This window comes from Mesorhizobium sp. B2-4-12, from assembly GCF_006441575.1.
In the GTDB taxonomy this organism is placed as follows: Bacteria; Pseudomonadota; Alphaproteobacteria; order Rhizobiales; family Rhizobiaceae; genus Mesorhizobium.
The window spans coordinates 1-54,195 of the sequence record NZ_VFVC01000036.1; the positions used below are offsets into that span (position 1 = coordinate 1).

General features: G+C 62.8%; 58 protein-coding genes and 3 pseudogenes (1 of these 61 only partly in view). 33 read left to right on the forward strand and 28 right to left on the reverse strand.

What is annotated here, in order from left to right; all coding sequences use genetic code 11:
• A pseudogene (gene mntR, locus FJ934_RS20090) lies at positions 1-351 on the forward strand (manganese-binding transcriptional regulator MntR); the annotation flags it as partial.
• 123 nt (positions 352-474) lie between these two features.
• Here mntR (FJ934_RS20090) and FJ934_RS20095 read toward each other — a convergent pair.
• From FJ934_RS20095 to FJ934_RS20120, 6 genes are read right to left on the reverse strand one after another with little or no spacing between them, the layout of a single operon-like run.
• Positions 475-1,008 (reverse strand): sarcosine oxidase subunit gamma, encoded by a 534-nt coding sequence (locus FJ934_RS20095; protein WP_246671572.1) that lies wholly within the window; start codon positions 1,006-1,008, stop codon positions 475-477.
• Complete coding sequence (locus FJ934_RS20100) at positions 1,001-3,949, reverse strand: sarcosine oxidase subunit alpha family protein (RefSeq protein ID WP_140611629.1); 2,949 nt, start codon at positions 3,947-3,949, stop codon at positions 1,001-1,003. The genes FJ934_RS20095 and FJ934_RS20100 overlap by 8 nt, the downstream gene beginning before the upstream one ends.
• Before the next feature lie 4 nt (positions 3,950-3,953).
• Positions 3,954-4,211: a sarcosine oxidase subunit delta gene (locus tag FJ934_RS20105; RefSeq protein WP_140611631.1), complete on the reverse strand. Its 258-nt coding sequence runs from the start codon at positions 4,209-4,211 to the stop codon at positions 3,954-3,956.
• An 11-nt stretch (positions 4,212-4,222) separates the two neighbouring features.
• On the reverse strand, positions 4,223-5,479 hold the full coding sequence (locus FJ934_RS20110) for a sarcosine oxidase subunit beta family protein (RefSeq protein ID WP_140611633.1): 1,257 nt from the start codon (positions 5,477-5,479) through the stop codon (positions 4,223-4,225).
• 9 nt (positions 5,480-5,488) lie between these two features.
• Positions 5,489-6,637 carry a Xaa-Pro peptidase family protein gene (locus FJ934_RS20115; RefSeq protein WP_140611635.1) on the reverse strand — a complete coding sequence of 383 codons (1,149 nt, stop codon included), beginning with the start codon at positions 6,635-6,637 and terminating at the stop codon, positions 5,489-5,491.
• 37 nt (positions 6,638-6,674) lie between these two features.
• Positions 6,675-7,856 (reverse strand): M24 family metallopeptidase, encoded by a 1,182-nt coding sequence (locus tag FJ934_RS20120; protein ID WP_140611637.1) that lies wholly within the window; start codon positions 7,854-7,856, stop codon positions 6,675-6,677.
• Positions 7,857-8,111: 255 nt separating this feature from the next.
• Between FJ934_RS20120 and ehuB the strand changes: the two genes are divergently transcribed.
• From ehuB to FJ934_RS28705, 11 genes are all read left to right on the forward strand, one after another.
• Positions 8,112-8,975, forward strand: a complete 864-nt coding sequence (gene ehuB, locus FJ934_RS20125) for an ectoine/hydroxyectoine ABC transporter substrate-binding protein EhuB (protein ID WP_226890382.1) — start codon at positions 8,112-8,114, stop codon at positions 8,973-8,975.
• Between the two features lie 57 nt (positions 8,976-9,032).
• A complete protein-coding gene (gene ehuC, locus FJ934_RS20130; protein WP_140611641.1) occupies positions 9,033-9,761 on the forward strand; it encodes an ectoine/hydroxyectoine ABC transporter permease subunit EhuC in 729 nt (242 codons plus the stop codon).
• A complete protein-coding gene (gene ehuD, locus FJ934_RS20135) occupies positions 9,758-10,417 on the forward strand; it encodes an ectoine/hydroxyectoine ABC transporter permease subunit EhuD (RefSeq protein ID WP_140611643.1) in 660 nt (219 codons plus the stop codon). The genes ehuC and ehuD overlap by 4 nt, the downstream gene beginning before the upstream one ends.
• A complete protein-coding gene (gene ehuA, locus FJ934_RS20140; protein WP_140611645.1) occupies positions 10,414-11,193 on the forward strand; it encodes an ectoine/hydroxyectoine ABC transporter ATP-binding protein EhuA in 780 nt (259 codons plus the stop codon). Before ehuD ends, ehuA begins: the two co-directional genes overlap by 4 nt.
• The gene (locus FJ934_RS20145) at positions 11,190-11,939 is read left to right on the forward strand and encodes a GntR family transcriptional regulator (protein ID WP_140611647.1); all 750 of its coding nucleotides are present in this window, start codon (positions 11,190-11,192) and stop codon (positions 11,937-11,939) included. The genes ehuA and FJ934_RS20145 overlap by 4 nt, the downstream gene beginning before the upstream one ends.
• A 361-nt stretch (positions 11,940-12,300) precedes the next feature.
• Complete coding sequence (gene mntR, locus FJ934_RS20150; protein ID WP_140611649.1) at positions 12,301-12,750, forward strand: manganese-binding transcriptional regulator MntR; 450 nt, start codon at positions 12,301-12,303, stop codon at positions 12,748-12,750.
• 104 nt (positions 12,751-12,854) lie between these two features.
• Complete coding sequence (locus tag FJ934_RS20155) at positions 12,855-13,043, forward strand: hypothetical protein (protein WP_140611651.1); 189 nt, start codon at positions 12,855-12,857, stop codon at positions 13,041-13,043.
• 131 nt (positions 13,044-13,174) lie between these two features.
• Positions 13,175-13,642: a hypothetical protein gene (locus tag FJ934_RS20160; protein ID WP_140611653.1), complete on the forward strand. Its 468-nt coding sequence runs from the start codon at positions 13,175-13,177 to the stop codon at positions 13,640-13,642.
• A gap of 165 nt (positions 13,643-13,807) precedes the next feature.
• The gene (locus FJ934_RS20165) at positions 13,808-14,746 is read left to right on the forward strand and encodes a neutral zinc metallopeptidase (protein ID WP_140611655.1); all 939 of its coding nucleotides are present in this window, start codon (positions 13,808-13,810) and stop codon (positions 14,744-14,746) included.
• Positions 14,747-14,900: 154 nt separating this feature from the next.
• The gene (locus FJ934_RS20170) at positions 14,901-16,166 is read left to right on the forward strand and encodes a TCR/Tet family MFS transporter (RefSeq protein WP_140611657.1); all 1,266 of its coding nucleotides are present in this window, start codon (positions 14,901-14,903) and stop codon (positions 16,164-16,166) included.
• Complete coding sequence (locus FJ934_RS28705) at positions 16,163-16,285, forward strand: hypothetical protein (protein ID WP_281407618.1); 123 nt, start codon at positions 16,163-16,165, stop codon at positions 16,283-16,285. The genes FJ934_RS20170 and FJ934_RS28705 overlap by 4 nt, the downstream gene beginning before the upstream one ends.
• Positions 16,286-16,491: 206 nt before the next feature.
• Here the strand turns inward: FJ934_RS28705 and FJ934_RS20180 are convergent, their stop codons facing one another.
• The 3 genes from FJ934_RS20180 to carA form a co-directional block, all read right to left on the reverse strand.
• The gene (locus tag FJ934_RS20180) at positions 16,492-16,875 is read right to left on the reverse strand and encodes a helix-turn-helix transcriptional regulator (protein ID WP_140611659.1); all 384 of its coding nucleotides are present in this window, start codon (positions 16,873-16,875) and stop codon (positions 16,492-16,494) included.
• Positions 16,876-16,886: 11 nt separating this feature from the next.
• A complete protein-coding gene (locus FJ934_RS20185; protein WP_140611661.1) occupies positions 16,887-17,138 on the reverse strand; it encodes a plasmid stabilization protein in 252 nt (83 codons plus the stop codon).
• A 95-nt stretch (positions 17,139-17,233) separates the two neighbouring features.
• Positions 17,234-18,439, reverse strand: a complete 1,206-nt coding sequence (gene carA, locus FJ934_RS20190) for a glutamine-hydrolyzing carbamoyl-phosphate synthase small subunit (protein WP_140611663.1) — start codon at positions 18,437-18,439, stop codon at positions 17,234-17,236.
• 277 nt (positions 18,440-18,716) lie between these two features.
• Here carA and FJ934_RS20195 point away from each other — a divergent pair, with 277 nt between their 5' ends.
• Positions 18,717-19,166 (forward strand): GatB/YqeY domain-containing protein, encoded by a 450-nt coding sequence (locus FJ934_RS20195; protein ID WP_140611665.1) that lies wholly within the window; start codon positions 18,717-18,719, stop codon positions 19,164-19,166.
• 35 nt (positions 19,167-19,201) lie between these two features.
• Here the strand turns inward: FJ934_RS20195 and FJ934_RS20200 are convergent, their stop codons facing one another.
• Positions 19,202-20,206 (reverse strand): hypothetical protein, encoded by a 1,005-nt coding sequence (locus FJ934_RS20200; protein WP_181165696.1) that lies wholly within the window; start codon positions 20,204-20,206, stop codon positions 19,202-19,204.
• Positions 20,207-20,591: 385 nt separating this feature from the next.
• Here FJ934_RS20200 and FJ934_RS20205 point away from each other — a divergent pair, with 385 nt between their 5' ends.
• Both FJ934_RS20205 and FJ934_RS20210 read left to right on the forward strand, forming a co-directional pair.
• Complete coding sequence (locus tag FJ934_RS20205) at positions 20,592-21,302, forward strand: DNA helicase (protein ID WP_140611669.1); 711 nt, start codon at positions 20,592-20,594, stop codon at positions 21,300-21,302.
• 31 nt (positions 21,303-21,333) lie between these two features.
• A complete protein-coding gene (locus tag FJ934_RS20210; RefSeq protein ID WP_140611745.1) occupies positions 21,334-21,894 on the forward strand; it encodes a GNAT family N-acetyltransferase in 561 nt (186 codons plus the stop codon).
• Here FJ934_RS20210 and FJ934_RS20215 read toward each other — a convergent pair.
• The 4 genes from FJ934_RS20215 to FJ934_RS20230 form a co-directional block, all read right to left on the reverse strand.
• On the reverse strand, positions 21,852-22,934 hold the full coding sequence (locus FJ934_RS20215) for a P1 family peptidase (protein ID WP_140611670.1): 1,083 nt from the start codon (positions 22,932-22,934) through the stop codon (positions 21,852-21,854). The two genes, FJ934_RS20210 and FJ934_RS20215, sit on opposite strands and share 43 nt — an antisense overlap.
• 98 nt (positions 22,935-23,032) lie before the next feature.
• On the reverse strand, positions 23,033-24,217 hold the full coding sequence (locus tag FJ934_RS20220) for an MFS transporter (RefSeq protein ID WP_140611672.1): 1,185 nt from the start codon (positions 24,215-24,217) through the stop codon (positions 23,033-23,035).
• 164 nt (positions 24,218-24,381) lie between these two features.
• Positions 24,382-24,591: a DUF2061 domain-containing protein gene (locus tag FJ934_RS20225; RefSeq protein ID WP_140611674.1), complete on the reverse strand. Its 210-nt coding sequence runs from the start codon at positions 24,589-24,591 to the stop codon at positions 24,382-24,384.
• Between the two features lie 131 nt (positions 24,592-24,722).
• Entirely contained in the window at positions 24,723-26,387 is a 1,665-nt protein-coding gene (locus FJ934_RS20230) for a Na/Pi cotransporter family protein (RefSeq protein ID WP_140611676.1), read from the reverse strand.
• Between the two features lie 377 nt (positions 26,388-26,764).
• Between FJ934_RS20230 and FJ934_RS20235 the strand changes: the two genes are divergently transcribed.
• The 5 genes from FJ934_RS20235 (at position 26,765) to rpoD (ending at position 32,417) form a co-directional block, all read left to right on the forward strand.
• A complete protein-coding gene (locus FJ934_RS20235; RefSeq protein WP_140611678.1) occupies positions 26,765-27,127 on the forward strand; it encodes an RcnB family protein in 363 nt (120 codons plus the stop codon).
• Between the two features lie 144 nt (positions 27,128-27,271).
• On the forward strand, positions 27,272-27,520 hold the full coding sequence (locus tag FJ934_RS20240) for a type II toxin-antitoxin system RelE/ParE family toxin (protein WP_140611680.1): 249 nt from the start codon (positions 27,272-27,274) through the stop codon (positions 27,518-27,520).
• A 12-nt stretch (positions 27,521-27,532) separates the two neighbouring features.
• A complete protein-coding gene (locus tag FJ934_RS20245; RefSeq protein WP_140611682.1) occupies positions 27,533-27,898 on the forward strand; it encodes a helix-turn-helix transcriptional regulator in 366 nt (121 codons plus the stop codon).
• Between the two features lie 129 nt (positions 27,899-28,027).
• A complete protein-coding gene (gene dnaG, locus FJ934_RS20250) occupies positions 28,028-29,965 on the forward strand; it encodes a DNA primase (protein WP_140611684.1) in 1,938 nt (645 codons plus the stop codon).
• 427 nt (positions 29,966-30,392) lie between these two features.
• Positions 30,393-32,417, forward strand: coding sequence for an RNA polymerase sigma factor RpoD (gene rpoD, locus FJ934_RS20255; RefSeq protein WP_140611686.1), 2,025 nt, complete (start codon positions 30,393-30,395; stop codon positions 32,415-32,417).
• Positions 32,418-32,488: 71 nt separating this feature from the next.
• Here rpoD and FJ934_RS20260 read toward each other — a convergent pair whose 3' ends face one another.
• Positions 32,489-33,544 (reverse strand): TauD/TfdA family dioxygenase, encoded by a 1,056-nt coding sequence (locus FJ934_RS20260; protein ID WP_140611688.1) that lies wholly within the window; start codon positions 33,542-33,544, stop codon positions 32,489-32,491.
• 352 nt (positions 33,545-33,896) lie between these two features.
• Between FJ934_RS20260 and FJ934_RS20265 the strand changes: the two genes are divergently transcribed.
• The 3 genes from FJ934_RS20265 to FJ934_RS20275 all read left to right on the forward strand — a co-directional run bounded on the left by FJ934_RS20265 (position 33,897) and on the right by FJ934_RS20275 (position 34,936).
• Positions 33,897-34,190 (forward strand): GYD domain-containing protein, encoded by a 294-nt coding sequence (locus FJ934_RS20265; RefSeq protein WP_140611690.1) that lies wholly within the window; start codon positions 33,897-33,899, stop codon positions 34,188-34,190.
• Positions 34,191-34,286: 96 nt separating this feature from the next.
• Positions 34,287-34,547 (forward strand): DUF333 domain-containing protein, encoded by a 261-nt coding sequence (locus tag FJ934_RS20270; protein ID WP_140611692.1) that lies wholly within the window; start codon positions 34,287-34,289, stop codon positions 34,545-34,547.
• A gap of 20 nt (positions 34,548-34,567) precedes the next feature.
• Positions 34,568-34,936, forward strand: a complete 369-nt coding sequence (locus tag FJ934_RS20275) for a DCC1-like thiol-disulfide oxidoreductase family protein (RefSeq protein WP_140611747.1) — start codon at positions 34,568-34,570, stop codon at positions 34,934-34,936.
• A 25-nt stretch (positions 34,937-34,961) separates the two neighbouring features.
• Here FJ934_RS20275 and FJ934_RS20280 read toward each other — a convergent pair whose 3' ends face one another.
• Positions 34,962-35,825 carry a patatin-like phospholipase family protein gene (locus FJ934_RS20280; protein WP_140611694.1) on the reverse strand — a complete coding sequence of 288 codons (864 nt, stop codon included), beginning with the start codon at positions 35,823-35,825 and terminating at the stop codon, positions 34,962-34,964.
• A gap of 274 nt (positions 35,826-36,099) precedes the next feature.
• Between FJ934_RS20280 and FJ934_RS20285 the strand changes: the two genes are divergently transcribed.
• The gene (locus FJ934_RS20285) at positions 36,100-36,756 is read left to right on the forward strand and encodes a PadR family transcriptional regulator (protein ID WP_140611696.1); all 657 of its coding nucleotides are present in this window, start codon (positions 36,100-36,102) and stop codon (positions 36,754-36,756) included.
• A gap of 324 nt (positions 36,757-37,080) precedes the next feature.
• On the opposite strand, the gene FJ934_RS20290 is transcribed toward FJ934_RS20285, so the two are convergent.
• Together FJ934_RS20290 and FJ934_RS20295 are read right to left on the reverse strand one after the other, a co-directional pair.
• Complete coding sequence (locus tag FJ934_RS20290; protein WP_023770145.1) at positions 37,081-37,341, reverse strand: YiaA/YiaB family inner membrane protein; 261 nt, start codon at positions 37,339-37,341, stop codon at positions 37,081-37,083.
• A gap of 62 nt (positions 37,342-37,403) precedes the next feature.
• On the reverse strand, positions 37,404-38,081 hold the full coding sequence (locus tag FJ934_RS20295) for a PspA/IM30 family protein (protein ID WP_140611698.1): 678 nt from the start codon (positions 38,079-38,081) through the stop codon (positions 37,404-37,406).
• Between the two features lie 185 nt (positions 38,082-38,266).
• Here FJ934_RS20295 and FJ934_RS20300 point away from each other — a divergent pair, with 185 nt between their 5' ends.
• Positions 38,267-38,908: a TetR/AcrR family transcriptional regulator gene (locus FJ934_RS20300; RefSeq protein ID WP_140611700.1), complete on the forward strand. Its 642-nt coding sequence runs from the start codon at positions 38,267-38,269 to the stop codon at positions 38,906-38,908.
• Positions 38,909-38,956: 48 nt separating this feature from the next.
• Positions 38,957-39,247, forward strand: coding sequence for an HlyU family transcriptional regulator (locus FJ934_RS20305; protein WP_140611702.1), 291 nt, complete (start codon positions 38,957-38,959; stop codon positions 39,245-39,247).
• Positions 39,248-39,253: 6 nt separating this feature from the next.
• On the opposite strand, the gene FJ934_RS20310 is transcribed toward FJ934_RS20305, so the two are convergent.
• From FJ934_RS20310 to FJ934_RS20330, 4 genes are all read right to left on the reverse strand, one after another.
• Positions 39,254-41,830: a polynucleotide kinase-phosphatase gene (locus FJ934_RS20310; RefSeq protein WP_140611703.1), complete on the reverse strand. Its 2,577-nt coding sequence runs from the start codon at positions 41,828-41,830 to the stop codon at positions 39,254-39,256.
• Positions 41,827-42,915, reverse strand: coding sequence for a 3' terminal RNA ribose 2'-O-methyltransferase Hen1 (locus tag FJ934_RS20315; protein ID WP_246671574.1), 1,089 nt, complete (start codon positions 42,913-42,915; stop codon positions 41,827-41,829). Before FJ934_RS20315 ends, FJ934_RS20310 begins: the two co-directional genes overlap by 4 nt.
• Positions 42,916-43,296: 381 nt before the next feature.
• A complete protein-coding gene (locus FJ934_RS20320; protein ID WP_181165697.1) occupies positions 43,297-43,650 on the reverse strand; it encodes a GNAT family N-acetyltransferase in 354 nt (117 codons plus the stop codon).
• Between the two features lie 295 nt (positions 43,651-43,945).
• Positions 43,946-44,980, reverse strand: a complete 1,035-nt coding sequence (locus tag FJ934_RS20330) for a class I SAM-dependent methyltransferase (protein WP_140611707.1) — start codon at positions 44,978-44,980, stop codon at positions 43,946-43,948.
• A gap of 226 nt (positions 44,981-45,206) precedes the next feature.
• Between FJ934_RS20330 and FJ934_RS20335 the strand changes: the two genes are divergently transcribed.
• A complete protein-coding gene (locus tag FJ934_RS20335) occupies positions 45,207-47,270 on the forward strand; it encodes an EAL domain-containing protein (protein WP_246671575.1) in 2,064 nt (687 codons plus the stop codon).
• 100 nt (positions 47,271-47,370) lie between these two features.
• Here FJ934_RS20335 and FJ934_RS20340 read toward each other — a convergent pair whose 3' ends face one another.
• On the reverse strand, positions 47,371-47,829 hold the full coding sequence (locus tag FJ934_RS20340; protein WP_140611709.1) for an Lrp/AsnC family transcriptional regulator: 459 nt from the start codon (positions 47,827-47,829) through the stop codon (positions 47,371-47,373).
• A gap of 170 nt (positions 47,830-47,999) precedes the next feature.
• Between FJ934_RS20340 and FJ934_RS20345 the strand changes: the two genes are divergently transcribed.
• A complete protein-coding gene (locus FJ934_RS20345) occupies positions 48,000-48,734 on the forward strand; it encodes an AzlC family ABC transporter permease (protein ID WP_140611711.1) in 735 nt (244 codons plus the stop codon).
• Positions 48,731-49,030 (forward strand): AzlD family protein, encoded by a 300-nt coding sequence (locus FJ934_RS20350; RefSeq protein ID WP_140611713.1) that lies wholly within the window; start codon positions 48,731-48,733, stop codon positions 49,028-49,030. Before FJ934_RS20345 ends, FJ934_RS20350 begins: the two co-directional genes overlap by 4 nt.
• 30 nt (positions 49,031-49,060) lie before the next feature.
• Here the strand turns inward: FJ934_RS20350 and FJ934_RS20355 are convergent.
• Positions 49,061-49,489: pseudogene (locus FJ934_RS20355) on the reverse strand (IS630 family transposase); the annotation flags it as partial.
• 178 nt (positions 49,490-49,667) lie between these two features.
• On the opposite strand from FJ934_RS20355, the gene FJ934_RS20360 reads away from it, so the two are divergent.
• Together FJ934_RS20360 and FJ934_RS20365 are read left to right on the forward strand one after the other, a co-directional pair.
• Positions 49,668-50,339, forward strand: a complete 672-nt coding sequence (locus FJ934_RS20360) for a DUF1236 domain-containing protein (RefSeq protein ID WP_140611717.1) — start codon at positions 49,668-49,670, stop codon at positions 50,337-50,339.
• 141 nt (positions 50,340-50,480) lie between these two features.
• A pseudogene (locus FJ934_RS20365) lies at positions 50,481-50,604 on the forward strand (IS630 family transposase); the annotation flags it as partial.
• Between the two features lie 96 nt (positions 50,605-50,700).
• On the opposite strand, the gene FJ934_RS20370 reads toward FJ934_RS20365, so the two are convergent.
• The 3 genes from FJ934_RS20370 to FJ934_RS20380 form a co-directional block, all read right to left on the reverse strand.
• Entirely contained in the window at positions 50,701-50,994 is a 294-nt protein-coding gene (locus tag FJ934_RS20370; protein WP_140611719.1) for a type II toxin-antitoxin system RelE/ParE family toxin, read from the reverse strand.
• Positions 50,995-50,996: 2 nt separating this feature from the next.
• Positions 50,997-51,236, reverse strand: a complete 240-nt coding sequence (locus FJ934_RS20375; RefSeq protein WP_140611721.1) for a CopG family ribbon-helix-helix protein — start codon at positions 51,234-51,236, stop codon at positions 50,997-50,999.
• Between the two features lie 189 nt (positions 51,237-51,425).
• Positions 51,426-52,061, reverse strand: a complete 636-nt coding sequence (locus FJ934_RS20380) for an FMN-dependent NADH-azoreductase (RefSeq protein WP_140611723.1) — start codon at positions 52,059-52,061, stop codon at positions 51,426-51,428.
• 108 nt (positions 52,062-52,169) lie between these two features.
• Between FJ934_RS20380 and FJ934_RS20385 the strand changes: the two genes are divergently transcribed.
• Complete coding sequence (locus FJ934_RS20385) at positions 52,170-53,123, forward strand: LysR family transcriptional regulator (protein WP_140611751.1); 954 nt, start codon at positions 52,170-52,172, stop codon at positions 53,121-53,123.
• Between the two features lie 101 nt (positions 53,124-53,224).
• On the opposite strand, the gene FJ934_RS20390 is transcribed toward FJ934_RS20385, so the two are convergent.
• Positions 53,225-53,818, reverse strand: coding sequence for a TetR/AcrR family transcriptional regulator (locus FJ934_RS20390; RefSeq protein ID WP_140611725.1), 594 nt, complete (start codon positions 53,816-53,818; stop codon positions 53,225-53,227).
• 66 nt (positions 53,819-53,884) lie between these two features.
• On the opposite strand from FJ934_RS20390, the gene FJ934_RS20395 reads away from it, so the two are divergent.
• Positions 53,885-54,195: the 5' portion of a VOC family protein gene (locus tag FJ934_RS20395; RefSeq protein WP_140611727.1), read on the forward strand. It continues 115 nt past the right edge of the window; 311 of the gene's 426 nt are visible here — the first part of the coding sequence; the start codon lies at positions 53,885-53,887; its stop codon lies beyond the right edge, outside the window.

A 54,195-nucleotide genomic window follows, 5' to 3' on the forward strand; every position in this document is an offset into this window, starting at 1 on the left:
TCGGAAGGGTTCCGGCAGACGCGCGAAGCGCGCCGCAGCGCACTTGTCGAGGACTATGTCGAACTGATCTCCGACCTGATCGAGGACGGCAACGAGGCGCGCCAAGTCGATATTGCGGCTAGGCTCGGCGTCGCCCAGCCGACAGTGGCCAAGATGCTGACCAGGTTGTGCGCCGACGGGCTGGTGTCGAGAAAACCCTATCGCGGTGTGTTCCTGACCGAGGCCGGCCGCAAGGTTGCCGAGGAGAGCCGCATCCGCCACCACACGGTGGAAGCCTTCCTGCGCTCGCTCGGCGTCAGCGCCGAGACGGCGCGCATCGATGCCGAGGGCATCGAGCACCATGTCAGCGCCGGAGGCTCCGGATGGCTTTGTTGGTGGGTTTTGGCGGTCGACAGCCGCTGTCGAGCGATCCTCGACGTGATTACTTCCAAATCCCCGGTTGGAAAGGGTTCCATCTCGTCGGCCAGCGGTCAGTCAATTTCGCGCTTTAATTCCAGGCGAAGAACGGCTTTCGGCGATCCAGTCCGCAAGGCTGCGCGCAAAGCTTCGCGGCACGATCATGTCGCAGCCGGTCTCGCTCGTGCGCAGGACGAGCACCGGTACGTGATGGAGGGTCGTTTGCAATGCGCGGCCTGGCGCTGAGCCTGCCGAGCGCCAGTCGACTGCGATGCAGTTGGAGAGGATTTCCAGGACGCCCGCGCCGCTCAAGCTGAAGCGCACGCGTCCCTCGCCGAGGGAGAGCGAACAGCCCAGCTCGGGATCGATCGCGGGTTGCGGCGGTTTTGCATCCGCCTCCGTGATCAGCCACAGACGGCGGGGAGAGACCCGGACGATGAGCGTGTCGGCACAACGGGCAGTCTCGCCGACGGAGACGGGCAGGGCGGTGCCCAGCAATTGCGAAACACTCAACTCAAACCGGGCCAGCATCCCGTCCCAGCCCTCGATCTGAACGATCGGGCAATCTGACGTCGACAGATTGAAATCTTTCAATGCCAGAGCCTCAACCATGCAGCCGCTCTCCTTTCGGATCCAGAAAGACGGGCGAGACGATGCGGGCGCGAACGGTTTCAGCCTTCATCGGATAGGTGGCGAGGACTTCGCTTCCCTCGACCGCGACATCGCCTGCCAGCAGGGCAAGGCCGACATAACGGCCGTGCTCCGGGCTGAACGTGACCGAGGTTATCCGGCCGCGTCCATGCCCTGCAACGGTATCGTCGGGCATGAACAATATCGCGCCGCCACGCAGGCGCTTGCCTTCCTCAGTGCATTCCAGTCCGACAAGTCGCTGGCGGTTGGGCGCCTGAAAGGCCGGACGCCGCCGCAAGACATCACCAACGAATCCGGTGCGCTTTCCGATCATGCGGCCAAGGCCGAGATCGTCGAGCGCGGTACGGCCATCGATCTCGGGTCCGGCGACATGGCCCTTTTCGACCCGCAGCGCCCCGAGCGCTTCGACCCCGTAGGGTCTCAGGCCGAAGGGCGCGGCGGCCTCAAGCAAATGGTGCCAGACCTTCCCGCCGGCAGTTGCGCCGACATAGATCTCGTAGGCGCGCTCGCCGGAATAGCTGAGCCGCATGATGCGCAATGCCCGGCCGTCAAACTCCGCTTCGGCAAGGCCCATATGCGGCAGCGCATCGTTCGAGACGTCGATCTCCGGAAAGGCGGCGGCAAGGATATCGCGGCTCCTCGGTCCGGCGACCGACATCGCTGCCCATTCGTCGCTGACGGAGGTGACGGCGACGCGCAGGTCCGGCCACGCGGTGTCGAGCAGGAATTCCAGCCGCGACAGGACATCGGCCGCCTTGGCGGTCGAGGTGGTCATGAAGAAACGGTTTTCCGACAATCGCGTGGTGGTGCCGTCATCGAAGACGACGCCGTCATCGCGCAGCATGACGCCGTAGCGGGCGCGGCCTACCGGCAGCTTGGCGAAGCCGTTGACGTAGACGCGGTCGAGGAAAATGGCCGCGTCTGGCCCTTGCACGTCGATCTTGCCGAGAGTGGAAATGTCCATCAGGCCCGCGGCCCCGCGCACCATGCGCATCTCTGCGACATAGGCCTCGTTCACGTCGCGGCCGGCGGCGCGATAGAAGTAAGGACGCATCCACAGCCCGACCTCGAGCATCTCGGCGCCGTTCGCCACATGCCAATCATGCATCGGCGTGCGGCGAAACGGCTTGAAATGGTGGCCGACGGCGCGGCCGGCGAGCGCGCCGATAGCGATCGGCGCGTAGGGCGGACGAAAGGTCGTTGTTCCGGTTTGCGGGATCGTCGCCTGGCGCAACGCCGCCATGGCCGACAGCGCGGCGAAATTGCTGGTCTTGCCCTGGTCGGTCCCCATACCGAGCGTGGTGTAGCGCTTCAGGTGCTCGACCGATTCATAACCCTCGCGATACGCCAGTTCGATGTCCTTGCTGGTCACATCCATCTGGAAATCGACAAAGGCCTTTCCGCGGCCGACGAAGGGGATTGCACGGAACGCGTTGGCCGCGGCTTCGCCGAGATCGAGCTTCGCAGGGGCCGGTGCGGCTCGAGATTTTCCGCAGAAGGCCGCAGCTTCGATGCCGGCACGGTGGCCGCCGTCGGTGGCATCGGCGGTCGAGAAGCAGCCCATCATTGCACCGGCGCCAAAGTGGCCTGCCGGAAAGGCGCCGGGGATGAAGCCGTCCATGTCGTCGCGATAGATAGGCTTGACCCCGAGATGCGAGGTGAGATGCACGGTCGGTGACCAGCCGCCGGACACGCAGACGAGGTCGCACGCAATCTCCGAATTGCCGCGCGGCCCGGCAAGCTTCGCGGCCTTGACCTCATGGCCGCCACGCAGGTCGGCGATTTGGGTCCCGGCCCGGATCGCTACGTTCAGGCGCCTGGCTTCCTCCGCCAGATCGGCAGGTGAGGCGCTGCGCTGATCCGCGATGGTCACTTGCGCACCGGCGGCGGCGAGGTCGATGGCGGTGAGATAGGCGCCGTCATTCGCGGCAGCGACCAGGATATTCTTGCCCGGCAGGACGGCGAAGCGATTGAGGTAGATCCGGGCGGCCGATGCCAGCATGACACCCGGCCGGTCATTGTTGGAGAAGACCAGCGGCCGCTCGATGGCACCGGTGGCAAAGACGACTGCGCGGGCGCGAAGCATGGTGAAGACCTGCCGCGGAGCGCCTTGCGCGGTCGGATCATCGTTTCGTTCGATCAGCGCCAGGGTGTTGCCGTCATAGGCGCCGAATGCCATCGTCTTGCGCAGCACCGTGACGTTGGACAGGCCTGCCAGTTCGGTCTCGACCGCCTTCAGCCACGCTGCCGCCTCGCCATCGGAACGCTCCGAAAGAAGCTGGCCGCCGAGCAGGAAATCCTGCTCGATCAGCGCAACGCTTGCGCCTGCGTATGCCGCGGCGCGAGCCGCCGAGAGGCCGGCAGGGCCGCCGCCGACAATGGCAATATCGGCAAATGCGTGACGCACCTCGTAGCGATCGGGATCGGGCTCCGTGCCGGCCCGGCCCAGGCCTGCCGCCCGGCGGATAAAATGCTCATAGAACATCCAGGCGCGCCGCGTCGGTCCCATGAAGGTCTTGTAGTAGAAGCCGGCCGAAAGGAACGGCGCAAACAGCCCGTTGATGCTCTGCAGGTCGAACGCAAGTGACGGCCAGCGGTTCTGGCTTTCGGCAGACATGCCTTCCGCCAGTTCGAGCGTGGTGGCCGGCAGGTTCGGTTCGCGCCGTCCCCCACTCCCGAGGGTGACCAGAGCGTTCGGTTCTTCGGGGCCGGCCGAGAAGATGCCGCGCGGTCGGTGATATTTGAAGCTACGTCCGGTGAGTGTGATCCCGTTGGCCAGCAAAGCCGAAGCCAGCGTGTCGCCTTGGTAGCCGTTCAGCGTGCGGCCATCGAAGCTGAAGCCAATCGGTTGCGCACGATCGATACGGCCGCCTGCTGGCAAACGTCTGTCATTCGAGTTCATGCTTCTATGTCCTGGCGAAACCGACGGAGAGGATGGAATGGTCGCAGGTGTCGCGCTCGACGACCAGCCATTGCCGGCAGCCGGTCACGTGCTGCCAGAACTCGCTGTGCTGCCCGGGCGGGTTTTTGCGCACATAAACATAGTGGTACCAGGCCTCCGGGTCCGGATCGTCATGCCGCGGACGCGTGACCGAAGCGTCGCCGCCATAGCGGAACTCATCATGGTCGCGCGGGCCGCAGCACGGACATTCGATGCGAAGCATTTCGCTGCTCCCTATTGCAGCCAGGCCGAGGGACCGGCACCGGCCTCGTCGAGTGTGTGGCCGGTGCGGAAACGGTCGAGCCCGTAAGCGGCGATCAGCGGATGCGGTTTGCCGGTCGCCAGCGTGTGTGCAAAACACCAGCCCGAAGCTGGTGTCGCCTTGAAGCCGCCATAGCACCAGCCGCCGTTGAGATAGAGCCCGTCGATCGGCGTCGGGCAGATGATCGGGCTGGCGTCGGGCGTCATGTCCATGACGCCGCCCCAATGGCGCAGCAGCCTGACGCGCGAGATGCAGGGCATCAGCGCGATCGCGGCCTCCGCCACCTCGCGCACGACGCCGAGATTGCCGCGCTGGGCATAGGAGTTGTAACCGTCGAGATTGCCGCCGAAGACAAGCCCGCCCTTGTCGGATTGGCTGACATAGAAATGATCGGCGCCATAGGCGACGACATGGTCGACCAGCGGCTTCAGCGGCTCGGTGACGAAAGCCTGGAGCACATGGCTTTCGATCGGCAATTCCAGGCCTGCCTTCCGTCCGAGCACCGACGTATGACCGGCAACGGCGAGGCCGACCATGCCGGCGCCGATCCGGCCCTTGCTCGTCTCGACGCCGATGATCCTGTCGCCATCGCGGACAAAACCGGTTACTTCGCAGTTCTGGATGATGTCGACGCCATGACCATCGGCGGCGCGCGCATAACCCCAAGCGACGGCATCGTGGCGGGCGGTGCCGGCGCGACCCTGCAGGATGGCGCCATATATCGGAAATCGCGCCGTGTCGGAGAAATCGAGATAGGGCACCAGCCGCCGCACCGCATCGCGGTCGAGTATGTCGGCATCGATGCCGTTCAGCCGCATGATGTTGGCGCGATGACTGAAAGTGTCGAGCTGGTCCGCGGAATGGGCGGTGACGATCTGGCCGCGCTGCGAAAACATGACGTTGAAATTCAGCGCCTGCGACAGGCCTTCCCACAGCTTGACCGAGAATTCGTAGAATTGGGTGTTGCCGTCGAGCAGGTAGTTGGAGCGGATGACGGTGGTGTTGCGGCCGACATTGCCGCCGCCGACATAGCCCTTCTCCAGCACGGCGACATTGCGGATGGCGTGGTTCTCGGCGAGATAGAAGGCCGTGGCCAGCCCATGTCCGCCACCGCCGACGATGATCACGTCGTAAGCCGGCTTCGGCTCCGCCGCGCGCCAGGCGCGCTGCCAGTTCTTCTGGCCGGAGAGGCCATTGCGGAAAATCGAGAACGCAGAATAGCGCGACATGTTCATGGTCTAGCGAACGATCGAACCGGCCGGGGTGCGCGTCAGCACTTCAGCGCCTGCGTCGGTCAGCAGCACCGTGTTTGACATGAAATGCTCGCCGCGGCCGGTGCCCATCAGCCAGGACAGGATGTGAAAGCTCATGCCAGTCTCGATTTCGAGATCGGAATCGTGCCTGAGGCCGGTCACCGAATTGCCGCCGGTCCAGGATGGCGGCTGGCCAATGCCGACCAGATACCCGCAATGATGGCGACGATAGTGCGAGAGACCGGCTCCGTCGGCGACGTCTTGCCAGGCGGCATAGACGTCGCGCGCTCTGACGCCAGGTCTGAGCGCCTTGACGACGGCATCGAATGCCTTGGCCGTCACCTCGGCCATCGCCGCGTCTTGATCCTTGGTGCTGCCAATACGGATCAGCCGGCCAAGCGGCGCATGATAGCGCGAGACGCAGCCGGAGAGTTCGACGAAGACAGGCTCGCCGGTGCGGTAGATGCCGTCGCCCCAGGTCGTGTGTTCTTCCCCGAGCCTGGCGGCCGGACGAATGAACGGGCCGAAGCCCGGCGCGTGGCCCCCGGCGCGGATCATCGCCGCCACGCATTGGGCGGCGACCTCCTGCTCGGCGGCGCCGGCGGAGATTGCCGCGATGGCCGCACCTGCAGCAGCGTCCGTAACCTTGGCGGCGCGGCGCATCAGCACCTGTTCCTCGGCACTCTTCACCAGCCGCATCCTGTCGACGAGCCCGGAAACGTCGCTCCACCTGGCGACGGCCCGCGCCTCGAGCCTCAAGGCGAGGCCATGGCTCAGACCCGCCGTCCAGTTTTCGAGGCCGATCTGTTTGCCTGCCAGGCCAAGCTCAAAAATGAGGCGCGCGGCCAGATCGGCAGCGGTTTCGCTGTCGGAATGACCGCGGAAATCCGCCGCCTTCACCTGTTTCTCTATCGTCACCTTTTCCATTGACCGGGTGACCAGAACCGGTCGACCGTCGAGTGGGACAATCAAGAGGTGTGGCGCGAAATAGCCCCAATGGTCGAGGCCGGTGAGGTAGAAGATATTCTCAGGCGAAGCGAAGATAGCGGCATCAAGCCCGCGTTCTGCCAGCGCCGTGGACACCTTCGACAGGCGGCCGGCGATTTCGGCTTCGGAAAAGGGATTGCGGTCCATTGGGTATCCTTGAAGTTACCGGCTCTTGGGCTGGTGGTCAGTCAATGACGATGAGATCGCGGGTCACGTCGCACAGCCGTTCGCCGCCGCCTTCGGTAACGACGAAGGATTCGGAAATGGCGACGCCGAAATCGTCGAGCCATACGCCGGCCATGAAGTGGAAGCACATACCGGGCTGCAGTTCGGTCTTGTCGCCAGGCCTCAGGCTTGCGGTGCGTTCGCCCCAATCCGGCGGATAGGCGAGGCCGACAGGATAGCCGACGCGGCTTTCCTTCTTCAGCCCGTTTCTGCGCAGCACCGCCTGCCAGGCGGCCTCGACCTCTTCGGCAGTGTTGCCGGGCCGTGCCAGATCGAGGCCCGCATCGACCCCTTCGACGATCGCCTTTGCCATATCGGAGAGGGCGGTCGGCGGCTTGCCGAAATGCACCGTCCGGGTTAGCGCCGCGTGATAGCGCCGTCGCACACCGGCGATCTCGATGATGGCCAGCCCGCTGTCCGGAAGAGGCGCGTCCGACCAGGTCAGATGCGGTGTGCTCGTGCCTTCGCCTACCGGCATCAGCGGGCAGATTGCTGCGTAGTCGCCGCCGACGCCTGGCAGGCCCATGATCTGGGCATGATAGATTTCCGCGATCACTTGGTTCTGCGGCACGCCCGGTCGCATCTTTTCGACCGCGCGGTTCATGGCATTGTCGCAGATCGCGCCGGCTTCACGGATCAGCACCAGTTCGGCCTCCGATTTTACCAGCCGCGCCCAGTTGACGAGGTCGTGATTGTTGCCGAAACGCGCCGCGGGCAGGCCGCCGACAAGATGGGCATGACAGCGCGCCGTGTAGTAGTGCGCGTCCATCTCGACGCCGATGCGCGCCTGTTCCCATCCGCGTGCCCGGATCAGGCTGGCGAGTTCGTCATACGGATGCTCGATAGGCTGCTGTACCAGCCGCTCGGAGAACGCGACGATGTTTTCTTCGGGCAGGCCGGTGGTCAAGCGGGCGCTCCTGGCGTCCTGCGCCCTGCCGAACCAGATCGGCAGATTTTCCTCCAGATGGACGAGCACGCATTGCGGCACGTAGAAGGACCATCCGTCGTAGCCAGTAAGCCAGCACATGTTTGCGGGATCCTGGCAGACGATGAGATCGAAGCCGGCCTTCTCCATGCGCCGCTTCACGCCCGTCAGGCGCTGCGCGTATTCCGTCTTCGTGAAATTGGCTGACCTGCTCAAAACTTGTCCCCGTGACCATCGTGATCGATTGCAAGTCCGCCGCTACATTTCGAGGCAGATACCTCTAATTGTGCACAACTAGCAATCAATCCAGCCACACATTCGGGCTGACATCAGTGATTTTCCAGATTCGTACAGGGTGTCTTGCGATATGTCCAGATGAGTTGTATACGTCTTACATGTTCGATGTGACGATGGAGAAACGTCCTTCGAGCCAGTAAGCTCATCCAAAAAAGAAAAGGGGAATGCATGCTCATGTCACAGATATCTCGCCGCACGGCCATGAAGACGGCTGCCTGCCTTGCGCTCGTCGCGACTATGTTCACGGCGCTTCCGGCTCAGGCCGAAACGACCCTCGAACGCGCCAAGAAGGACGGCTACATCCGCGTCGGTTTCGCCAATGAGGCGCCGTTCGGGTTCGCAACGCCTGACGGCAAATTGACCGGCGAAGCGCCCGAGGTCGCCAAGGCTGTGCTCGCCAAGATGGGCATTTCGCAGGTGGACGGCGTGCTGACCGAATTCGGGTCGCTCATACCTGGCCTGAAGGCTGGGAGATTTGACATCATCGCTGCCGGCATGTTCATCAATCCAAAGCGTTGCGCGGAGATCAATTTCTCCGAACCGTCCTATGGTATCGGTCAGGCCATGCTGGTGGCGAAGGGCAACCCGAAGGGCATAAAGGATTATTCAAGCGTCAAGGACAATCCCGATCTCAAGCTTGCGGTGATGGCGGGCGCGGTCGAGGGTGGATACGCCAAGGATGCAGGTGTCGCGCCAGGGCAGATCGTCGCTTTGCCTGACCAGTCCAGTCTCGTTGCCGCCGTCCAGGCAGGGCGCGCCGACGCCGCCGCGCTTACCGCATTGTCGATCGCCGATATGGCCAAGAAGGCCGATGGCGTCGAATCGACCAAGCCCTTCGGCGAAGTTGCCGGCAAGTCGGTGAAGGGGCACGGCGGCTTCGGCTTCCGCAAGGAGGACACCGATCTCCAGGAAGCGTTCAATGCCGAACTGAAGAAATTCATCGGCTCACCGGAGCACATTGCGCTGGTCGAACCACTCGGCTTCGGTAAGGATTATCTGCCGAACAAGACCACCGCGCAGCTCTGCAAGGGCGAATAAGTTCCCAACTGCTGGGCGGCGTGAAAGCGCCGCCCCTTTTTTTGCTCGGAGAAGCAGATGGGAATCCGCACGCTCGTTGCCATGCTGGTTGTCTCGCTGGCCGTGATCGCCGTGCTTGCAACGCAGGCAACATACAGGCTGTTCCTGCCGGGGCTGCTGCAGGGCGCCGTCCTGACAATGGAGATCGCCATCCTGGGCAGCCTGCTGGCGGTCATCATGGGCGTGCTCGCCGCCTTGGCACGTATGTATGGCCCGGCGCCGCTTAGATGGCTGGCGACGGTCTATGTCGAGATCTTTCGCGGCACCTCGGCGCTGGTGCAATTGTTCTGGCTATTTTTTGTGCTGCCGCAATTCGGCGTCACGCTAGACGCATTTCTCGTTGCCGTGCTGGCGCTCGGCCTGAATGTCGGGGCTTACGGATCCGAATGCGTGCGGGGGGCCATCCAGTCAGTCGCGCGCGGCCAGTGGGAAGCGGGAACTGCGCTCAACATGAGCCGCGCGCAGATGCTGCGACGGATCATCCTGCCGCAGGCCTTCATCGCCATGATCCCGCCTTGGGGCAATCTGTTCATCGAGTTGCTGAAGTCGACCGCGCTGGTCTCGCTGATCACCCTGTCGGACCTTGCCTTTAAGGCGCAGCAGATGAACCAGAACACGTTCAAGACCATTCCAATCTTCACGCTGGTGCTGCTGATGTATCTCGCCATGTCGCTCACCGTTTCCATCGGCATGCGGCTGCTCGAAAAGCGGGCCTCGCTCGGCTTGGCGCGAGGGAAGGCAGCATGATCTGGGATTGGAGTTTTGCCCTAGAGATCCTGCCGGTGCTGGCGCGCGCCGCGGTCATCTCGATAGAGGCGACGCTGCTCGGTTTCGCCATCGCGGCCTCGCTCGGCCTGGTCCTGGCGGTGATCCGCATCGCCGTGCCGTGGACCGGTTGGACGATCTCGGTGCTGGTCGAGCTGATCCGCTCGACGCCATTGCTCATCCAGATATTCTTCCTCTATTTCGTCTTTCCGAAATTCGGCCTTGTGCTCGACGCGTTCACGGCTGGTGTCATGGCGATTGGCATTCACTATGCCGCCTACTGCTCGGAGGTCTATCGCGCCGGCTTCGACAACATCCATCGTGGTCAATGGGAAGCCTCGATCGCGCTGAATCTCTCGTCCTGGACGACCTTTCGCGACATCGTTATCCCGCAGGCCATTCCGCCGATCGTGCCGGCGCTCGGCAACTATCTCGTCGCGCTGTTCAAGGAAACGCCGCTGCTTTCGGCTATCGCCGTGCTGGAACTCATGCAGACAGCCAAGATCATCGGCTCCGAGACTTTCCGCTACACCGAGCCGATTACCCTGGTCGGCCTGTTCTTCCTTGCGATGAGCCTGGTTTCTGCCGCGCTTATTCGTGCCCTCGAACGCCTGCTCAACCGGAGGAACACGCGATGACGGAACAACCGATGGTCCGCTTCGACAATGTTTCCAAACGCTACGGCGCGTTGACCGTTCTCGACGGCTTGAACCTCGAAATCGCGCGCGGCGAGAAGGTCTCCGTCATTGGCCCGTCCGGTTCGGGCAAGACCACCGTGCTGCGCATGCTGATGACGCTGGAGACGATCAATGATGGTGTCATCTGGGTCGAAGGCGAGCCGCTGACGCACATGCAGCAGGGCGGAATGCTTGTGCCTGCCAACCTTGCTCACATCCGTCGCATCCGGGCAAAGATCGGTATGGTCTTCCAATCCTTCAATCTGTTCCCCCACATGACGGCGATGGCAAATTGCATCGAGGCGCCGATAACCGTGCTTGGCATGAAAAGGGCGGATGCCGAGGCGCGGGCAGCCGAGCTTCTCGACATGGTTGGGCTGTCGCAGAAGAAGGATCATTACCCTTCCCAGCTTTCCGGTGGCCAGCAACAGCGCGTCGCCATCGCCAGGGCGTTGGCGATGCGACCCAAGATAATGCTGTTCGACGAGGTGACCTCGGCGCTTGATCCGGAACTTGTCGGCGAAGTGCTGCAAGTGATAAGGCAAATCGGCCGCGAGCATGATTTGACGATGCTCATGGTCACGCACCAGATGGGCTTCGCCAAGGAATTTTCCGATCGCGTCTGCTTCTTCTACCAAGGCAAGATATGCGAGCAGGGACCGCCAGGCGAGCTGTTCGGTGCCCCTAAGAACGAGCGGACACGGCAATTCTTGCATGCTGTCCTGGAGGCTGGATGACACTGGAGACGGATGCCTCGGTCACCACGGCGATCCTGGAGGCGCCGCGGCCGCTTTCGGCGCGGGAACGGTTCGAGCGTATCTACCGGATCCTGCGAGACCGCATCTGCCTGCTCGACTACCCGCCGGGAAGCCGGCTCTCCGAGGAAGAACTCGCCCAGGAATTCCAGATCAGCCGCACGCCGGTCCGTCGCGTGCTGGCACGTCTTGAGTCCGAAGGTCTGGTTCAATCCGTGCACGGCGTCGGCACCATAGTCACCGATGTCGACATCGAGGAACTGCAGCAGGTCTATCACTTGCGCCTCGAATTGGCGCTTCTGGTCGGCAAGCTTTCGCCGATCCCGCGGACGGCGGCCGACCTGGATCGAATCCGGACGCTCATCGCGCGCTGTGATTCCGACATGCTCAATCCGGATCAGCGGGCTTTCCTGCAGCTGAACATGGACTTCTTTTCTGAACTGACCGCCATGACCGGGAACCAGCCATTGCGCGAGATCAGCGAGAGACTTTATTTCCAGGTGGCGCGTGTCGTCCTGAAGATGATGCCTCAACTAGGACTTGTGGAAGAGTTCACGGCGTTTCGACGTGAGATGGAGGAAGTCCTGGCCGCAGCGGAGATCGGCGACTGGGAGTCGATCGGGCACATCAGGCGCGCGCATATCTCAATGAGCTTTCGACGCATGATGCGGCATGGGGATCATGCCAAGGACACGAACAGCGATCGCTTGGTACGGCAAGAAGAATAGTTTCTTTGCCCGAAGTTGGAAACGCTATTGGCGGATATCGTTGAAGGCGGCCAGCACCAGGCCGGTTGGGCCGGCGGCTACGATCAGAACGTCACTGCGGGTCATGGCTTTCTCCCTGGCGGCGATTGCAGTCGGGCGGTTTCAGCTCAGCAACACCCAAATATGGCCCCAGGAGTCACGGACAATGGCACTGGATCGGTTTCTGCCGTCTCATCGAGGGCATAGGCTGGCGGAGGAACGTCGTCCCGACGCGCAACGACCTGCTTGCCGATCGGCGAACATGCCTCCAAATAAACGGCCTGAAGAATCAAAGCCCGTGCTATAAAAACAGAGACGGCAAAACTCCCAGGAGGAGCGCGCATTGGCGCTGAAGAACAAACCGGTCCCGCGTGAGCCATTGCCTGACGCCGACGTCCACTCGGAAGGGTTCCGGCAGACGCGCGAAGCGCGCCGCAGCGCACTTGTCGAGGACTATGTCGAACTGATCTCCGACCTGATCGAGGACGGCAACGAGGCGCGCCAAGTCGACATTGCGGCTAGGCTCGGCGTCGCCCAGCCGACAGTGGCCAAGATGCTGACCAGGTTGTGCGCCGACGGGCTGGTGTCGAGAAAACCCTATCGCGGCGTGTTCCTGACCGAGGCCGGCCGCAAGGTTGCCGAGGAGAGCCGCATCCGTCACCAGACGGTGGAAGCCTTCCTGCGCTCGCTCGGCGTCAGCGCCGAGACGGCGCGCATCGATGCCGAGGGCATCGAGCACCATGTCAGCGCCGAGACGCTGGAGGCGTTTCGCAAGGCGATGACGGTGGGCTGAGCCTGGTGGGGCGACTTCCTCGGACGGACCAGCGGGCGGGAACCGCCTGACCACACCGCACGTTGCTTCCGAGATCGCGCGATTGTCGCGCCAGGGAGAAGACGATGGGCGTCGAACAAGCACCGACCGCGAAGGGCAAGCAGGCGGCGAAGGGATTGAAGCAGGCTGCGGCCAGAGATGAGCGCAAGACGGAAGCCGAGACAGGCCACCCCTTGAAGAAGGGAGCGGAGCGGTTCGAGGAACGTTCGAAAAGCTCCGACGGCAAGAGCGCCGGCGCCAAGCAAAAAGACTGAGCACTCTGCTGTTACGGCTATACCGGCTGCGCGGGGTGGAGACCAAGTGGCTTATGATGGCTGGGTAGCGCCATCTGGACAGCGAGTCCTAGGAGTCGCATCCTCTTCTTGGGAGAAGGGGAAGGCTTGCAATGACCAGCGAAGTCAGGGCTATTCCAGTTTACACTGCCAAGGATTATCCTCGTATCCGCCAGCTTGCCGGCGCTGATGACATGCCGGCGACTTGGGAAGAGTGGCATACGGGTTTTGAAGCTTCCAAGGCGGAGAGACTCCACCGACGCGACTTCACCCATGCCAAAGTCCTCGTCAGGCCCGGCAAATTCAAAGCCTGGCTAGACGAAAACTCATTTTCGGCCACGGAGCATACGAGACAGCTCTACGTTCAGGAGCGCCTGGACTCAAAACGGGCAAGGGAGGAAGGGCGCCGCGAGTTGGAGCAAATGCTAATCGTCTCACAACGGCAACTGCTATCCTATTATCGGCCGCCATCGCCACGCGTGGTGCACCACGAGCCCTTCCCCAAAGGCCCGATCGGCTTGATCTATGCGGCCATAGGCGGCTTGTGCCTCGGGTGGCTGGCTCATCGTTGGCTTGGTTGAACATAGTCCCGGATGCGATCTCGTGAAGCGCCGGCTAGTTTGCAGATTTCAAACTGATGCACTACCGAAAAATGCTGTGACTTGGCGCAACCATTGGGATAATTGTTTGTTGGGTTGGGCCGGCCATACCGGAACAACGCGAAGTTCGCAGTGCGAGGAGTTGCCATGCTCTGGAGAGGTCGTCGTCAGAGTGACAATGTCGAGGACGACCGCGGCGACAGCGGCTCCGGCGGCGGGCTTGACGGCGGCGGCCCCGGCCAGTTCCGCATCCCCATCGGCGGCGGCGCGGGCGGTGGCGGCATGTCGCTCTCGGGCCTCATCATCTTCGCGGTTGTCGCGCTCATTGCCTGGGGTGTTTTCGGCATCAATCCCCTGCAACTCCTGAACGGGGACGGCGGCGCGCTGCTGCCGGGCGGCGGTGGCCAGATATCGGACAACAGCGGCGGCAACGGCGCCGCGCCCGCCAATGACGAGATGAAGCAGTTCGTGGCGACCGTCTTGGCCGAGACCGAAGACACCTGGACCGGCATTTTCAAGTCGCAAGGCCTGACCTATGAGGATCCCAAGCTGGTGCTGTTTTCCAGCCAAATCCGCTCGGCCTGCGGCTTCGCTTCCTCGGCGGCTGGTCCGTTCTACTGCCCCGGCGACCACAAGGTCTATCTCGACATGACCTTCTTCCAGCAGCTCGACCAGCAGTTCGGCGCCTCCGGTGAATTCGCCCGCGCCTATGTGATCGCGCATGAGGTCGGCCACCATGTGCAGAACCTCACCGGCATCATGTCCAAGTTCAACCAGATGCGGCAGGGCATGAGCGAAGCCGATGCCAACCAGCTGTCGGTGCGTATCGAGCTGCAGGCCGACTGCTTCGCCGGCGTGTGGGCCCACTACACCGCGCAGAAGGGCATTCTGGAACCGGGCGATTTCGAAAGCGCGCTGAATGCCGCCAAGCAGATCGGCGACGACACGCTGCAGAAGAAGATGCAGGGTTATGTCGTGCCGGAAAGCTTCAATCATGGCACCTCCCAGCAGCGGCAGACCTGGCTGGCGCGCGGTTACAAAAACGGCAAACTGTCGGACTGCAACACGATGAGCGGCCCGCTCTGAGCACTGATTCCACGGCGATACAATGACGGAAATGACGCCGTCAGGGAGTGTCAGGATTAAAGCTTCCTGCCTGTTCCCTCATTGTTCCTTTCGGCGGGCTCGCCTATAAGGTGCGTCCGCCCCGCCCAGGGCGATCAGAGGAGCTTGACCCGTCATGATCGACCCCAAAACCGCCAAGCGGGGCCTTGCGCTCGTTTTCACCACGCTGCTGCTCGACATTATCGGCTTCGGTATCATCATGCCGGTACTGCCGGCCTATCTGCAGGAGTTGTCCGGTGTCAGCATCAGCGGCGCGGCGATCGAGGGCGGCTGGCTGTTCTTCGTCTATGCCGCCATGCAGTTCTTCTTCGCGCCCATCATGGGCGGTCTGAGCGACCGGTTCGGCCGCAGGCCGATCCTGCTCGCCTCGGTGCTGACCTTCTCCATCGACAATCTGATCTGCGCGGTCGCCTGGTCCTTTCCGATGCTGTTCATCGGCCGCGTGCTGGCCGGCATTTCAGGCGCCAGCTATTCGACGACGTCGGCCTTCATCACCGACATCTCCAACGATGAGAACCGGGCCAAGAATTTCGGCCTGCTCGGCATCGCCTTCGGCGTCGGCTTCGTCATCGGACCAGTGCTGGGCGGGCTGCTCGGCACGTTCGGGCCGCGCGTGCCGTTCTATTTCGCCGCCGGGCTCGCCTTCGTCAATTTCCTGATCGCGATGTTCTTCCTGCCGGAAACGCTCGATGAAAAGCACCGCCGCCGCTTCGAATGGAAGCGCGCCAACCCGGTCGGCACGCTGCTGCAGATGCGCCAGTATCAGGGCATCGGCTGGATCGGGCTCGTCTTCTTCCTGATGACGCTCGGCCACATGATGTATCCGGCCGTCTGGTCGTTCGTCTCAAACTATCGTTATGGCTGGAGTGAGCAACAGATCGGCTTCTCGCTTGGCGCTTTCGGCCTGTGCGGTGCCATCATCATGGGTACCGTCCTTCCGCGCGTGATCCCCAGACTTGGCGAGTGGAAGACAGCAGTGATCGGCCTGACCTTCACGGCGGCCAGCGCCTTCGGCTATGCCTTCGCCACGCAGGGCTGGATGATCTATGCGGTGATCGTAGCCGGTTGCCTGGAGGCCTTGGCCGATCCGCCGCTCAGGAGCCTCGCCGCCGCCAAGGTGCCACCTTCGGCGCAAGGCGAACTGCAGGGCGCGATGACCTCGATCTTCTCGATCACCTCAATCATCACGCCGCTGCTTTACACGGCCATCTTCTCCTGGTTCACCGGGCCCAGCGCACCCGTGGCTTTCGGCGGCGCGCCCTATCTGGTCGGAGCGTGCTTCCTGGTGTTGGCGCTCATCGTCTTCGTCACCAAGGTGGCGAGGCCGGCAGTGGCCAGGACCGTCACGACCGACGTCGCCGAAGATGGAGCGCAGGTATGAGCCATGACCGCCGCATCGCGCTGACCAAGGATGGAGTGTCGCTGTCGCGGCTGGTCTTCGGCGCTGGCGCCTGCTCGATGGCGGCGCCCGTCCGGATGCCGATCAGGTTGCCCGGCTGATCGGCACCGCATCGATGCCGGCGATCTCGCCACCGTCGCCATCGCTTGGCTGCTGTTCTCCGGCCCGGCTGGTTCCGGTACTCGGTCCAATGAAGCGAGAAGGGTTGGCCGCCATGGTCAAGGCGCTGGCAATCAGCCTCGACCGCCAGCAATGGTTTGCCATACTGGAGGCGAGTGAAGGCCGGCCGGTGGCGTGAGGTCGGAAATCAGGATTCAAGCCATTCGCCAGGGACATCCAACGCCTTTGCCAGCATCGCCGTGGTTTGCGCAGACGGTTTGCGGCGATTGGATTCGATATCCGACAGGAAGCCCTGACTGACACCGATGGCATTCGCCAACTCGGCTTGTGTCAGCTTGCGCCAATTGCGGAGCGCCTTGAGGCGGCCGGAGCCTCGCAAAATATCCATGGTCACATCGGCGGGCAGGGCTTTTTCCGTTTTGAGATCAGCTTTCCGTTCGTCGTAGATGGCGACATCCGCTGCGTCTTCGAGGGCTTCTTCGGCGGCATGCAGCAAGGCCTCGTAGTCAGCCTTCGGGATAACGACCAGTTCTTCGCCGGTTGAAGTCTTTATGATTTGCGGGGCGTTCATGGCATTCTGTCCTATGGCCGGCTGTAAGTCGTCGTTTCACGCTTGCCGATGTAGACTGCAAGGATCGTGATGCGATCTTCATCGAATATGACGCGGTAGCGGCCAATCCACAGCCTGTAACCGCCCCTGCCGGAAAGACGCTTTACATCTCCACGGCCGCTGACTGCGTAGGCGATCAAACCTTCGGAGACCTGCTCGCGGACGTCAGCGGGCAGGTTGTCGAGATCGCGAGCCGCCGATACCGAAAGGATAATCGTCTTCACAACAGCGGTATCGCAGATTTATCGTTTTGTATTAAGCGATATTATCGCTTGTTGGTATTAAGCGATATTATCGCTTGTTGCCGATCCAGGAAAGATCAGGCCCGCTCGGCCAGCAACTCCTCGCCGCGCTTTTCGCGGATCAGGTTGACGAAGCGGCGGAACAGATAGTGGGAATCCTGCGGGCCGGGCGAGGCTTCGGGATGATGCTGGACCGAGAACACCGGGCGGCCGGTGAGCGCGATGCCGCAGTTCGAGCCGTCGAACAGCGAGACATGGGTTTCCTCGACGCCTGATGGCAGCGAGTCCGCGTCGACGGCGAAGCCATGGTTCATCGAGACGATCTCGACCTTGCCGGTGGTGTGGTCCTTGACCGGATGATTGGCGCCGTGATGGCCCTGGTGCATCTTGGCGGTCTTGCCGCCCAGCGCCAGGGCCAGCATCTGGTGGCCGAGGCAGATGCCGAACACCGGAATGTCGGTCTTCAGCAAGTCCTGGATGACCGGCACGGCATAGTCGCCGGTGGCTTCCGGGTCGCCGGGACCGTTGGAGAGGAAGATGCCATCCGGCTGCATGGCCAGGATTTCTTCCGAACCAGTCTTGGCCGGAACCACCGTGACCTTGGCGCCGAGACCCGCGAGCAGGCGCAATATGTTGCGCTTGACGCCATAGTCGACGGCAACGACATGCATGGTCGGCGCGTCCTGCTCGGCAAAACCCTCGTTCCACACCCAAGGCGTCTCGCGCCAGACCGAGGACTGGCCCGAGGTGACCTCCTTGGCGAGATCGAGCCCGATCAGGCCCGACCAAGCGGCGGCGCGCTGTTTGAGGTCGTCGAGGTCGAAGACGCCGTCGGGCGCATGCGCGATGACGGCGTTGGGCATGCCCTTTTCGCGGATCAGCGCGGTGAGCGCCCTCGTGTCGATGCCCGACAGCGCGACGATGCCGCGCTTCTTCAGCCACTGGTCGAGATGGCCGGCGGCGCGGTAGTTGGACGGGTTGGTGACATCGGCCTTGAACACGGCGCCGACGGCACCGGCGCGCGCGGCCGGATTGAGGTCCTCGATGTCCTCGCCATTGGTGCCGATATTGCCGATATGCGGGAAGGTGAAGGTGACAATCTGGCCGGCATAAGAGGGATCGGTGAGGATCTCCTCATAGCCGGTGAGCGCCGTGTTGAAGCAGACTTCGGCGACGGCGGAGCCGGTGGCGCCCAGACCGCGGCCCTCGATGACGGTGCCGTCGGCCAGCACCAGAAGGGCGGTCGGCTTTTCGGTTGCCCAGGCGGGCGTCATCTCGGCCATGTCGGCACTCCTATCAGGCTGCGCGCTTTCACAGGCCCAGCCGGCCATCCGCGCAGCAAATGGCGCGGAGCGGCGAATTCGCGGCCTCCACGCACCCAAGCTTCAGTTCATGCAAGGCCCAGTACATAGGGGAAGGGCGCAGGCCGGTCAATGACGATGCGAAATGCGGCTCCGAATTATTTCATTGAGTAATATCATAGGCCTGCCCCGCCATATCAGGGTTTGAGTTGGCCTGGCCTCGGCGCTATTGTCCGCGCCGACCGAAGGAGAAAGCACGATGCGCGCGAAAATCGCCGAATCCCTGAAGAGCGCGATGAAGGCGCAGGACAAGCACCGGCTGCCGACATTGCGGCTGATCCAGGCCGCCATCCAAGACCGCGACATCGCCAATCGCGGCGCCGGCAAGGAGCCGGCCAGCGACGAGGAGATCCTGCAGATACTGGCCAAGATGGTGAAGCAGCGCGAGGAATCGGCCAAGGCTTTCGAGGACGGCAAGCGGCCGGAACTGGCCGCGCAGGAGCGTGGCGAAATGGAGATCATCCGTGATTTCCTGCCGACGCAGCTCGACGATGCGGCGATCACGGCCGCGGCGCGCGAAGCGATTGCCGCGACCGGTGCCGCCAGCCAGAAGGACATGGGCAAGGTGATCGCCGCGCTGAAGCAGAAATATGCCGGCCAGATGGATTTCGGCAAGGCAAGCGGCATCGTCAAAGGCCTGTTGCAGTAGGCCTTTCCGGCCACGACGGCGCCGATCGAACGGCTTCACGGCTCCTTGCAGATCGGCAGCGGCTGCGCGGGCGGCGCGGGATGATCCTTCTTGTACTGGGCGATGATCGGCTCGAGGATCTTGCGCGGCCAGAATTTCGGCGCGCCGATTTCCTTCAGGCAGGACGCGTTCCAATAAGGCCCGTCGCTGGATAGGGAATGGCCCTTTGCCGCCTGCGCGACGGCGGCGATGTCGCGTGATTCCGGATAGATGTAGAGCGTCGTCGGATTGTCCTTCACCATCGAGATGATCTGCCGCGCGTCCGCCGGCGACCAGCTGGTGCAGCCATTGCTGCGGCCGCCGGCATATTCCACCAGCTTGCCGAACGGCACCAGACCATCATGGTCGGCATAGGAGCTGTTGGGCGTTTTGCGCATGCACATGGTGCGCAGCACCTGCGCCGCGTGGCCGCCAATCACGCGCTGCCTGGCGTTGGCGGCTTCGCCCTCGCCGTCGAACTGTATGAAGGTGCGCAGGAAGGCGGCATCCTGTTTGGCGCCGGTGCGATAAAAACCCTTGAAGGATGTCTTCGCCTCACGGGTCATATAGGCGCCGCCGGCGGTCAACTCCGAATCCATGGCGTTGCCGAAGTTCTTGGAGCACCGCCTGCCGTTTGAAAAATCGACCGTGCCTTTCAGGTTCCGGCCACCGCCGTGGCCCGACGCGATGGCGTGAAACGACTGGCTGGCTTCGCAGATGACATAGTACCGGCGCCCGAGCACGCCATTGCCGAGATCGCCGGGACGGGTGGCGTCCATGGCGAAGTAACAGGGGTTCGTGACGGCGCCTTGGGCCACCTTCTTCAGGTAGAGCGCGCGGGCCCGTTCCAGGACCACCTGCGAAATCTGGCCGTCGCTGTCTCCGACATGAGCCTGCAGCCAGGCCGGGAGGGCCGAGGGCGCGGCAAAGGACCGGACCGACGCCGTCAAGGCGACGATGATGAGCAGGCCGAAGGCCCCAGCAACACCCAATGGGACAGATCTCAACCGCACCAGACCCATTCTCCTGCCGAACCGTTTTTACTTCGCACGGTGAATCACCGCGGCGATCATAAAATGCCGCGTGACAATCGGCGAGACACATCTTGTTTAGTGTGCCGGGAAACCTGCACGAAGAACCAGGTCGGCGCGCAAAATGTCCATAGGCCGGGATGCTGGCTCAAGGCTTGCGGCGCGCGTCTTCGCATCGGCTGGCATTCGCGATCTTCGATCTGCCGATTTTCGACCCGCTGGGATTGCGCTATGATCTGAGTCTGGCGTGGCCCACGCCTCCTCCCTCCGCCGGGAAAGCATCAGTTCATGCAGGGCTATCCGAGCACCGGACCGACTGTTCGAGCACAAGGCATAAGGAGGGGTTGCGAAACTGCTCGCACCAGGAGGTTTTGCGATGAAGCTATCCCAGCCCGTCTATCATCTGAAGCGTCAGGCCAAGCTGTTGTCCCGGGAAGCAAAAATCCCGCTCCACCAGGCGCTTGATCATATTGCGGCACAGGAAGGTTTTGCGAGCTGGAGCCTGCTTGCGGCCAATGCCTCTGAAGCCACACCGGCCGGCAGGCTGTTCTCGCGGTTGGCGCCGGGCGACCTTGTTCTGGTCGGTGCGCGGCCGGGCCACGGCAAGACCCTGATGAGCCTCGAACTCGCGGTCGAAGCGATGAAGCATGGCCATCGCGGTGTGTTCTTCACGCTGGAATATACGCAGCACGACGTGCTGGAGCGGTTTCGCGCCATCGGGGTCGATCCGGCCCGGTTCGACAAACTGTTCGAGTTCGACAGTTCCGATGCCATCAGCGCCGACTATATCGTCAGGACGTTGGGATCGGCGCCGCGCGGCACGCTGGCGGTCATCGATTATCTGCAACTGCTCGACCAGAAGCGGGAAAACCCGGCCCTGATGGATCAGGTCCGTGCGCTGAAGGCTTTCGCACGCCACAGGGGCATTATCCTGGTCTTCATCTCGCAGATCGACCGGTCCTACGATCCCTCGACAAAACCGTTTCCCGATATCAGCGACGTCAGATTGCCGAACCCGCTGGACCTGTCGCTGTTCAGCAAGGCGTGTTTCCTGAACAAGGGCGAGATCCGCTTCCATGCGGCTTGAGCGTTCCACCGGGCAAAGCTGTGCCTGGATCATGATCGAGATCGTCAAACCCGCGCTCGAGCATCTGCCGTCCTACAAGGCGGCGCTCGAGCGCGGCTGGTCGCCGGACAATGTGCGGCTGGAGGTTGCGACACGCGAGCAGCTTGCGGCGATAGACGAGGATCCCGTGGCCTTCCTGGCCAGTCTCGACGATCCCGAGGCCAAGGGCCGCCCGCCCATAACCTTGCCTGACGGCGGACAAGTGCCGCGCCTGCCGAGTTTCAGGCGCTGGATCTGGGACGGCGAGGCATCGGGCTCTATCGGTTTTCGCTGGCAGAAGGGCACGGCGGAACTGCCGTCCCATGTGCTTGGCCATATCGGATATGCGGTGGTGCCGTGGAAACGGCGGCGCGGCTATGCGACCGAGGCGTTGCGGCTGATGCTGGACGAGGCGAGGGCGATCGGCCTTCCCTATGTCGAGATCACCGCCAAGCCGGGCAATCCAGCCTCACACAAGGTGATCCTGGCCAATGGCGGCAAGCTCGTCGAGCGCTTCTTCGAGGATGCCGCCTATGGCGGGATGGAGAGCCTGCGATTCCGGATCGATCTGTAGAGCGGCTTACCGCTTTTCGCCTGACCGCGCAGCCAGTCGGCTAGTGATGCGCGATGCTTGCCGGCCCTGCCGGTGAAGGCCTCGGCGGACAGCATGGAGTTCAGCACCGCCTCTTGCGTGGCGTCCGCCGCCGCCTGGAAAAGCATGTCGATGCGCGCTTCGTTGAGCGCGAGCAGCGGCACCAGATCGCGCGTCTCATCGTGGTCGACCAGATTGCCGGTGCTGAAGGCGATGGCGATGTCGCCACTGCCATGGCCCCAGAAGGAACCCAGCCTGGCGATGCCGGCTCCGGCGCGGCGCGCCACCCTCTCGAGTTGACGGTGTTCCAGCGGCACATCGGTCGCCAGCACGACCATGATCGAGCCGCATTCGGCCTCGGCTGGCCGCCTCGGGTCGGGCCGGCGCCCATCGGGCAGCACGAGGTCGCCGGCCCTGCCGAAATTCGACAGGACGAGGACGCCCAGGTGATGGCCGCCGCCAAGCGCGATCGTTCTCGACGCCGAGCCGATGCCGCCCTTGAAGCCGAAGCAGCTCATTCCCGTTCCGGCGCCGACATTGCCCTGTTCGACAGGTCCCTCCTGCGCGTCCGCCAACGCGGCAAGCGCGTGCTCCTCGGTCACCGCCAGCGCCTGGATGTCGTTCAGCGGGCCGTCATTGCACTCGCCGACCACCGGATTGACGGTTCCGGTGGTGCGGCCGATATCCGGATTCTGGCGGACGGCGTCGCGAATCAGCGCCGTGGCGCAGGTTCCGACCGAGAGCGTGTTGGTCAGGAGAATCGGCGTTTCCAAGGTGCCGAGTTCCTGGACCTGCGCTAGGCCGACGGTCTTGCCGAAGCCGTTGATGACATGGCTCGCCGCGACCACCTTCTTGCGGAACAGATTCCCGCCATGCGGCAGGATGGCCGTCACGCCGGTGTTGATGTCGCCGTTACGCAGCGTGCAGTGGCCGACGCGTACACCGGGCACATCGGTGATCGCGTTGTGCGTGCCCGCCGGCGATCTGCCGCAGGTCAGGCCGAAATCGCTCGCTCTTCCCATCTCTGCTCCGGTTTCACAAACGGTTCGTGCGGACCCTGTCGTGGTCATGCGGGCCGGCACGGCGCGGATGACACGCGGCCAGGGTCGTCGGTTCTGATCTACTCGGCCGCCGCTGGCAATGGCGGCCTGACATCGCTTCGGCGTTCCCAAGCATGCGAGGCAATAGCGACGATGATAGCGACCAGCATGGCAAAAGCGCCGAGCAATGGCAGGCTGCGATAGCCATAGCCGGCATTGAGCATGGCGGCGCCCAGCGATGCGGCCAGCGCGATGCCGATATTGAAGCCGGACGGGATGAGCGAGGCGGCGAGACCGGCTGCGTCGGCCGTCCAGGCCAGGATGCGGGTCTGGATCGGCGTGCCGATGGCGAAGTTGAGTCCGCCCCAGATGACGATCGCCACGATCATCGGCAAGGGGTAGGGGCTGACGGCGTAGATCACCGCCAGCGTCACCGCCTGCAGGAAGAGCATGGCGATCAGCGAGGGCATCAGCTTCCAGTCGGAAAGCTTGCCGCCAAGGAAGACGCCCAGCGTGGCGCCGACACCGTTGAGCAGCAGCACCCAGGGGACCAGCCTCTCGTCGAGGCCGGTGACCTCCAGCAGGGTCGGCGTGATGTAGGTGAACAGGCCGAACTGGCCGATCATCAGCATCAGCATCAGGATCAGCGAGGTCCAGACCTGTTGGCGCGCCAGCACGCGGGCCTCGCTGGCGAGATCGGCGGGCTTGGCCTGATATCCGGCGGCGCGCGGCAAAAGGGCGGCCATGGCAAGGGTCGCCGCCACGCCCAGCGCCCCCATCACCCAGAAGGTCGCGCGCCAGCCCCAGATATTGCCGATCGCCGTGCCGGCCGGCACGCCGATGACGTTGGAAACGGTGAGGCCCGAGAGGATGACGGCAACGGCCATGCCGCGCTGGTCCTCGCGCACCAGGCCGACCGCGACCACCATGGCGACGCCGAAATAGGCGCCGTGCGCGACAGCGACCGCAATGCGCAGGAGCAGCATCGAGGTGAAGTCGGGCGCCAGCGCGCAGGCCGCCTGGCCGATGGTGAAGGCAATGGCGAGGCCGAGCAGCAGGGTCTTGCGCGACAGCGACTTTGTGGCGAGCGCCAGCAACGGGCCGCCAATGGCGATGCCGCAGGCATAGCCGGAAACGAGATAGCCGGCGGAGGGGACCGAAACGCCGAGGCCCTGCGCCACCTGCGGCAGCACGCCGGCGATGACGAACTCGGTGGTGCCGAAGGCGAAGGCGGCGATGAACAGGGCAATCAGCGGAAGCGACATGGCCGGAAATGGGATCCTCGAATGCAGGCCTCAAACCACGGATGGGCGTTGCCGGCAATCCAGAATTTTTTGTCGCCGGTTTAGCTTTTCTTGACCGGTTCCGTTGTGTCGGCCAGTGGCGTGGCAACCGGGCGGGGCGGTGCCGGCCGGCAGCGGACGGGCCGCTATGTCGCGTTCCTGCGCCCGTAGGGAATCTTCAGCCACGCTCGCTCGTGGAAATAATAGAGCAGCGATTTGGTGAAGACCTCTGTTACGCCTATGGCGGCCGCGAGCTTGACGCTTCCGGTCACCACCAACGAGATGATTATCGTGTCGACGGTGCCGGTCACGCGCCAGGAAAGCGCCTTGGCGAAACTGCGCGAATGGGTATCCATCGATTTCCTCCCGGTGGCATCAGATGCTTAGCCGACGGATGGCAGGATGAGCAAAGACTAATTTTGCCGTTGAAGCCGGGATGACGCAACCTTGTTCCAAGTTGATGCCTTTGCGGCAAAAAGCTTGCGCCTCAGCTCGCCTTCAACCTCGACCCGGTGAGCAGGCCGCGCTCTTCGAGGACGGGATAGGCCATCGATGCCAGCAGCGAGTTGATCTGCTTGAGATCGCGGATGGTGTCGAGGTGGATCGAGCTGGTTTCGATGCTTTTGGCGGTGCCTTCGCGCAGCCGCAGGAAATGGCTGGCGCTGGTTTCCTTCTCGCGGTCGCGCAGCTGGTCCTTCTCCAGCACCAGCTGACGGGCCGTTTCGGGGTCGCGCGAGACCAGAACGTTGAAGGCGAGCCGCGCATTGGCCAGCACCGAGCTGTGGAAGGTGCACAATTCGCTCCAGCCTTCGTCGGTGAATTCCAGCCCGCGATCGAACTTCTTCTTCACATGCACCAGCATGTTGCGCACGATGATGTCGCCGACCTGCTCCAGCTTGACGCAGGCGCCAATCAGCTCCTGGCAGCGCAGCGACTCGTCCTCGGTCAGCGGCTTCTTGGTGACCTTGGCGAGGTAGAGTTTTATGGCCGCGTGTTTGCGGTCGACGCGGTCGTCGAGGGCGGCAAGCGCCTTGATCTTGTCGGTGTCGGCGTCCTCATAGAGCTCGATGATGCGTTTCAGCATGATCTCGACCGTCTCGCATACCCGCACCACCTCGCGGGTGGCGTTGGCCAGCGCCTGGCTCGGCACGTCGAGCGCGCTCTCGTTGAGCGCCGAGAGTTCGATGACGTCGAGCGAGGCCGCCGGCGCCGGCTTGGTGCCGAGCGCCACGATCTTCTCGGAAGCGCGGTAGACGAGGCTGGCCAGCGGCAGGCCGGCGAGCAGGATGATGAGGTTGAACAGGATATGGGCGTTGACGATCTGGTCGGCCGCCGCGGCGCCGAGAAAGCCGACATGCGGCCTGAAGATCATGAACAGCACCAGCATGACCAGCGACCCAAGCCCGCGCATCAGGAGATTGCCGATCGGCACGACGCGCACGGCGGGGCTGGCCGAGCGGGTCAGCATCGGCGCGATGATCGAGGAACCGAGATTGACGCCGAGGATAAGGACGACGCCGAGTTCGGGCGTGATCAGGCCGCGGCCAGCCAGCGTCGCCATCAACAGGACTGCCGCGATGCTCGACTGGAACAGCCAGGTGATCAGCGCCGCCAGCAGATAGGCGGTGATGGAATCGCTGGAGAAGTAGTTGATGATGACCGGCATGAGCTGGCTGTTGCGCAACGGCTCCGAGGCCTGGCCGATCATTTCCAGCGACAGGATCAAAAGGCCGATGCCGACCAGGATGCGGCCGGTCTGGCGCCAGTCGCGCCGCTCGGTGGCCATGAACATCACCGTGCCGGTGATCAGGCAGAGCGGCACCAGCAAGGTGAGATCGAAGGTCAGCAGCTTGACCACCAAAGCGGAGCCGATCTCGGCGCCGCGCACCGCCAATTGGCCGGCGGCGCCCGAGACGATGCCCGAGCCGGCGAAGGAGCCGACCAGCAGAGTGACCGCGGTGGAACTCTGCAGCGCGATCGCCAGGCTCGTTCCGGCCAGCACGGCCATGATCGGGTTGCGCATGGTGGCGCGCAATCGATGGCGCAGCATGTCGCCATAAGCACGCTCGACGCCGGTCTTCACCATGCGGGTGGCAAACAGCATCAGTGCCACGGCGCCGGCCAGATGCAGCAGGACGACGGAGCCGGTCACTGCCGCGCCTGTATGCGAACAGGGCGCGCGGTGCGGGAGACGCGGCGATCGGGGGAATAAGGGGGAGTACGAATCATGGTCATGGCAGCCGTGAACAATAGCCGGAATACTTTAGCCGGCTAATAAAATTTTGCCGATTTCAAGGGGCTGTCGCGGCGCGACAGGCCGTGTCGGGAAATGGACGGGGTGCGCAAAGGTTGCATGCCGGTCCACGGCATCAGCCGGGTTTGCCGGGCTTCTGGCTGTTGCCTTTGCGATAATGTTCAACTCGCCGGCGTAAATGGAGGAATTCATTACGCAATTGTAATGGAGGCGTTCAGTTTCAGTTCATCCGCTGGCGGCTACTCCTCGGGCATCGACAACCAAGGAGACTTCTGATGAAACGCATTATCCTTTCCGGCCTCGCCTTCTCGATGCTGGCCGCCACGTCGCTCACCGGCCAGGCGGCGCCGATGAACGCACCGGTCGCGCCGCAGTCGACCTACACAAAGGCCGATTGGCAGAAGCCCGGCAGGCATGTCGAGAAGCGTGTCGTGAAGAAGAAGGTCGTCGTGAAGCGCAACCATTGGCGCAATGGCCAGAGATATTCCAGTTGGAAGCGCCACCAGCCGATCCGCGACTATGGCCGCTATGGCCTGCGTCGTCCCGGCCGCGGCCAGGAATGGATCCGCGTCGGCAATGACTACGTGCTCGTCGGCATTCTCTCCGGCGTGATCTTCGGCGCCATCGCCGCTCAGTAGGCTCCAGCTCCACGGCAGCTTGCCGGATGTGACAAGAAGGCGGTTCGCAATGGCCGCCTTCTTTTTGGCGTTCATGCCCTTTGCGACCCGTCTCCATGGGCCGAACTGCTTGCACAAAATATCACAATATGCGATATTTTTGAGGTGAAGCGGGTCATTCTTCTCCCTCTGGCCGCCAAGGCGCTGCGGAAGCATCGGGCGGATGCCGAGAGGATCCTGTCGAAGATCGAAACCTATGCCCACGACGCGAGCACGCTTGCAAACAGTGTCAAGGCTCTGCAGGGATCGACCGCTCTGCGTTTGAGGGTCGGTGACTATCGGGTCATTTTCGAGGAGACAGACCAGGAGATCATCGTCACCAAGATTGGGCCACGCGGATCTGTTTATGATTGAAGGGATGCGAGGATGAACAACATTGCCTATGTCACGACGCCCGGTGGCGAGGAATTGGCCATCCTGCCGCGCAGCGAGCTTGAGGCGTTGCGGGAATCATTGGACCACGCACAGGCGTTGGGTAGCTTTCGCGCAGGCCAGATACCAGGTTTGACCGCGGATGAAGCGCGGGCTCTGGTGGCGGCGACTTCTCCGCTTGCCTTCTGGCGCAAATATCGCAAGCAGACCCAGGCCGTTCTCGCGACTTCTGTCGGTGTCACTCAGAACTATCTTTCGGACATCGAGAACGGAAAACGTGGCGGCGACGTCGCGCTTTGGCTGCGACTGGCCCGAGCACTTGAAGTGCCGGTGGAAAGTTTGGTCGACGAAGGCGATTGATCGGCAATCGCCGCAATTGCCATCTCTTAGCCTGTTAGAAGACCTGGCCTGTGGAAACCGGGTATGGCGCCTATTGGGGGTCGTCGGATTCCGCGGGCATGATTATATGGTGGGGAAACGAGTTTCCTGATGCGCTTTCCGCCCGCCTTCCTCGACGAGATACGCGACCGCGTGTCGATTTCTCAGGTCATCGGCCAGCGCGTCGCGTGGGATCGCAAGAAGACCAATGCGTCGCGCGGCGACTACTGGGCCTGTTGTCCGTTTCATGGCGAGAAGAGCCCATCCTTCCACTGCGAGGACAAGAAGGGGCGCTATCACTGTTTCGGCTGCTCGGCCTCGGGCGACCATTTCAAGTTCCTCACCGAACTCGAAGGATTGAGCTTTCCCGAGGCGGTCGAGAAGATCGCCGACATGGCCGGCGTGCCGATGCCGGTCCGCGACGCGCAGGAGGAGCGGCGCGAGAAGGAACGCGCCAGTCTGACGGATGTCATGGAAATGGCGACGGCTTTCTTCCAGGAGCGGCTGCAAGGACCGGAAGGCGCCAAAGCCCGCGCCTATCTGCGCGATCGTGGTCTGACGCCGGCGACCCAGCATTCGTTCCGGCTCGGCTTCGCGCCTGACAGCCGCAATGCGCTGAAGGAGCATCTGGCGGCAAAGGGCGTGCCGAAGGCCGATATCGAAGCCTGCGGGCTGGTGCGCCATGGCGACGACATCCCGGTCTCCTACGATTGGTTCCGCGACCGCATCATGTTTCCGATTCCGGATTCGCGCGGCAAGATCATCGCCTTTGGCGGCCGAGCGCTGGCGCCCGACGCGCCGGCCAAATACATGAACTCGCCCGACACCGAGCTCTTCCACAAGGGCAATGTGCTCTACAATTTCGCCCGCGCCCGCAAGGCGCTGGCCAAGGGCGGCGCGGTCATCGCGGTCGAAGGCTATATGGACGTGATCGCGCTGGCGCAGGCCGGTTTCGAGAATGTGGTCGCGCCGCTCGGCACCGCGCTTACCGAGAACCAGCTTGAACTGTTGTGGCGCATGGCCAACGAACCGGTTCTGTGTTTCGACGGCGACAAGGCCGGGCTGAAAGCGGCGTGGCGGGCCGCCGATCTCGCACTGCCATCGGTACAGGCGGGGCGCTCGGCGCGCTTTGCGCTGCTGCCGGAAGGCAAGGACCCCGACGACCTGGTCAAGGCCGAGGGACCGGACGCATTTCGCGCCGTGCTTGCCGACGCACGGCCGCTGGTCGACCTCCTATGGATGCGCGAGACGGCGGGCGGCGTCTTCGACACGCCGGAGCGGCGAGCGGAACTTGAAAAGACGCTGCGCGAGCTGACCAGCCGCATCCGAGATGAGAGCCTGCGGTACCACTATCAACAGGAGATGCGCGAGCGGGTGCTGAGCTTCTTCGGCTCCCAGCGCGTTTCCCGCCAGGGCCGCGACAACGGCCGGCCAGGAGCGCGCGGCCAGGGCAAGGCGGCCGCGCCCGGCGGACAGTTCGCCAAGGGCGGCGGCCGCATTGCCATCACCGAAAGTCTCGGCCAGTCGGCGCTGGTCAAGCGCGGCGAGGGGATGTCGGTGCGCGAGGCGACGATCATCGTGGCGCTGGTCAACCATCCGGCGCTGATCGACGAGAATTTCGCGCATGTCGAGTTTCTCGATCTCGCCAATTCCGACCTGAACCGGCTGCACGCGGCCATCCTCGACGCGATGGCGCATGACATGGCCAATGACCGCCACGCCGTGGTGGCGACGATCGAGCGCGCCGGCTGCGCCGAGATATGGGAACGCGCCGTAGGCCTGATCCGGCGAGCGCGGCAATGGCCGGCGCTGGAGACGGCGGCGCTCGAGGATGCCCGCGACGCTCTGAACCAGGCACTGCACTTGCAGCGTAGCGCGCGCACCTTACATAAGGAGCTGAAACAGGCGGAAGCGGCTCTCGAAGCGGATCCTTCGGACGAAAACTTCCGCCATCTGATCGAAATTCAGGCGCAATTTCAGGATGTACAAGCGACGGAAGCGCTGATCGAAGGGTTCGGCGTATCGTCGGGCAGGGCCGGGCGAGCCTAAGTGCAAGCGGGTACAGAATGAGGGTGTGGCCGGGCTTCCCCAGGAAGCCGGGCGCGCTAAGTCGGGTAATTGATTCGCTTTTTTCATGCGAATCATGCCAGAGGCGCTTGACCTTCCGGCAGAATGGCGGAATCAGGACGATTCGAAACGTTAACCCGCACCCGTGTCGACGGGAAGTGCAGCGATAAGAGGTCCTGGTCACTGGACAGGCAGACAGCCTGCCACAGATATCAGGGTTAATCTGGACTTAATGCATGTCGCCCAAAAGTGGAAACCGGTTTTGGGGCGACGACATGCACCAAACTACAAAGAGTGGATGCAGTTCGTGGCCCGGGTGAAGCGCGTTTAGAAAAACGAGCATATCCAATTTGACTGGTCCGACAGCTTACGTGGCCCGATGCCCGGCCGCTAGGAGAAGATAAAGACTATGGCGACAAAGGAAAAGGAAGAGGTCGAGACCGAACGCGAGGGCGCCACCGATGGGCCTCTGCTCGACCTTTCCGATGATGCTGTCAAGAAGATGATCAAGGCCGCCAAGAAGCGCGGCTATGTCACGATGGACGAGCTAAATTCGGTGCTGCCTTCCGAGGAAGTGACCTCCGAGCAGATCGAGGACACGATGGCGATGCTGTCCGACATGGGCATCAATGTCGTCGAGGATGACGAGCAGGGCGAGGAGGCCGAGGCCGGCGACACCGCGGCGGATGCCGAGGAAGACGCCAACGAACTGGCCGAGCAGACCGGCACCGCGGTAGCCGCTACCACCACCAAGAAAGAACCGACCGACCGTACCGACGATCCGGTTCGTATGTACCTGCGCGAGATGGGCTCGGTCGAGCTTCTGTCGCGCGAGGGCGAAATCGCGATCGCCAAGCGCATCGAGGCCGGCCGCGAGACGATGATCGCGGGCCTGTGCGAGAGCCCGCTGACCTTCCAGGCGATCATCATCTGGCGCGACGAGCTCAACGAATCCAAGATCCTGCTGCGCGAGATCATCGATCTTGAAGCCACCTATGCCGGCCCCGAGGCCAAGCAGGCGCCGGTGGTCGAGCGCGTCGAGGAAGCGCCCAAGGCTGACGAGAAGCCGCGCCGCGGGCGCGACGATGAAGACGACATCACCAATGTCGGTGTCGACACGCGCGGCATCGGGGACGACGATGAGGAAGACGAGGACGAGGCCAGCCTGTCGCTGGCGGCGATGGAAGCTGAATTGCGTCCGCAGGTGATGGAGACGCTCGACGTCATTGCCGACACCTACAAGAAGCTGCGCAAGCTGCAGGACCAGCAGGTCGAGAACCGTCTGGCCGCCGCCGGCACGCTGTCGCCCAGCCAGGACCGCCGGCTGAAGGAACTGAAGGACCAGCTGATCAAAGCGGTGAAGTCGCTGTCGCTCAACACGGCGCGCATCGAGGCGCTGGTCGAGCAGCTCTACGACATCAACAAGCGCCTGGTGCAGAACGAGGGCAAGCTGCTGCGCCTCGCCGAAAGCTATGGCGTGCGCCGCGAGGAGTTCCTGAAGGAATATCAGGGCTCGGAGCTCGATCCCAACTGGACGCGCTCGATCGCCAATCTGACCTCGCGCGGCTGGAAGGAATTCACCAAGAACGAGAAGGACGCGATCAAGGACCTGCGCGCCGAGATCCAGCATCTGGCCACCGAAACGGCGATCTCGATCCTGGAATTCCGCAAGATCGTGAACCAGGTGCAGAAGGGCGAACGCGAAGCCGCGATCGCCAAGAAGGAAATGGTCGAGGCCAATCTGCGCCTCGTCATCTCCATCGCCAAGAAGTACACCAATCGCGGCCTGCAGTTCCTCGATCTGATCCAGGAAGGCAATATCGGCCTGATGAAGGCGGTCGACAAATTCGAATACCGCCGCGGCTACAAGTTCTCGACCTACGCGACATGGTGGATCCGGCAGGCGATCACGCGTTCGATCGCCGACCAGGCGCGCACCATCCGCATTCCGGTGCACATGATCGAGACGATCAACAAGATCGTGCGCACCTCGCGCCAGATGCTGCACGAGATCGGCCGCGAGCCGACGCCGGAGGAACTGGCCGAGAAGCTCGCCATGCCGCTGGAAAAAGTGCGCAAGGTGCTGAAGATTGCCAAGGAGCCGATCTCGCTCGAAACGCCGGTCGGCGACGAGGAGGATTCGCACCTCGGCGACTTCATCGAGGACAAGATGGCGATCCTGCCGATCGACGCGGCGATCCAGGCCAATCTGCGCGAGACCACCACGCGCGTTCTGGCGTCTCTGACGCCGCGCGAGGAGCGCGTGCTGCGCATGCGCTTCGGCATCGGCATGAACACCGACCACACGCTGGAAGAAGTCGGCCAGCAGTTCTCGGTCACCCGCGAGCGTATCCGCCAGATCGAAGCCAAGGCGCTGCGCAAGCTCAAGCACCCGAGCCGGAGCCGCAAGCTGAGAAGCTTTCTGGACAGCTGAGGCGGGTTCTATCTGTCACGAGAATCAAGGGCGCCGACTGGTGCCCTTTTTCGTTTCAAGCGGGTTTGCTTCTACAGGGGCACGTTCAGCCGCGTCCCCTTGACGACGATGCCGCCCCGGTCGCCGATCTCGATTGAGCCATAACGCTGCCTGAAGCAATCGGGCAGCGGGCGGTCGCCGGGCACTGACAGCCACAGGCGCAGCATATGGCGCCGCTTGTCCGGATCCGGCCAATCCCGAAAACCCATGCGGTCGTGAAGCAGCGAATGATTGTAGACGAACTGCATGTCGCCGGGCCGTAACCGCATCGACAGGTTCAGCTTCGGGTCATTGGCAAGGCTGTCGAAGAGATCCAATGCTTCGACATGCGCAGCACTCAGCCGCATGGCATCCGGGAAGCGCTGCGCGCTGTCGATGTACTGGCGCTGATAGATTCCGGTCAGCAGCCCCGCATGCCAGTTGAGGACCGGGATTTCGAAGTAGGGCTTTTGCCCTTCCGGTATCTCGCCGCGCCGGTCGGTGGCAATCGGATCAAACAGCAGCCGGACCAGATCAGGTCGCCTTTTGCGCATCTCGTTGTAGATCGTTACCGTGCTTACCAGCAGGGACTCGCCGCCTTGCATGGCATCTTGCAGGCAGAGCAGGCCGACGACATCGGCGGAGTCGGTGTGGAACGTCTGGCGCTCCGAGGTCTGGTAGATGCGTGTCGTGGCGTCCTTCGCGTCGGCGCCTATGTCGCGGACATGACCGAGTATATGGCCCTGGGCGTTCTGGGACCGAGCGCTTCCCAGATGGGCGCCAACTCCGCAGAAGATCGTTGCCGCCATTTGCGCGGAGTATCCTTCGACCGGGAGACCGCGAAGCACCTCGAACCCTATGCCGGCGATCAGTTTTTCGCGAAGGGCGGCAAGATGGCCAGCAAGCCGGGGCAAGGGGAAATCAGCCTTGGTCAGGCCGCCGATATCGTGCGAACCGGCAAGAAAGCCGGTTGCGGCGGCTTCCAGCTCCGCGACGTCCTTCGGGTCCAGTTCGACCAGCCATCGTTCAGGATGCTTCGCCATGTCCTCGCCGGTCCACGCGGCGGGAATTTCGATCCGTTCCGGCGGCAGGTCTGTTGTTTCGCGCATGAAGCTCTCCTGCGACTGGACTGGGCCTCGGATGTTGGCCGGTGTTTGCCGTGTCCGACGGCCACGGCGGAGACTGCCGCAATCAGGCGGGTTTTTAAACCGGCTTTGCTTGATCGCCGCCGACTGATTTGTGGCCGTCGCCATGCCAGCGCCCTTGTGTCGGCTGGCACGAGGATCGCGCCCACCCGGCAATACGGTGCCGGCGCGGTAGTGCTTGCGGGACGCTGGCAGCGGGAGGATAATCTGGCGACGGATGCATTTTCTGGGCGACAACCCCGGAAGCCCGCCCCGGTCGAGGCCGTCGTTCTAGCGGTCTCAATGCCGTGCTCCGTGGCCCGGAGAGAGGTGTGCCATGACGACTTACATCGTGCTGATGAACTGGACCGAGCAGGGCGCGAAAAATGTGCGCGACTCGCCCAAGCGGCTGGACGCCGCCAAGAAGCAGCTCGGCGAGATGGGTGGATCGTTCAAGTCGTTCTACCTGACCATGGGCGAATTCGACATGGTGTCGGTGGTCGAAGCGCCTGACGATGCGGTGCTCGCCCGTTTCGCGCTGATGCTGGGCTCGGGCGGCAGCGTCAAGACGCGCACGCTCAAGGCCTTCCCGGAATTTGCTTACCGCGAGATCATCTCCTCGCTCGGATGAATCCATCGGCAGGTTCTCGAAGTCGATGGTCATTGGCGACGCCTTGCCGCAAGACAAGGCGCTTCGCCGTGACAGCGTGCGGCCAGGGGGATCGCGATGAAGATATCGGCTGCCGGCCTGGCCGCATTGTCCTTAGTGCCGATCGACGTTGGCGCTGCCGTGCAAAAGCCGGTCGGCATGGCCAATCCGGCCTCCGTCCATTGCGGCGGGGTCGGCGGGCGCCTGGCGATGAGGAAGGACAAGGCCGGCAATGAATATGGATTTTGCCGCCTGCCCAACGGACGCCTGTGTGGGGAGCGGGCGCTGTTTCGCGACAACAAACGCGTCGGGCCGAAGACGGCGATGCGCGGCAAGTGAGCCCTGACAGGATCATGCCTTTGCTGACTGTCTGGTACAACACACATTGTCCGGTCTGCGATGCGGGCATCGGCAGGCAGAAGCGGCGGCTGATCGAAGCGGTCAAGGCCGGACGGATCGAGTTTCGCGACATCAACCTCGAGCCGGCGGCGTTTGCCGGACATGGCGCCTCGCTGGAGGACATCCGCCGGCGGCTGCATGCCACCGATGCGCAAGGCCGGTTGCTGGTCGGCGCCGACGTTGCGATTGCAGTGTGGGCGATGACACCTGGCGAGGGCTGGCTGGCTGGATTGCTCGGCAATCCGATCGCCTTGCCGCTGACCCGCTTTGCTTATGATCGCTTCGCCGACCTGCTCTATGCCTGGAACCGGCGCAAGGGGCGGTGGTAGCGTCCTGCTGTGAAATCGGGTGAAATCAATGATGGCGGTGCGGCCGCATCTGGTTCGGGATGACGCGTTCAAACAGTCCGCCCGCCTCTATCCATGCCCGGGTCGATTTTTCGGCGTCGTCGATCAGCGCGCCAGTGCGGGTGAAATCGTAGGGCGAGCCCACCAGCGGGCAGAGCGAGGGGACAATCGCGTAGTCGATCTCGGCCGGCATGGTGTCGAGTTCGCGCACCAATTGCCGGGCGATCAACAGTGTCAAGGCATGCAGGCCGTTGGCAACCGCGCCTTGCGGCGGCGCGCGCAGATTGCAGGCGAAGCCGGTTGGCAGCACGATCAGCCGGCGCGCGCCGAGGCTGATCGCAACACCGACTGGTGTATTCGAGGTCACCGCGCCGTCGATCAAGAACCGCTCGCCGACCCGCACCGGCGCGAACGCAACCGGAATGGCGCTTGAGGCGGCGATCGCCTCGGCCGCATTACCTTTCGAGATCACCACCGCGTCACCGGAGAAGAGATCGGTCGCGATGATGTGGATCGGGATCGGCGCCTCCTCGAGGTCGCGATAGGGCAGGTTGCGCTCGATCAGATTGCGGATGCCGTGCGAGGCGGACAGAAAATCGCGCCGAGCCGCAAAGCCCAGCATCGACCGCCAACTGACGGGAAACACGTCGTTGCGGGTGATGCCCCGCCACAGGGCCTCCAGCCGCGCGACGGTCTCCATTGTGCCGGCGGCGGCGTAGTAGGCGCCGTTGATGGCGCCGACGCTGGAGCCGACGACGAAATCGGCGGTCACGCCCGCGGCGACCAGCGCCTTCAGCATGCCGACCTGTACCGCGCCGAAACTGCCGCCGCCCGCGAGCACCAGCGCGACCTTGTCTGTTCCTGATGGCATGGCACGACCTCGTTGCATTGCCCGCCCAAGGGTTCGCCGGCGTCAGGTCGTTTGTTTCTTGGAATTCTCCCCATGCCAGCACGTCTTCGTGAAGCGCTGCTCGCGCCGGGAAGCCAATTCGCGGCCCAGCCAGACGAGTGAACCGACTGCCACGAGGCCCGCAGCAAAAGCTCCTCAGCCGCGGCATTCAGATACATCGTAAGATATATCTTGACTCGGCGCAGGTGTGCGCCTAATTAAGATATATCGCAAGATAGAACTCAAGGAGCAATCCATGCACAAAGATTTCGGGCGCGGCCATTTCGGCGAGCGCATGTTCATGCACATGGCCGGCAAGTTCGGCGGCCGCGGCGGCGGTTTCGGTTCGTTCGGAGGCCGGGGCGGCGGCGGACGCGGCCCGGGCGACATATTCCGCGCCGGGCGCATGCTGGCTGATGGCGATCTCAAGCTGATCACGCTGTCGCTGCTGGCCGAGGCGCCGCGCCATGGCTACGACATCATCAAGGCGCTGGAAGAGCGCACCAGCGGCATCTACAGCCCGAGTCCGGGCGTGGTCTACCCGACGCTGACCTTCCTGGAAGAGGCCGGCTATGCCGTCTCGTCAAGCGAAGGCAACAAGAAGGTGTTCTCCATCACCGAGGCCGGGCAGGCGCATCTCGCCGACAATCGTGAGATGATCGACAGCGTGCTCGAACACCTCGAACGCTTCGGCCGCAAGATGGCCAAGGCCCGGGAATGGTTCGGCTGGAATGACGATAGCGAGGATCGTCGCGGGGGCCGTTCGGAGGCGCGCGACGAGTTCCGCGCCATTCGCCACCGGCTGCGCGCCGCGCTGAGCGACATCATCGATGCCCCGGCCGAAAAGCAGGCCGAGGCCATGAGCATCCTCGAAGCCGCGGCCGAGGCGCTGGAAGCCTTGTCGCGCAAGTAAGGCGAGGGTGCCTGGCATGCAAAGGCTTGGGTTCCTCTCCCCATGAAATGGGGAGAGGTGACTCGGCGAAGCCGAGACGGAGAGGGGGATGGCGCGGCCCCTGGATGGATTCAGAGTGAAATCGCCAGCGCCGCAGCCCCTCTCCGACCGCTTCGCGGCCACCTCTCCCCCGCCTTGCGGGGGCGAGGAACCTACGTTCTGCTAAGCCGGCGCCAGTACCCCCACCCGGACCTGCGGTCCGACCTCCCCACAAGGGGGAGGTGGAAGCGGCGGATACCAAAAGCCGGGGAGGCCCGGGCTTTTCTGCGCCGGGGCATGCCGGCGTCATTCCTTGCCGACATATTCGCTGATCAGCTTTTCGTTGCGCGCCTTCTCGATCTTGGCAGTGGTCTCGGCCGAGATGCGCTCGTCGGTGCGATACTTCACAAGGTTCACCAGGCTGCCGGTGAGCAGCAGGATGCCCATGGCCCAGTAGCCCTTGGTCGACAGGTCGACGGGCGCCAGCCACAGCGACAGGCCGAGCATGAAATAGGCGGCGCCGACCGAGATGGTGTTGAACATGATATAGGTCTGATTGGCGTTCATTGGAGTTCTCCGTTGCTTTGACGAGAGTTGGTTTGATGGAAGTCAGGACCGGGGAAGCGGTTTCAGTTGATCGTCTTCAGCCGTTCGAGCACGTCCTTGGCGCGCACCTTCACCGCCGGACCATGCCCGGCATCGGCAAGGCGGTCGCGGATCGCCTCGTGACGCAATTCGCCGTCGATCTCGTCGAGAATGCCGGCCTCCTCGAACGGGTCGCTGGCTCCCTTGATGCGAGCCAGAAGTTCCTCTGCTTCGTTGAGGCTCGCCGAATGGCCGATCGACCTGACGAGGCGTGACTGCGCCCTGCGCTCGGCATCGATGGCGCGGGCCGAGATCATGCCCTGGTTGAGGTCGATGATACGGCGATGCGCCCGCTCCACCGAAACGCGCATCCGCAAGGTCTTTTCGCCAAGGCTCTGCACGGTTGCGCGGCGGATTTCGCGTTCATTTTCCAGCTCGGCGATGGCCGCGGCAGCGCTTTCGGCCAACCCGGTGTTGCCGGCGGCCAGCGCGCTCAGCGTGCGAGTTTCCAGATCGGCGTGGCGGCGGTCGAGCTGGTCGAGGCCGGCCTGCTCGGCGCGCTGGCGCACGATCAAGGTGGCAAGGGTCTGCTTGGCGGCGGCAAGCCCCGCCTCGGCGTCGCGGATGCGTTGCGCCAGAAGGTCGATGGCAAAGCGATCCTTCAGGCTGTCCTCGGCGCGCGCGCTGGCGCCGTCGAGCAAGGTTCTGATCAGGCTAAGCATGGTTCTTTCTCCCTTCGAATTTTCCTGTGAACAATGTTCACAAAGTCAAACATAACAGGAAATGAACATTGTTCAAGCTATTTTTGAACACTGTTCATGATGCCTCGGAGATGGTAAACGAGAGGAAGCCGGATCGTTCGCAACAGCGTTCCGTCCGGCAAGGATGCGCATTCACAGGAAAAAGCATGGCACTGGACAAGGAAGAGACGGGCGAGCGGGTGCTGGCCATTGCCGAGACGCTCATCAACGAGGGCGGCGTGGACAATCTGAAGGCGAGGACCATCGCCGAGCAGGCGGGCATCTCGGTCGGTTCGGTCTATAATCTGTTTGCCGATCTCGAGGGGGTGCATCGTGCCGTCAACATGCGGCTGCTCGACCGCCTGGGCGCCGCGGGGGCGGCGGCGATGGCCGACCTCACCAAGCGCGGCATCTCCGACGTGCGGCAGCGCCTGCTGGCGCTGGCCGGCGCCTATATGCGCTTTGTCGAGGCGCATCCCGGCAGTTGGCCGGCGCTGCTCGCCTTCAACAGGCGCCGCCCGACGCTGGCCGAGCCGGATGCCTATGAAGCGCGGCTCGACCAGCTGTTCGACATCATCGCCGCTGTGCTCGCCGGCGGCGACTTCGATCTCGACGACGAAACGCGCCGGGTGGCGGCGCGCACATTGTGGTCAAGCGTGCACGGCATCGTCACCAGCGGCTACGCTGCGAGATCCGTCCGACGGCAGGCGGACGAGATCGAGCGGCAGGTGGAACTCCTGGTGACCGTCTTCATCAGGGGGCTGGAACGCGGCGGTACATTCGCGCATGCTGGGCCAACAGCGTCGTGAATCGCCAACAAGAAGCGGTTTGCAGGGGCGAACAAGGAGATTTGAGCCATGTCTTTTCTGAAGCGTCTTTTCGGCGGCGGCGGTGAAGCGGCCGAGCCCAGAAGTGCCGCACCCGCCAAGCAGGTCGAGCACAAGGGTTTCCTGATCAGCGCCACGCCCTACAAGGCCGAGGGCCAGTACCAGACCTGCGGCGTCGTCTCCAAGGAAATCGACGGCGTGATGAAGGAACACAAATTCATCCGCGCCGATCGCTTCGCCGGCCTCGACGACGCTGTCGACATCTCCATCAAGAAGGGCATCCAGCTGGTGGATGAACAGGGCGATCGGATGTTCGGGTAGGGATCGTCAAAGCCGGGGATCGATCGGCTCGCTCTCCAATGCCAGCACGGCGAAAACACATTCGTGAATCCTGCGAAGCGGCTCCCTGGCGACAAACCGTTTCAGCCCCTCGTGGCCGAGAGCGAACTCGTTGAGCGCTAGGCTGCGCTTGCCGTTCAGGCTCCGCTCCCGCAGGCGCGCAAGATTGTCCGGCGCGTCGTACTCGGCACCATAGATGATGCGCAGATATTCCCGGCCGCGCACCTTCAGCGCCGGCTGGATCAGCCCCTTTTTTCCCCGGCTGACGAAGTCGCATGGCTTGACCACCATGCCTTCGCCGCCAGAGTCGGTCAGCATTTCCCACCAGGCAATGGCCTCCGTGCACGCAGTGGTGTCAATCAGATCAACCGTGCGCCAGCGCGTTCGCGTGATCACGCTTTGATCGTTGGCCAAGCGGTCCGCCAGCTTCATGTGCCAAATATGGTCGCGGTCGAACCAAACGCGCCCTTCGCTGGCGAGCAGGTGGAATGGCGCGACCCGCAGGTCATCCACTCCAGAAACCGGCCACGCATAGGGCGCCCAGGCGGTCGCGTATTTGGCCGCACGGCCAGCTCTGTCATCAAATCGCGCGCGAAGAGCTGTCACGTCGACGCCGCGTGCGGTTGCCCGAGCCAAAGCCTCGCGGCTTACCTGCAAACCGGCTGTGGACGCGGTCGCCACGGGCGCATACTGGCTCTCGATCAGACTGCTTGCCTTGGCCGACCAGGGCATGATTTCGGCGTCCAGCAGCAGCCAGTCGCTTTGCAATTCTTCCCACAGACCCGCTGCGTCGATGCTGGAACCAAGGCGGTCGAGGAGGGCTTCCATCATGGCGGCGTCACTGAAAAAGGCGCGCCCGGTCCGGGTCCAGATTGCGCCTCTTTCATCACTTGAGACGCCAAAGCGGCCACGCGCCGTCTCTGTATTGCGACACATCGCTATTATTGCCCGCGAACCCATGTGCTTTTCCTCGCACACGACCTGAGCGACGCCACGCTCGCGGAAGTACGCGAAAGCTTCTTCGGGGCGTTCGAGCCAATCGCTCTGGCTGCTTGTCTCGGGTGGCGACATGGTCGGCGGCAGGTAAACCAGCCATTGTGGCGCCAGCGCAAAGCGGCTCATCACCTCCAGCGCGGCCGACGCATTCTCCTCGGCCACCACAATCCGGCCTTTCAGCTCGGTTTCGATCCAACGGCGGCCAGAAACGTCCTGATAATCGAGCACACCGTCGGCATCGGCCTGGGCTGACTTGTCTGGACTTGACGCGCCTAGCGGGCGCACCGGTTCGGCCCAGGTTTGGATTGCTGGGACTTCGACAAGTTCGCGTTCCGGCCAGCGAAGGGCGGTCAGCTTGCCGCCGAACACGCAGCCGGTGTCGATGCATATCGTGTTGTTGACCCACTCGACCGACAGCATCGGCGTGTGCCCATAAACCACTGTCGTCTTGCCGCGATAGGCCGTGGCCCAGTCGGCGCGGACCGGCAGGCCAAATTCGTCGATTTCGCCTGTCGTCTCGCCATAGAGGGCGAATTCGCGCACGGCGCCCGAACCGCGTCCAATCATCTCTTCCTTGAGACCGGCATGGGCGACGGCCAAGCGTCCCCCGTCCAGCCACACATGGCTGCGCAGGCCGCCGAGGAAGGCCGGCAAAGCCTCTCGGAGGCCTCGATCCTGGGTGTCCAACTGGTCGATGGTTTCTTGAAGGCCGTGGCCAACGGTGACCTTGCGGCCTTCCAGCCAACGGCCAAGTTTGCGTTCATGATTGCCCTGGACACAGTAGGCGGTCCCGGCCGCGACCATGCTCATGGCAATCCGCAACACGTCGGGCGAGTTGGGACCGCGGTCGACAAGATCGCCGACAAACACGATCTTGCGACCCTGCGGCGGAGTGACGGTGACGTTTCTCTCGCCCCGATCCTGCGACCAGGCAAGACTGTATCCGAGTTGACCGAGCAAGGCTTGAAGTTCTTCGGCGCAACCATGCACATCGCCTATGAGGTCGAATGGGCCGGCGTCGTCGCGCTTGTCGGTCCACAGCGGTTGGCGCGACACCTTGGCGGCGTCGATGCTGGCCTCGCTGGCGAACGTCCATACCTGGCGAAACCCTTCTCGCTGTAAGCCGCCGAGACCCTTGCGGATTTCGCCCGTCATGCGGTGGGCGACGCTGGCCCCGAAGGGCCGGTCCGGCCGAGACGCGTTGCGCGCAACGCAGACGTCGACACCAGGGTCGATAACGACGGCGACCGGCAAGGCGTGCCACTTGCGCGCCAATTCGATCCACGCCTTGCGGTCAGCGGCGCGCACGTTGGTCGCGTCGATGACAGCCAGCTTGCGGTGCTTGAGCCGCTTGCCGACAATCTCGCGCATCAACTCGAACGCGTCCGTCGAAACGTCCTGATTGGTCTCGTCGTCGGAAACAAGGGCGCGGCAGCGGTCCGACGAGACGACCTCGGTCGGGAGAAAATGCTTGGCGGCAAAGCTCGTCTTGCCCGATCCGGTCGAGCCGATCAGCACGACGAGGGCGAAGTCCGGAATGCCGAGATCGGTCTTGTCGGGCGCTCTCATCGTGTGAACACCGCCATCTGCGTGGGAGAGCCGAGGACGGGGTCCTCGGCACCGATGCCGCTGATGGCGGCGGTGTAATCATACGCCTGGCCGATCTTGGCTGCCCAGGCCTGGAACTCGGCGCGGCCCCATTCGAACCGGTGATCCGGGTGGCGAAAGGCGCCGACTTCCAATTTGGGAAAGAGCGCGTTGTAATCTGCGTTTGGGGTAGTCACGATCACAGTCCTGGGCGCGGTCTCGCCAAAGACGATCCGCTCGATCAACGGCAATCTGTCCTCGTCGACATGCTCGATGACCTCGACCAATACGGCGACTTCGGCTTCGGCCCAGCGGCTGTCCCGGTAAGTCAGTGACCCGTGCAGCAGCGTCACCCGGCCTTCGGGCGGTCCGCCGAATTCGTTCAGTTTGAGACGCTTGGCGGCCCATTCCAGTTCGCGGACCGCGGGATCCAGTCCGAACAGCTTGTGGACCCATCGTTCTCGAACCAGCCGGTAAAGCAGCTTGCCCTCGCCGCATCCCAGATCCGCGATGACAGTTCCGCCGCTCGCCCTGATGGCGTCCACCACCGCATCCAGGCGCAGGTCGTTCAGCCGGACCGGCGCCTCGAGGGCCTCCTCGGGCGTGACGCGGGCTTCGGGGGGCAGCGCCTCGCTGGCCGTCTCGGGAGCCAATCGTTCGAGGGCGGCGCGGGTCAGCACTGCGCGGTTGCGCAGGTATCGGCGCACGATCAGGTTCTTGGCGGGATGGTTTTCCAGCCAGCCTTCGCCACTGGAAAGCAATTTGTCGACTTCAGCCTCGCCAACCCAATAATGCTTGGCGTCGTCCATCACCGGAATGAGAACATAGAGGTGGTTGAGCAGGTTGCCTAGCTTGGCTGAGCCAGACAATTTCAGGTGGCAGTAGCGTGAGCCGTTTGCATCAGAGCCGACATTTTCGATCGGTGTCAGATCGACGGTCCAGCCCAAAGGTTCGAACAGCTGCCGCACCAAATCCTCGCCGCCGCGCATCGGCAAAGGTGCGACAGCGGCCTCCAGCAGCAAGTCGCTGTCGGCCAGTTGCTGGCGCTCCTTCGATATGCCGGTCATTGCGGTCCAGGGTTTCACCATCGGCGGCACGCCCTACCAGGCCAACGGTCAGTACCAGACCTGCTCCTCAAACGAGGTCGACGGTGTGGCTCGACGACGCCGTCGACAGCTCCATCAAGAAGGGTATCCAGCTGGTGGATGAACAGGGCGATCGGATGTTTGGGTAGGCGGGGCGGGCCGAGGCGACGATTGTCTATGCCGTGTCGGTAGGAGTCATTCTCGCACTTGCCTGGTGACGACCGGCTTGGCCCGAAAGCGGACTGCAGCTTCGGGCCACGCGGCGATCATTTGGCGCTCCACCATTTCCTAGTCGGCGTTCGGCATCGCCGGGTACGTCTTCAGGATTCCTGAGCTGTCGAACTCCTCGACGCCTCATTCAGCTCAGCGCGTGAACCTTGAGGTATTTGCCGGCACGGCAACCCCGCAGCGAAGCTCGGGCGCCAGCCGCAAGCCGCTGCCTTGGACCATGCGCCGGGATATCTCGTTCGAGGGCGCGACCATCTCGTAGACGGCATGCGCGCCGAGCTCGCCGAAGGCGTAATCGACGAGCAGCCCATTGAGCAGGCGGCCGAGGCCCTTGCCGCGCCAGGAGTCGGCAACGGCGAGCAAGCCGATCCAGACATGGTGCCGGAACGGGCTGTGCGTGTTGTGCGGGAAATAGGTGTGGCCGGTCGCGGCTATGGCCCCGCTCTCGTCGCCAAGCACGATCGTCTTCGCCTGGGGAGGCCGGGCCACGAATCCGCGGTTCCTGTTGTGGCAGACACATGCAGGGCTCGCGTTCTTACTCGGGGTCCATGTATCGCGACCCGTGCTCTGATCGCCAAGCTCCGCCACGAGGAGCCCACGGCCAGGAATCCGGGAGCGGGATCGTGCTGCATCAAGTTCAGCGCCAACAGGATCGCCCAGGTGGACGCGAGTTTCTTTCCGGTCCCAAACCGACCGGCGCCTTCTACGAACCGTCGGAAGCCTTGCGCGTCGACAAGGCCAATTCGAGCTCAGCCGCAAGGCCCCCTTTTGCGCGTGCTTCCTGTTATCCGCGCTTCTTGATGACGCCATACAGCACGTTGCGGTTCTCGCCAAAGTACACCTGCGCATCGACCGTGTTGCGGTCGACGCTGGCATTGATGATGTTCCACATATCGGTTTCCGTGCGCAGCAGCAGAACCCAGTCCATGAACGTCTCCCAATACCCCGCGCCGGAAGCGCCTTCGGCGTAGTTCGCGAACAGGAATGTCCCGTTCGGCTTCAGCATCTGCAGGCAGGTCTTGGTGAGCTTCACCGCGACGTTGTGCTGGAGATAGTCATAAAGGCCGGAGGCGTAGATGAAGTCGAACTTGCCCAACTTGTGGCCCCTGGTGAGCAGGGTTCGCACCGAACCGTCGATAGCCTCGACGGCGGTGCCCTGGAAGTCGCGCGCAATCAGTCCGACGCTCTGGGGGTCCTGATCGAGCGCGACCCAGCGCTTGAGGCGGCCTTCGGCCAGGGCAGCCGAGCGATTGGCCTCCCGCAAATGGCCGGCCGCGATCGCGAGAACCTCCGTTTGCGGCCCATTTTTGTCTGCAATCTCATCGACATAGCGCGTCAAAAGATCGCGCCGTTCCCGTGCTGCGATGGAGGAGGGCACGTCCTTGGTATGGTTGTAGAGTGCCTTGCCGATCTCCGAGGCGTTCGCCACGCTTTCGGCCACATGCGGATCGCAATAGATGTAGTCGAGCAACTGCGCGTCGCCTGAATAACCTCTGGGCTTGGTGAAGGACCAGCGCGTAAGCGGATCCTCGAGGAAATATTTCACGACTGGGTGGTTCTGCACCACCGGTATCAACGCTTGCCAAACGTCGCGATGAACCTTGGAGCGCGTCGCGCTGAGGTACGACGTCAGACGACGAATGATCTCGGCGGGGTCCTTGTGTTGTTCGATCTGCTGCTGTGTCGCGTGGAGTATGAGTGCAAGCTCGGCGCGAGCGGTTTCGAAAGCTTCGCCGTAATGCTCGATCTTTCCTCGAGGTAGCCCGTCGGCAATCAGCTCGGCAGTAATCAGGCTTTTGCCGTCAAAGACAGTTTGCACACGGATGCTCCATAGTTAACAGTTAGTTAACTTATTGCGTAGAATGCTCCATTTGCCAATGTCGGCTCGCGAGCATTCTATCGATATGATTAATTTCCCGCTAACCATGTCAATTCTTTGGGGTTTTTAAGGAGCGATTCCGGGTTCGAGTTAACGGAAACTTGTCCTGCATCATTGCATTTGACTGCGCGGGCAAAACATGTCGCACCCAAGGAGTCGGTCTGCGTTGGGGGCAGAAGCTGCAAAAGAATTCGGATCGCGAAATCCCCTTCAGCCGGGATTTGTGAATGAGCGCGTGTCATCCCGAGTGGCCGATGCGGTGGATTCGGAACCGCACGATCCGCGCCAAGAGTTGGGGGCGGCCGAACTTCGTATCCTTTACCGCAAGGAAGCTGAAGCAACGCGAAGAGTGGAAGCCAGGCCAGGGCTTTGGATCGCCGTTGCCATCTATCTGCTGTTTTCGGCAATGGATCTGCTGCTCATTCCAGACGTGGCAGCCTACACGATCGAGGCGCGCTTTGCGGTCGGATTGGCAGCACTTTTGACCTTGGAGGCGCAGCTTCGCCGGGGAGTCGGAGCAGAATGGCTTGATGTAACTTGCGCTGCGGCCATTATATTTGGCTACCTTGGTTGGTTATGTCCAACGATTTTGTCCGCAGAGAAAGAGAGCGTTTCTTATTATATGGTCTTCGGCACCATTTTCATGATGGGCGCAAACCTTTTCTTTACATTTCGATTTAAGCTGTCTATTGTAACTTCCGCTATAATATTGTTCCTACTGTTCATTGTTAATTATTTCGTTCCTTCTACTCCGACGTACAAGCTAATATTAGCTATTTTCTATATTTCATGCTTCACGTTCACCTCATATGTGAACTGGAAGCTGAACGAAGAGCGTTACAACGTCTTCCTGAATGCCCTGGAAGCCAAAATTCAGCACAGGGAGGCCACCGAGCGCGGCAAGGCGCTGCTCAGGCTGTCGCGGACGGATCCGCTTACAGGTCTGGAGAACCGGCGGGCGATCGACGAGAAGCTGCGGGACTACTGGAGCGACTGGCAGAAGCTTGGCGCAGGTTTTGCTGCGATCCTGATCGACGTGGACTTCTTCAAGAAGTTCAACGACTGCTACGGCCATCAGGAGGGCGACTGTTGCCTGATCCATGTCGCCAACGCCCTCAGCGATCTGATCAAGGGCTATGATGGTTCGATCGGGCGCTATGGCGGTGAAGAATTCATCGTCCTGGCGCGCATGGACAAGAAGGACCAGGTCGCGGATCTCGCGGAAGCCATTTGCCGCACGGTGGAGAACTTGGCGCTTACCCACGAACTGCGGCGGGACGGTATTTCGATCGTGACGGCGAGCGTTGGCGCTGCCTTCACCAGGAAGCAGTCCGGCGCCAAGCTGGAGAAGATCATCCACGAGGCGGATCGCGCGCTCTATCTGGCAAAGGCCAGCGGCCGAAACTGTGCCCGGCTGTTCGATCCAACCGATCCCCAGAGCAGCGACGAGAGCGAGAATCTTGCGGCTTTGCTGAAGATCGCGATCGGCCAGGATCTGGTTTCGCTCGTCTATCAACCTATCCAGGATGTCAAATCGGGAAGGCTCGAGGCCGTGGAGGCGCTGATGCGCCTCAAAATGCTGGACGGCACCCTGGTTCCGCCGAGCCTGTTCATTCCCGTCGCGGAACGCACTGGCGCGATCCTGGAACTCGGGCGCTGGGCAATAAGGACCGTGTGCACCGAGCTTCTGGCTGGCGATCACGTCCGTGTCGTCAGCGTCAACGTCTCGCCGATCCAGCTCAAAACGCCCGGCTTCGCTGCATCGGTCGCGACCATCCTGGGCGAGACCGGCGTAACCGGCAACAGGCTGGCCTTCGAAATCACCGAAGGGCTGGAAATGGAGATGCACTCGGACATCCTGCGGTGCATCAGCGACCTGAAGCTGTTGGGCATCAAGATATGGCTTGATGATTTCGGGACCGGTTTCGCCGGCCTTTCGTGGCTTCGTCTGATCGATTTCGATACGGTGAAGATCGATCGTTCGTTCCTTCACGACTGCGCCACGCCCAAGGGCATGGCCATGCTGCAGGACATCATCGCCCTGGTCCGAAATCGCGGCCACAAGATCCTGGTCGAAGGGGTGGAAACCGAACAGCAGATGGGCCTCATGCGCGAATACGGCATAGACAAGGTCCAGGGCTTTCATGTTGGTCGCCCCATTCCGGCAGCGAATTTCCAGGCAAAGCGGGCCATCCAGAAACGCGCATTTCCGGTTCTCAAGTCCGCGTAGCGACAGGCCAGGCGGTGGCGTCATGCCACCGCATTCCTCAACCTGGCACTCGATCCGTCCTACAATCTCGGCCGCTCGGGGCTGCTCTTGCAAGCGCTCGTCAGATCGGCAGTTCCAGCGTGTATTTGATCGTCTGGCTGGGGACGTCGGTCTTGACGTTCTGGACGCCCCTGATGCGGCTCAGATGCTCCGACTGGAAGCGGCGGTAGTCGTCGATGCTGGCCGCCACCACGCGCACCATGGCGTCGCAGTCGCCCAGCATCAGATAGCATTCCATGACCTGGGGCAGCCTGGCCACCTCGGTGGCGAAATGCTCGATCGTGTCCTCGTCCTGCGCCTTCAGCCAGATGCGGGTGAAGAAGGTGAGGCCCTTGCCGATGCTGGCCGGGTTGAGCACGGCGACATAGCGATCGATGACGCCGGCTTCCTCCAGGAGTTTTACGCGGCGCAGGCAAGGCGAGGGCGACAGGCCGACCTCATTGGCCAGGTCGTTGTTGGCCATGCGGCCGTCTCGCTGCAACGCGCGCAGGATGCGTTTGTCGATGTCGTCAAGCTTCATGGCGTTGAATTCCATTTTCTTTCTGGTTTGCAGCATTCAATGCCGAAATCGGGTGAGAAACAACGATCTTCGCGACCAAATTGCGCAGAAGTGTGGGTATGTTTGGCGCCGGTATCACGAGAGTTCAAACCCAGGGAAGCGGCGGCCGCGAGGCCGGCCGGTGGCAAGGCATGAGCATTTCGCAGACAATCGAAACAGCGGGCGATGGCTCGGGATCGGAACTCCGCCGGGGCGTTGCATCCTGCGCGCCTGTGCTGTTGGGCACCATCCCCTATGCGCTGGTGCTTGGTGCCCAGGCCACCCAGAAAGGATTGAGCACGGTCGAGTTGTCCATGATGACGGGGCTGAATTTCGCCGGCGGATCGGAATTCGCGGCGATCCAGTTGTGGACGTCGCCGCCGCACATCCTGCTCATCGTCGCCATCACCTTCCTGGTCAACAGCCGCCACCTGCTGATGGGAGCGGCCCTGGCGCCGTTCCTGCGCGACCTGCCGCGGCGCGAGGTGTTCCCGGCGTTGTTCTTCATGTGCGACGAAAGCTGGGCGCTGTGCCTGGCCGACGCCAAGCAACGTGCCGCCGCCGGGATCAGGCCGGCCTTCAGCCCGCGCTACTATATGGGCGCGGCGCTGGCGATGTATGTGACCTGGGTGGCCTTCACCACGCTCGGCGCCTTGCTCGGTCCGATGCTTGACCATATCGAGACCTACGGCTTCGACATGGCTTTCCCGGCCGTCTTCCTGGTGCTGATGCGCGGCATGTGGAAGGGTATGAAAGCGGCGCGGCCCTGGCTGGTGAGCCTCGTAGTGGCCGCACTTGTCTATCTCTTCATTCCCGGCGCCTGGTATGTCGCGGCGGGCGCGGTGTCGGGGCTGATTGCCGCCTGGCTGATGGCCGTTGATGCATGATCGACATGACGACCCTTCTCACCATCGTGCTGATGGCCGGCGTCACCTATCTCACGCGGATTGGCGGCTATGTCGTGCTGCGCAACCGCGTGCTCGGCGCCCGTGCCACGGCGGTGATGGAGGCAGCACCCGGCTGCGTGCTGATTTCGGTCATCGCACCAGCCTTTGTGTCACGAAATCCGGCCGATCTCCTGGCGCTGGCCATCACCTTGGTCGCCGCGACGCGGCTCTCCATGCTGCCGACCGTGTTGATCGGAGTGGTGGCGGCGGGGCTGCTGAGGCATTTCATTGGATAGAAAGGCAGCTGCCGGTTTGAGCAGACCTGATCACTCTGGCTCGTAACCTGCGGCGCTGAAGTAGTTGGTGCATTCCTCGGCGGTGAAGCGGGGCAGCGCGTCGCGGATAGTGTCCCAGAGCTCGGGGATGTTGCGGGCGGCGGCTTTCCTGAGGATCGACTTCAGCTTCGAGAAGGCATTTTCGATCGGGTTAAGGTCGGGGCTATAAGGTGGCAGGAAGAGCATTCGCGCGCCGGCCGCTTCGATCGTTTGGCGGGCGGCGGTGACTTTGTGAGCGGGCAGGTTGTCGAGGGTGACGATGTCACCAGTTCGAAGCGTAGGCGCCAGTACCTGCTTGGCATAAGCGGTGAACCATTCCCCCGTCATCGGTCCGTCGAGGACCATCGGCGCAGTCATGCCCGTCAGGCGCAATGCGCCTGTAAAAGTGGTCGTTTTCCAGTGCCCATGCGTCGAAGTCCAGGGACAGCGGCGCTGTTGTCTTCAGCCACGCGGAAAACTAGCAGCATCTCTCTCGGCCTATCCACCAAGTTCGCGAGAAACGGGAACAATTAATGAAAAACGCACGGAATTTTAGCCGGAACGCACACGGTTCTTCCTCGTTTTGGCTCTGAGGGAACCATGAAACGGAGAGAGAACGATGAAAAGGCTTTTGTTACCCGTTATAACAGGCGCGCTTGTTGCCCTGTCTGGCGCAGCTTTTGCCGACACTCCCGTATCCGCCGCTACCAACCTTAACGTTCGAGCTGGGCCGGGCTCGCAGTATCCGGTCATCGGCGTGCTGCGGGCGGGCCAGACGGCCACACTGAACGGCTGCCTGCAAAACTCGAAATGGTGCACCATCGCCGAGGCCGGTGGTCAAGGCTGGGTCTATTCCGACTACGTCACCGCAGAATTCGGCGGCAATCGGGTGGTCTTAACCGAGCGGCCGGCCGATTCCGGCATCGCGGTTGTGAAACCTCCTCGCGATCAAGGCGGTAATGCCGGAGCCATCGCCGGCGGCGCTACCGGAGCAATCGCCGGCGCTATCATTGGAGGACCAGTTGGCGCTGCTGTGGGCGGCGCGGCTGGGGTCGTCGGCGGCGGTGCAGCCGGCACCGTGATCAATCCGCCGGAACAGGTGCGCACTTACATCAGCGCGCATCGGGTCAAGCCTGTTTACCTTCAAGGCAAGGTTGTGACCGGCGCGACCCTGCCTGACACGGTGGCCCTACAGAAGATCCCGAACTACCGGTACCGATATGTCTATGTGAACAACCGCCCGGTGCTGGTTGAGCCATCGACGCGCCGCATCGTCTATGTGGCACGCTGAAGCGCCGATCGGTAATGGATACCGACCGTCGGGCGAGCTGCCCGGCGGTCAAGCCGAGGCGGGCTGTTGACCACAACACAATTGGCGCGGCTGTAGATAGCAATCGCCGTTCACCGTAATAAACCAATCTGATTGACGGCACTGGAGGCAGCGCTCAGCGAGGAGCCGCGCTCCGGGAGGCGCGCAGCTTTCCGGCAAGGAGGAGGCCTTGCTGGTGGCCACCGCCTGCTCCAGCCCGCCGCCGGGCCGCAGTCGCTGGACGGTGGACGACGACAGTTCGCCGAAGCGATGACGGCCTCGCGCGACTCACGCGAGGCCGTCATCGCTCAGATTTCAGTTCCCTCGGCCAGCATTAGCTAGTTCACAGGGTCTGCGGCCACTGTTGGGCGGCGTGTAGGACTGTCAGTATCTCAACGGTATCTCTACCTACGCGATAAGGGACGATATAGGGAATATCGACCAAAACGAGTTCTCGCGTCGATTTGATACGCCCAACGCGCCCCATGGCCGGCTGCTCGGCGAGCAGCTCCGCCGCCGACAAGATGCGCGCAATGACACGAGCGGCCGCTTCGGGGCTGTCCTTTTCAATGTGCGCGCCGATTTCGTCAAGCCGGCGTAAGGACCGCTTGGTCCAGCGGATTGTCCTGCGGCTCATCGTCAGCCGGTGGGTTTGACGTATTTCGCAATCACGGCGGCCAACTCTTGCTCGTTGGCAAATTCACCGCGCTCGGCCTCGGCCAATCCCGCCTCTATCTCCGCGAGCTGCCATTCCTGGCGAGCTACAAAGTCCTCAATGGCCTGGGCTGCCATATAGGAGCGCGAGCGATCGAGCTTTTCGGCAAGCCGGTCGAGCCTGTTTGTCGTGTCGTCGGAAAGGCGTACTGTAAAAGCGGTCATAGTTGCGATTCACCCTGGTTCACTGTGATTATTTGTGAACCAAGGTGAATGGTCAAGGTTGCCATATCCTAAGAGCGCGGTCGCTTACTGTTTTCGCGCTGCCGGGGCATCGGCAAGCAGCAAGGCCGTTATTGGACGGCGAAAAAGCAGGCGCGAACGCCTGTTTTTCGGTTCAGATGGCGAGGTGCCTTACGCAGCCGCGGCGACCTGCTGGCTGGCGGCCACCACCGCGTCGACCTTGGCGGTCGCCTTGGCGAGAGCAGCGGTCACCGCGTCAGGGCCCATGCCGACGCCTTCGATGCGGATGACGTCGACATTGGTCATGCCGATGAAGCCGAGCACGGAGCGCAGGTAGGGGATCGCGTGGTCCATCTGCACGGCAGCACCTTCGGAATAGATGCCGCCGGAAGCCAGCACGATATAGACCTTCTTGCCGGTGACGAGGCCCTTGGGACCATTCTCGCCATAGGCAAAGCTCTTGCCGGAACGGGCGACGTGGTCGACCCAGGACTTCAGCGTCGAGGAGATGTTGAAGTTGATGAAGCCAGTGGCCAGGATCACCGTGTCTGCGGCGAACAGTTCGTCCAGCGCCGCGTCGGAAACGCCGACGACTTCAGCCTGGCGCGGGGTGCGGGCTTCGGCCGGCGTGTAGATGCCGGTCGAATAGTCGGCGTCGATGTGCGGCAGCGGGTTGGCGACGAGGTCGCGCACGACGAGCGTGTTCGACGGATCCGCGGCAAGCAGCTTTTCCGCGAATTCGGTGGCGATGCGGGTCGAGTGCGAGGCGGCGCCGCGCGGGCTTGAGGTAACGAGAAGAATGGACATAGCGGGTTTCTCCAGTGGGATGAATTGTCCCGCCAGATATGGGGCTATCAACCAATCAAATAAACTGGTATATTTCATATACGATCCATCCATAAAATGGATACGATGATGCAGCCCAACCCGACGCTCGACCAGCTTCAGATCCTTGTCGCCGTTGCCGAAACCGGGAGTTTCTCGGCTGCCGGCCGCAAGCTCAACCGGGCGCAATCCGTCATCAGCTACGGCATCGCCAATCTCGAGGCGCAGCTTGGGCTGAAGCTGTTCGAACGCGAGGGCACGCGTGAGCCACAACTGACCGAGATCGGCCGGGCGACGCTGGAGGATGCAAGGCGCATGATCGGCATGCTGCAGCGCATTCGCTCCCGGGTAGACGGGCACCATCACGGGCTGGAGGCCGAGGTGGCGTTGTCGGTCGACGTGGCGTTGCCGTCTCCGGTGCTGGTGCGGGTGCTCAAGGCGTTCGAGGCGCAGTTCCCCGCGGTGATGCTGCGCCTGCATATCGGCTCGCTCGGCCTTATTCCCGACTACGTCGTCAATGGACAGGCCGATCTCGGCATCGGCGGTCTTCTGGGCGACGTCGACGTGCATCTCGTGCGCATCGGCTTCATGTCCATGGTGCCGGCCGCGGCACCCAACCATCCGCTGGCGCTGCTGCCGAAGCCGGTGGCGCTCGAGGATGTGCGCGAACACACGCAACTCGTCGTCATCGACCAGTCCGAGCGCACCAAGGGGCGCGACTACGGTGTCTTCGCCTACCGCACCTGGCGCCTGACTGACATGCGCACCAAGCACACGCTGATGCGCGCGGGGCTGGGCTGGGGCGGTCTGCCGCGATGGCTGATCGCCGAGGATCTGGCCAATGGCCGGCTGGTTGAGCTCGATCTCGAACCCTACAGGGAGGTGAGTTCGCCGCTTTATGCCATGCATCGCGTCGACCGCAGCCCGAAGCCGGCGGCGGCCTGGCTGATCGACCAGTTCAAGCGACAGCTGGGCTGCTTCAACGAATTCGAGCCGGGCGAGGTGCCGGAGGATGAGCCCGAGATTGGCAACGCGCAGAGTTGAGGTTCGTCTTCTTTGACGGAAGCGCGACATCTCGCCGTGTCGGGGCCAGCACCCACCCGGACCTGCGGTCCGACCTTCCCATTAAGGGAGGTTGTTTCCCGTCAGGCCCGGGACAGACCGTCGATCAGCGCCAGAAGGACGACCCGGTAGTCCTTGTCGGATCCACCCGCCTCGATGGCGAGAGCCGCCCGGTCAAAGGCCGAGGCGAGCAGGGCGGTAAGCGCCTCCACCGGCAGCGTCTTCATGGATCGCTCGCGCATTGCCGCGACCAGGCCTTCGCGCAGCGAACGGCTGCCGTGACGGTCGTCGATCGCATCCATCTCGGCACGGCCGAGCACGGCCGGCCCGTCAAGCAGCAAGAGCCGTGTGCGGCCGGACACGCGCATGGCGGCGAGATAGGCATCCGAACCCGCGATCAACGCATCGCGGGCGCTGAGCGAGGACGGTGATGCCCGGTCGATCTCCTCGGCCACCGCCTGCGCCTCCTGCTCGACCACGGCGGCAAACAGCGCCTGTTTGTCGGCGAAGTGATGATAGAGCGCGCCGCGCGTCACACCGGCGGCGGCGACGATCTCCGGCGTGCCGGTCTCGGCATAGGATTTTTCCGTAAACAGCCTTCGCGCCGCCGCGATGAGATCGCCGCGTGTCGCTTCGGTGCGGTCGCGGTTGGAGCGGCGTCCGGATTCCTGTTGCATACATACAGCCTGTATGTTATTTGCGTTTACCTGCAAACTGTATGTTAATCGACAGGAGAGCGAAAGATGAAGATGTCAAGCTATTACCCCGTGCTGATGACCGGCGACGTCGCCGGTACAGCCGCCTTCTATGTCGAGCACTTTGATTTCCAGCCGCTGTTTACGAGCGACTGGTACGTGCATCTGCAATCGGTCGACAGCAAGCGCGTCAATCTCGGCATCGTCCAGGGCGACCATGAGACGATCCCGCAGGAGGGACGGGGCCGCGCCTCGGGCCTGCTGATCAATTTCGAGGTCGCGGATCCCGACGCCGCTTATGCGCGCGCCACCGCCGCCGGACTGCCGATCCTGCGTTCCCTGTGCGACGAGCCCTTCGG

Excerpts from the sequence above, each read along its gene's own strand:
- FJ934_RS20370 (WP_140611719.1), bottom strand. The coding sequence starts at position 50,994 with ATGAGCCGCAGGACAATCCGCTGGACCAAGCGGTCCTTACGCCGGCTT.
- FJ934_RS20305 (WP_140611702.1), top strand. The coding sequence starts at position 38,957 with ATGTCTTTTCTGAAGCGTCTTTTCGGCGGCGGCGGTGAAGCGGCCGAG.
- FJ934_RS20205 (WP_140611669.1), top strand. The coding sequence starts at position 20,592 with ATGAAGCTATCCCAGCCCGTCTATCATCTGAAGCGTCAGGCCAAGCTG.
- FJ934_RS20160 (WP_140611653.1), top strand. The coding sequence starts at position 13,175 with ATGACCAGCGAAGTCAGGGCTATTCCAGTTTACACTGCCAAGGATTAT.
- rpoD (WP_140611686.1), top strand. The coding sequence starts at position 30,393 with ATGGCGACAAAGGAAAAGGAAGAGGTCGAGACCGAACGCGAGGGCGCC.
- FJ934_RS20180 (WP_140611659.1), bottom strand. The coding sequence starts at position 16,875 with ATGAACGCCCCGCAAATCATAAAGACTTCAACCGGCGAAGAACTGGTC.
- FJ934_RS20295 (WP_140611698.1), bottom strand. The coding sequence starts at position 38,081 with ATGCTTAGCCTGATCAGAACCTTGCTCGACGGCGCCAGCGCGCGCGCC.
- ehuD (WP_140611643.1), top strand. The coding sequence starts at position 9,758 with ATGATCTGGGATTGGAGTTTTGCCCTAGAGATCCTGCCGGTGCTGGCG.
- FJ934_RS20380 (WP_140611723.1), bottom strand. The coding sequence starts at position 52,061 with ATGTCCATTCTTCTCGTTACCTCAAGCCCGCGCGGCGCCGCCTCGCAC.
- FJ934_RS20345 (WP_140611711.1), top strand. The coding sequence starts at position 48,000 with ATGAGCATTTCGCAGACAATCGAAACAGCGGGCGATGGCTCGGGATCG.
- ehuB (WP_226890382.1), top strand. The coding sequence starts at position 8,112 with ATGTCACAGATATCTCGCCGCACGGCCATGAAGACGGCTGCCTGCCTT.
- ehuC (WP_140611641.1), top strand. The coding sequence starts at position 9,033 with ATGGGAATCCGCACGCTCGTTGCCATGCTGGTTGTCTCGCTGGCCGTG.
- FJ934_RS20360 (WP_140611717.1), top strand. The coding sequence starts at position 49,668 with ATGAAAAGGCTTTTGTTACCCGTTATAACAGGCGCGCTTGTTGCCCTG.
- FJ934_RS20195 (WP_140611665.1), top strand. The coding sequence starts at position 18,717 with ATGCGCGCGAAAATCGCCGAATCCCTGAAGAGCGCGATGAAGGCGCAG.
- ehuA (WP_140611645.1), top strand. The coding sequence starts at position 10,414 with ATGACGGAACAACCGATGGTCCGCTTCGACAATGTTTCCAAACGCTAC.
- FJ934_RS20315 (WP_246671574.1), bottom strand. The coding sequence starts at position 42,915 with ATGACCGGCATATCGAAGGAGCGCCAGCAACTGGCCGACAGCGACTTG.
- FJ934_RS20260 (WP_140611688.1), bottom strand. The coding sequence starts at position 33,544 with ATGCGCGAAACAACAGACCTGCCGCCGGAACGGATCGAAATTCCCGCC.
- FJ934_RS20170 (WP_140611657.1), top strand. The coding sequence starts at position 14,901 with ATGATCGACCCCAAAACCGCCAAGCGGGGCCTTGCGCTCGTTTTCACC.
- FJ934_RS28705 (WP_281407618.1), top strand. The coding sequence starts at position 16,163 with ATGAGCCATGACCGCCGCATCGCGCTGACCAAGGATGGAGTGTCGCTG.
- FJ934_RS20300 (WP_140611700.1), top strand. The coding sequence starts at position 38,267 with ATGGCACTGGACAAGGAAGAGACGGGCGAGCGGGTGCTGGCCATTGCC.
- FJ934_RS20165 (WP_140611655.1), top strand. The coding sequence starts at position 13,808 with ATGCTCTGGAGAGGTCGTCGTCAGAGTGACAATGTCGAGGACGACCGC.
- carA (WP_140611663.1), bottom strand. The coding sequence starts at position 18,439 with ATGGCCGAGATGACGCCCGCCTGGGCAACCGAAAAGCCGACCGCCCTT.
- FJ934_RS20270 (WP_140611692.1), top strand. The coding sequence starts at position 34,287 with ATGAAGATATCGGCTGCCGGCCTGGCCGCATTGTCCTTAGTGCCGATC.
- FJ934_RS20235 (WP_140611678.1), top strand. The coding sequence starts at position 26,765 with ATGAAACGCATTATCCTTTCCGGCCTCGCCTTCTCGATGCTGGCCGCC.
- FJ934_RS20215 (WP_140611670.1), bottom strand. The coding sequence starts at position 22,934 with ATGGGAAGAGCGAGCGATTTCGGCCTGACCTGCGGCAGATCGCCGGCG.
- FJ934_RS20390 (WP_140611725.1), bottom strand. The coding sequence starts at position 53,818 with ATGCAACAGGAATCCGGACGCCGCTCCAACCGCGACCGCACCGAAGCG.
- FJ934_RS20105 (WP_140611631.1), bottom strand. The coding sequence starts at position 4,211 with ATGCTTCGCATCGAATGTCCGTGCTGCGGCCCGCGCGACCATGATGAG.
- FJ934_RS20340 (WP_140611709.1), bottom strand. The coding sequence starts at position 47,829 with ATGAAGCTTGACGACATCGACAAACGCATCCTGCGCGCGTTGCAGCGA.
- FJ934_RS20210 (WP_140611745.1), top strand. The coding sequence starts at position 21,334 with ATGATCGAGATCGTCAAACCCGCGCTCGAGCATCTGCCGTCCTACAAG.
- FJ934_RS20200 (WP_181165696.1), bottom strand. The coding sequence starts at position 20,206 with ATGGGTCTGGTGCGGTTGAGATCTGTCCCATTGGGTGTTGCTGGGGCC.
- FJ934_RS20155 (WP_140611651.1), top strand. The coding sequence starts at position 12,855 with ATGGGCGTCGAACAAGCACCGACCGCGAAGGGCAAGCAGGCGGCGAAG.
- FJ934_RS20375 (WP_140611721.1), bottom strand. The coding sequence starts at position 51,236 with ATGACCGCTTTTACAGTACGCCTTTCCGACGACACGACAAACAGGCTC.
- FJ934_RS20145 (WP_140611647.1), top strand. The coding sequence starts at position 11,190 with ATGACACTGGAGACGGATGCCTCGGTCACCACGGCGATCCTGGAGGCG.
- FJ934_RS20100 (WP_140611629.1), bottom strand. The coding sequence starts at position 3,949 with ATGAACTCGAATGACAGACGTTTGCCAGCAGGCGGCCGTATCGATCGT.
- FJ934_RS20220 (WP_140611672.1), bottom strand. The coding sequence starts at position 24,217 with ATGTCGCTTCCGCTGATTGCCCTGTTCATCGCCGCCTTCGCCTTCGGC.
- FJ934_RS20285 (WP_140611696.1), top strand. The coding sequence starts at position 36,100 with ATGCACAAAGATTTCGGGCGCGGCCATTTCGGCGAGCGCATGTTCATG.
- FJ934_RS20350 (WP_140611713.1), top strand. The coding sequence starts at position 48,731 with ATGATCGACATGACGACCCTTCTCACCATCGTGCTGATGGCCGGCGTC.
- FJ934_RS20110 (WP_140611633.1), bottom strand. The coding sequence starts at position 5,479 with ATGTCGCGCTATTCTGCGTTCTCGATTTTCCGCAATGGCCTCTCCGGC.
- FJ934_RS20265 (WP_140611690.1), top strand. The coding sequence starts at position 33,897 with ATGACGACTTACATCGTGCTGATGAACTGGACCGAGCAGGGCGCGAAA.
- FJ934_RS20310 (WP_140611703.1), bottom strand. The coding sequence starts at position 41,830 with ATGAGAGCGCCCGACAAGACCGATCTCGGCATTCCGGACTTCGCCCTC.
- FJ934_RS20385 (WP_140611751.1), top strand. The coding sequence starts at position 52,170 with ATGCAGCCCAACCCGACGCTCGACCAGCTTCAGATCCTTGTCGCCGTT.
- dnaG (WP_140611684.1), top strand. The coding sequence starts at position 28,028 with ATGCGCTTTCCGCCCGCCTTCCTCGACGAGATACGCGACCGCGTGTCG.
- FJ934_RS20245 (WP_140611682.1), top strand. The coding sequence starts at position 27,533 with ATGAACAACATTGCCTATGTCACGACGCCCGGTGGCGAGGAATTGGCC.
- FJ934_RS20280 (WP_140611694.1), bottom strand. The coding sequence starts at position 35,825 with ATGCCATCAGGAACAGACAAGGTCGCGCTGGTGCTCGCGGGCGGCGGC.
- FJ934_RS20115 (WP_140611635.1), bottom strand. The coding sequence starts at position 6,637 with ATGGACCGCAATCCCTTTTCCGAAGCCGAAATCGCCGGCCGCCTGTCG.
- FJ934_RS20095 (WP_246671572.1), bottom strand. The coding sequence starts at position 1,008 with ATGGTTGAGGCTCTGGCATTGAAAGATTTCAATCTGTCGACGTCAGAT.
- FJ934_RS20290 (WP_023770145.1), bottom strand. The coding sequence starts at position 37,341 with ATGAACGCCAATCAGACCTATATCATGTTCAACACCATCTCGGTCGGC.
- FJ934_RS20225 (WP_140611674.1), bottom strand. The coding sequence starts at position 24,591 with ATGGATACCCATTCGCGCAGTTTCGCCAAGGCGCTTTCCTGGCGCGTG.